The sequence below is a fragment of the Lysinibacillus sp. NPDC096382 genome, from assembly GCF_044762845.1.
Lineage (GTDB): Bacteria > Bacillota > Bacilli > Bacillales_A > Planococcaceae > Lysinibacillus.
Window position 1 is genome coordinate 1 of the sequence record NZ_JBIWFC010000020.1, and the last position, 57,671, is coordinate 57,671.

Sequence of the window (57,671 nt, forward strand, 5' to 3'; positions counted from 1 at the left end):
GAGTCACAGTGCCAAATGAAAAAAGCGAGGTATTCAACGATTAAATCGTTGAATACCTCGCAATGTGAAAAGATATAGACTTTTTCAGTGCCCTCTAGATAAACAGATTTTATTTTTTAATCTGTCTACCTAATGGGGAGCATATCATAGTTGAGATGTCTTTTTGATTTTATTCATTATATGCGTTTAGCGTGAACACGAAGATACTTTTCGACATCATTGTAAAGTCCTGATTGATTTGCGTATTTCACATAGTTTTTGGCAGTCCGTAACCATTCTAATGTAGATGGCTGTATCTCTTCTAAAACGTGTAATAAATCATTAGTTGTGATAGGACGTTCATCACCAGTAGCTAAAATTTCAGCAAGTACATTTTCAGTAGCTAATTCAATCGTATTTTCAATGTCTGCACCTGAGAAAAACTCAGTTTGAGCAGCTAGTGTTTCGACATCTATTTCTTCAGCATATCTTCCTGCTAGCTTCAATTTAAAAATTTGCTCTCTCGCTTTTTTATCTGGTGGAGCGACAAAGATGAGACGATCGAATCGACCAGGGCGCTTTAAGGCACTATCGATATCCCAAGGGGTATTTGTAGCAGCCATAATAAGTACTTCATCTGTGCTTGTATCAATTCCCTCTAACTCTGTAAGGAATGTGTCGATGATTCCTCGAGTATATTCAGAAGCTTTAGACCGACTCATACCAATCGTGTCTACTTCATCAAAAAACATAATACTTGGCTTTTGAAAACGTGCTTTATCAAAAGCCGCTTTTAAATTTTGTTCACTTTCACCAATATAGCGATTTAATATGTCTGTAATATGAACAGGATAGAAATTAGCCTTACATTCACCAGCGGTTGCCTTGGCAATAAATGTTTTTCCACAACCAGGGGGACCATAGAGCAGTACACCGCCGCCTACTTTTTTTCGAAACTTAGCAAATAGACCTTTGTTATAAAATGGGCTAATAATACGTAAAGTAATGGTCTTTTTTAAGTCATCAAGCCCAGCAACATCCGTAAAAGTGATTTGTTCCTTACCTTTTTTTACTGTTTTAGGGGCTTTACCATCAATAATTTTTAACCTAGGTGTAAAATCTATTATTTGATCCGACTCGGTTTCTTCACTTTTGTCTTCTCTTTCAAGCAATGCTTCTGCTGAAGCGGCAATGTCTTCAGTAGTCTCAATCATTTCATCTGACTTCGTTTGCTGAATTTGCAAACTCGTTTTTGTTAATTCATTTATGATTTCCATACGTAGTGTATCATCTGTACAGAGAGAAATGCCTGTTGAATACGATTGTATAGCTTCTAGCCAACGATCGTTTTCAGCAAGCTCTTTTCCAAGCCAGTAATGTGCTTGAGGGTCAGTTGGGCTTTGTTCCACCATTTGCTGTAACCATTTAATTTTATCCATATCTATAACCCCTTATTTTTCTTAGTCCCTTTGCCAATGGAACTGATATCCATGTATAAAGTGCAAGGATTACATAGCATTTTAAAAACAGCATGGCTATACTATCAAACCCTAGTGCTAGTAATAAAAAGGTTAGCCCAATCCCTACAAGCCAAATGATAGATGGACCCCCTAAACGCTCTATAAAACGATTAGGCGCTAGCAGAGGGTGGGTTGTAATTTCCATCTCTTCTAATAGAGCTAGTAATGTTTGATCCTCAGGATTTAAAAGAAAGGCTTGTCTGTAATATTCTTTCGCTTCTTTTTCGTTATTTCGGAAGGAGGCATTTATTCCGAGGTGCAGCAATTTTGCCACTTCACTATCTGCTGAATTCATATATTGTTCTAATGCAAGGATTTGTTGTTCTTTACTTCCATGTACACCTTGTAAAATAAAGTTTCTCCGTAATACATATGAATTGTCCGGATCTAATTCTAATGCTTTATTGATTAATAACTTTGATTTATCACGATATCCTGTTTGTTTCATTAAAACAGCATAGCCTGCATGTGTTTCTGCATTATTTGGATTTAAGCGAAGTGATTCAAGAAAGGCTTCTTCTGCTTCTTGCCATCGCTCGGTCTCCATGTATAGATGGCCGAGAAAATAAAATATGATTTCCTCATCGAATCCCAATCTCATCGCTTCATGAAATTGTTCTTCAGCCTCACCAAATTCGTTTATTGCATAGTTACTGTAGGCTAACATATACCAAAGCCGGCTATTTTCACTATTGTCATGTAATTCCTCATTAATAAGCTCAATAACTTGGGGATATTTACCTATATTAAAATAATGCTCGATAACTTCAAAGGATGGTTTTTCATATTCATCATATTCTTCAAATTCACTCAAAATATATCTCCTTTCCTATAGTGCTAGTAAGAATAACGTAACCAAAGCATCGATTAAGCCAGAGAAGATGATTGCGATAAATCCTGGCTTCCATAATGATTCAGCACCACCATCTACTGCTAAATGTTCTTTATACGGCTTGTCTAAAAATGCGAAGAAAATGAAAAAACAGGCAACCCCAAATAGTCGACCAATAAATTTAATATATTTTTCATCTATGGGGATGAGTTGTTGACCAATTGCGTAAACGACTGCAAGCTTCGCAATAATAAGTACAATACTAATAATCGTTAACAACTGTATGTGTTTTTTCTCAATTTTTAGCCATTTAGCGTTTTGTATACCTAGTATGGTAATGGCAAAAATACCACCAAATGTAGCAACAAAAAATAGATTACCAATCTCATAGCTTCTTGTCCTGTCTACTTCATTGTTTGTTAAACTAGGTTCATATAGATTTTCCATAATTCCATCAAGCTCCTGTTTCCTATTAATATGGTCCATCATCAAAAGTTGTGGTTGAGCTTTTATTAAAACGTCTACTATGTTAATAGTTGCTTGGAGTAGAGACTGGGCGACTCCTCGGGGATCAGCGATAGAGGAACGAAGGCTAAAAGCATCACATCCTGTGATAACGCCTTCGTGACCAACATCGTGTTGGCCCGAGACCCTGCAGCGCAGCGGATGTTTTCTGTGCGAAAGCGTAGTTTTAAACGTAGCGGCAGCACCAAAAGCGGCTCATCGGACGCCCCCAGGAAGCTCTGCTCTGCGCGAAAGCGAAGCGTCAGCGGCAAAGCGCCCAGTCGGAACGGAAATCAACTACATGTTTTGGTGATGATCCATTAATATCCTGATAATAGTTGTATTATACATATATATCTTTAAACTGGAAACACCTTCTTTACAGGATTGTCATGCTCCTTCATTCTCATTACAAAAATACTTGCTATATTGTTCGGGTTAATTTTTTGAATCAAATTCTATAATCAAAAAAATATTATTTTTGTTATTGAAATAGGGAGAAAATGCACGTTTTAGAATTATTCAATAAAATGAAGAGAATTATTAAAAATGTAACCGATATAATTCAATAGATGATAGAGGAGGTATGTAAATTTGAATAAAAAATTATTTTTGACAGCAGCAGCTATCCCGGTAGCTCTTATTGTACCAACAGTTGCAGGAGCGGCAGCCAATACAGTTTCCGTCACAGGAAATAATATAGTAAATGAAACGTTAAAAGCTTCTATTGAAAACTTACCAGCAAATTCAATTGTTAATGGTTATCAGTGGTATTATGTAGATGGTTCTAACGATTCAACGAAAAAACCAATCTCTGGTGCTACAACTGCGTCATTTACAATACCAGTTGAAGCGGCAGGCAAAGCAGTTTTCGTGGAAGCGACTACAACAAATGGCGATAAGTATAAGAGTGAACCCCGTTCGATTAATGACCTCAAACTTTCAATAACTGCTCCAAGAATTGATAGTAGTTCAAATTATGCAGTACCAGGTGAATTGGTACAAGTCGCAGGTGCAATTGTAACCGATGATGCCGGAGCAAAGTTACAAAGCAGTCAGATTACATATAGCTATCAATGGTTTTATAAAGTTGGTGAATCCTTCACAATTATTGATGGAGCAACTAACGACACATACAGAATTCCTAAAGATGCTTTAGAAAAAGGCATGAAAGATATCATTGTTAAAGTAAAGGCAAAGGTAGGATCTTCTTTCGTGGAATCTGATGTTTCTGCTGTGAGGTCAGTATCGAATGAACCTTCTGATTCAATGGTTGAAGACATTAAAACTTTACTAATAAATGACAACAAATATAATATGACAAGTCTAGAATCTTTTAAGTCAGCTGTCACGGCATTGGAAAGTAAATATCAGGCACTATCAACTGCAGCAAAGGCGAATGTAACAAATTATGATGTATTAAAGAGAGCAGCTGCAGATGTTGAGTTAATTAGCAAGTTAAATGAGAAAGTAGATAAGGTAAAAGAGGTTAATGAAAAAGACCTACCAAAATATTTAAAAGAAATTGATGAGGCCTATGATAAGTTTGATTTATTACAACGTAGCTTAGATCTAAATGATGCGCTATACAATAGCATTAAAAACATTTTGAAAGATCCGGCAGATATCGAAGAATTTAAAGAAGTTAGAAGAATCAATCAGACAATTGTAGCATTATTAACATATGAAAATTCCTTTGCGAAGTATGTACCTACTAGCTTAGAATCTTTACAAGCGGCAGTTGAAACAATTGAAAAGGATAGAGCAAAATTATCTCAAAATTACCGAGCAACTGTTCAAAATCAAACAATTTTAAGTGATGCTAAAGCGGATATTAAAAAGATTGAACAATTTATTAAACTTTTCGATAAGCTGTCAGAAAAAGATTCACCTAGCAAACAGGTGACTACAGCAAAATCAATACGTACGTCTTATGAAAAGTTAACTTATAAACAACTTCAACTTGTACCAGCAAAATATATGCATACATTACTTCTAGCAGAAAACGCGGAAAACAATCAAATAGACAAATTAAATAGTGAGATCGACAGTTATGTAGGCGATGTGGTTGATAGTTACCCAATTGATCCGTCAGTAACTACTTGGCAAAGTCATGTTAATAATGTAAACCGTATTATCAATGAATATAAGGGCTTAACGAAAAATTCAGCGGCTAAAATTGTCGGATATGATAGCATTGTAACCTTGCAAAAAGATTTTAAAGCAGCTGAAAAAGTTGTTAAGGATATGGACGCCTATCAAAAACTTTCAGTAACGCCAGGTGTAGCTGAAAGTAAGTTAAAAACGAACTACACGAATGTATTGAACGCTTATAATAAGTTAACTAGTCTACAACAATCACTTGTTTATAATGCAAATGATTTTTTATTAAATACACCAACTATTACAGTTAATACAAATGGTAAGGAACCTGCTGATAAAGCTGCTGCATTGGCTTTAAAGGCTGATGTGGATAAGCTTGCTGATGTAACGAAATATACATTTGTACAATTTGAATCTGCTGTTAATGCAGCAACAACAAAATATAAAAACCTATCTTCCGCTGGACGAAAGTATGTAACAAACTATTATTTATTAACAGCGGCTAGTAAAGATCTTTCTGGTGTGAAATCATTCCATAAAAAAGTGCAAACCGCAAGAGAAGAAACGGATGCTACGAAACAAGCGAAAAAAATTCAAACAGTACAAACTGCTTATGCAAAACTACCTGCAAATCAACAGTTTCTTGCAAAACAGCAATATGAAGATTTGCTCAATAATCGTTTAGAAGATGGCAATGCACCAGATATCACTAAATTAAATAATGAAATTGCAAAAATTGTCTCAAATGATACGTATACAGTTTCAATGGAAAAAATTAATGAGCTTTCAAAGCAATATAATAAGCTAAGCTCTAGCGATAAAAAACGTATTACGAATGCTTCCATCTTAACAACGGCAGTTTCTGATGTAAAAAAAGTTGAATCATTTATGAAGACGTATGAAAAATCATTTAATAGTAACCCAACTACTGTCATCAAAGCTTTTGCTAAGCTTACATCAAAACAAATGAGTTTAGTAAGTCCAGAAATAAGACAATCTATTATTGATCAAGATAAAAATCAACAACAGTCTAATGAAATTGCTTTGAAATTAGTGGAATCCATTAATTCATTGCTTGTAAATGGTGAATATATTGATGACTTGGAGACGAAAGTAAAAGAAATTCGTACAGCATATGATGGTCTTAGTGCTTCCGAAAAAAGCGTCGTGAAAAACTATTCTAAGCTAACTCAGGCCGAGAGTGATTTGAAAAAGGTAGCAGAGGTTCATGCTCTTTACGTGCCAGCTACAAACGATAATGCAGCAGCTCGTAAAGCTTGGCAAACTGCATACGGTAAGCTCTCGAAGAAATTAGAAATTTTATATAAGAAGATGTATGCAAACGATTTATAAAAATAGTTTAAACCAAAACCCCGGATAAGAAATTTATTCGGGGTTTAAATGTGTGTACCTGGAATGAGGATGTTGATATAAATTAAAAGTTGGGTGATAAAACGTAAAAGTTAATCGATAAAATTCAAAAATTGGTTGATAAAACGTGAAAGTTAATCGATAAAATTCAAAAATTGGGTGATAAAACATCAAAGTGTTCCGATGAAGTTGGATGACATTATGTTAAAAAGTATATGTGGATAAGTGATTGAAGAGAGGAAAATGGTTCAGGTAAAGCTTATATGGCGAAGGCTAGTATTTTCGATGATGTCGATTTCTATCTGTTATGACTTACACCTCTCTCGCAAACTATGCGGCTACTTTTAAGTTTACAGGGAAAAGTACACATGCAGCAGCTGCACCACATCTGGGAAGAAGTGTATGAGAAGCTGTTGAGTTAATGAATGGTAGGGTAAACTATTTACGTGAGCATATCATGCCAAAAGCGCGCGTGCATTATGCGGTACAACCATAGGAGGATCGTCTCCAAATGTCGTGCAACCATATGAAAAGGTGACAGAGCGCTTAAAAAACATCAAGTATAAAATTTATCAAAAATATAAGGCGCAATGACTGAAACATCGTTAGAAATCGCCTTTGTGAGGGCAGCGTCATATTTTATTCCAAATAAAACACTGTATGATGCGATGCAAAAACAAATACTTGATTGAGAAATGCAAACTTATGAAATAGACTGCTGTTGATTAAATTGAAATCCAGCACATATTGAAGAAGAAGGAACGTCTGAATGAGGAGACTTATGATTTGCTGATTCCAGAAGGCTAAGTATACAAAACTTTAAAAAGTATTTAAAAAGTTATACCAAATAGAGTCTTCGTAGGGTAAACTATGGAGACTCTGTTTTTGCCTATTATTAAGTTTTTTCTTAGTAAAGTGTATTTATTGAGTAGTTATGGCGTAAAAATGCCGTTTTTTTTGAAAGGAGATCACAAAATGCCGACAGATCATATCAATCATCATAATCACCTTGCGGCAGAATGGGTGAAACAGTTTCGTCCTTATACGAAAGAGGGACAATGCGCAAGCTATATTCCCGCTTTAGCGGAAAAAGAGCCAAATCAATTAGCGATTTCGATTATCGGTACTAATAATGAGGAAATGAAAGCTGGAGACACAACTGAACTATTTACGCTACAAAGTGTTTCAAAAGTCATTACATTTATATTAGCGTGTATGGAACGGGGATTACCTTATGTTTTAGAACGAGTAGATGTTGAACCTACAGGTGACACCTTCAATTCCATTATTCGACTAGAAAGCCATCAGCCTGGAAAACCTTTTAATCCAATGATTAATGCAGGAGCGATTACAGTATCCTCTATGCTTGACGGTAGTTCTCCACAAGAGAAGGTTTCGAAAATCCTTCAATTTTTAGAACAAATCGTTGGCAAGGAATTAAAGGTTAATGAAGAGGTCTATCAATCTGAGTGGCAAACTGCCAATCGAAACCGTTCATTAGCCTATTATTTAATGGATTCTGGCTTTTTAGACTGTCCTGTAGAAGAAGCATTAGAGGTTTATTTGAAACAATGTGCTATTGAAGTAAATGTTTCAGATTTAGCGATGATTGGTTTAGTCATTGCCAATGATGGTTATCATCCTTTATTAAAAACACAGCTATTTCCTAAACAAGTAGCAAAATTAGCGAAGGCGTTGATGGTTACTTGCGGGATGTATAATGCTTCTGGTAAATTTGCAGCATTTATCGGGTTACCTGCAAAAAGTGGTGTCTCTGGAGCAATTTTAGCGGCAGTGCCAAGTCACGCGGGCTTAGATTCACCTTTTCCTACTGGCTGTGGTATTGGCATTTACGGACCAGCAATTGATGACATCGGGAACAGTGTAGCTGGAGTGCATTTACTAAAGCATATTGCTACCGAGTGGAATATGAATATTTTTTAATCCATTCAAAAAGATGACTTCATAAATGGAGTCATCTTTTTTATGATGTTGATTATATTGTTAATTTGCAATGAAAAAATTACTTTCTTTTCATTTTATAAATAATCATTAGTAGAATAAACCAAATTGGTGTTAATAGTAATGCGGTACGTGTTGCCTCTGAAATGAACATGACTACTAATAAAAATGCAAAGAAGGCAAGTACTAAATAGTTCACGAACGGAGTAAAAGGTGCCTTGAAAATCGATGCTTCATGAAGTGCGCGATTTTTACGTTTATAAATGATATGAGAGATTAATATAATACTCCACACCCATATAAAGCAAATAGCACTAATCGTTGTCACAACACTAAAGGCATTTTCAGGCATTAATTTACTTAGTAATGCACCAGCGGAAACTACAATTGCAGAAACAACGAGTGCGTTACTTGGCACACTGTTTTTATTGAGCTTTGCAAACTTTGGCGAAGCTTGCTTGTTGTTTCCAAGATTAAAAAGCATGCGGCTAGTAGAAAATAAACCACTATTACCTGCTGAAGCAGCAGATGTAAGAACGACAAAATTAATAATACCTGCAGCAATTGGAATACCAGCTAGTGTAAATACTTGTACAAATGGGCTACTTGATGCAGACATTTCATACCAAGGATTAATGCATAAAATAACAAATAACGCTCCTACGTAGAATAATAAAATGCGTAATGGAATTTTATTAATGGCAGAAGGAATATTTTTTTTAGGGTTGGCCGTTTCTGCAGCAGAAACTCCTACTAATTCGACACCAACAAAGGCGAAAACAACCATTTGGAATGCCATTAGGAAACCGTATAGGCCGTTCGGGAATAACCCGCCATTTGTCCAAAGATTTTCAACTGTCACTGTGCCAGAGCTTGTTTGAAAGCCTGTAAATAACATGATTAGGCCAATAACAATCAGTGCCACAATGGTGATGACTTTTATAAGGGCAAACCAAAATTCTAGTTCGCCAAATAGTTTTACAGTTAACAAATTCAAAATTAGTAACAGTACTAAACATCCGATTGCAGGCACCCATTGAGGTATATCAAACCAATAATGTGTATAAACGCCGACTGCAATAATATCTGCCATAGCGGTCATGATCCAGCAGAACCAGTATGTCCAGCCAGTGATGTAACCTGCCCAAGGACCTATGTATTCGGATGCAAAATCGGTAAATGATGTATAGCCAGTATTCGATAATAATAATTCACCTAATGCCCGCATAACAAAAAATAAGGCGGTTCCGACAATGAGATAGGCAAAGATGATGGAAGGTCCCGCTAAAGCAATGGCTTTACCTGAACCTAAAAATAAACCAGTACCGATTGTTCCACCGATCGCTATGAGCTGCACATGGCGATTTTTTAATTCACGTTTTAATTGTTGTTGTTCCACGTTGATCCCCCTCAAAGATACGTAAAAACTATGACTGGAAAATAAAAAAGAGACTAGTAATGACACTAGTCTCGTAAACGACAGAATAACAAATACCGATTACGGATGTTGTATGTAAATACAGAAAAACATTCGTATGGTATAGCTTTCGTGTTGAAAGTTAATATTACTCCTCTGTCCTTTTGCCTGAGATAGTGAACCCTTCGGCGACGCAAAATGCGCTCTCTCCAGAACTGCTCCTGCTATAGTGTTATCCATAGCATTCATAGCTTATATTGTATGTCTGTATGACATTATTTTAAGATATTATAAATCCTATCAGTGCCTAGTTAATTATTCAAGGGTAAATTTCAAACATTTTCAGAAAAAAAGAAGAATGGAGTTCATCTAGGTAAATACTTTACGAAAAATAGTATTTTTAGACATACGTTAATTTAAGGATACTATTTAATTCGTAGTATAAAGTGGCGCATCTACGAAAATTATGAATGACATTTTATAAGTCGATTGGAGAGGAGACTAAAGCGACTTCTTGAGGATTAGCGGGTCATCGGACGCCCCTAGGAAAGCGCTGAGTCGGAACGAAAAAATCAACCACATGTTGATGATGGGAATGTGAATGTAATGAGTATATTACCTCACGTTGTTTTATCCTTTTCTGTAGAACTAACTTGTCAGACGTTAAACAATATATATAATATAGTAGAAACTCAGAATTTTTTGCAAAAAGAAACCATCTCATAGTCATCTGAGATGGTTTACATTTTGTTTAAAACAAAATTGATATAGGTAAATACAAATAAATTTACTTTGTTTCATGAGTAGATGTATTTATATTAGTCACTAATGTCTTATTGATTTGTTAATTTTGTTTTTTGGACTTTACTTTACCTGTCCAAGTACGGAAGCCGCCTTGAAGTTGGTAAATTTGGTTGTAGCCACGTTTTTTAAGAAATAGAGCAGCACGTGAGCTACGGCCTGTATTTTGACAGTATAAATATACTGGTAAATCTGGGCGAATTTCTTTGTGACGTTGACGTAGAGTAGTCGAAGGAACATTGCGTGCACCAAGGATGTGACCAGCATCAAATTCTTTTTGTTCACGTACGTCAATAAGCTGTGCTTTACGATAGCCTTCAATAAATTGTTCTTGTGTTAGGTTTGTTACGGCTTTTTTTAGTCGTAGGGCATTAATGCCGATATAAGCAATTACAACTACTAAAATAACACCGATTGTGATAAGTATGTTCAACAAAATTTCTTACCCCTTTCTATCTTCTTTATTATTATAAAAGATGCGCTAGCGATAGTCCAATGAGTTTGATAAAATAAATTACATTGTGGCTAGAATTAATCTATCTAAATTTCTGGATGTTATTAGTGGAATCATCCCACTACATTCATAGACTAGGGTGGACGATTACTTCAATAAAAAATAGAACTAAACGCAGAGTGTCAAAATTTTGAGAAGTATTGTTTTTTAATCATCACCTAGAGTAGGATGACATTTGTTAAAACGTATGCCATATTCAGGTTGATTGGAGTGAAGGCAGGGGGACTCCTTGAGGATCATAGCGTCACAGATGAGATCCTACAGCGAAGCGGATGTTTTCTGTGCTGAAGCGAAGCGACAGCAACAAATGTTTTAACTGTGCGAAAGCGAAGCGGCAGCAACAAATGTTTTAACTGTGCGAAAGCGAAGCGGCAGCAACAAATGTTTTAACTGTGCGAAAGCGAAGCGGCAGCAACAAAGCGACCAGCCGGAACGCCCACGTTATGGTGATGAGACTTATTTTTGTACACGTTGCTAATGTTCAATTAAATATTTGTAGGAGATGAAAATATGACAACTTGGTATTTTCTAAATTCAGGGAAATGTAGCCCTTCTTTTAATATGGCGTTAGATGAAGCATTACTTGATTGGCATAGTGAAGGTTTAATTCCACCAGTCATTCGTTTTTATGAGTGGGAGCCAGCAACACTTTCGATTGGCTATTTTCAGCAAGCAAACAGAGATATTAATCTAGAAGCGGTACGAGAACAAGGACTAGGCTTTGTTCGTCGTCCAACAGGTGGTAGAGCTGTTTTACATGAACATGAATTGACATATAGCGTCATTGTATCAGAAAGCTATCCAAATATGCCTGAAACAGTGACAGAGGCATATAGAGTGTTAAGTGAAGGTATATTGCAAGGTTTTCATAATCTAGGTATGGATGCTTATTTTAGTGTACCTGATACAGAAGAACAAAGAGCAGACTTAAAGAAACCAAAAAGCGCAGTTTGCTTTGATGCGCCAAGTTGGTATGAGCTTGTCGTGGAAGGTAAAAAAGTAGCTGGTAGTGCACAAACACGTCAAAAAGGTGTTATTTTACAGCATGGAGCTATTTTACTTGATTTAGATCAAGAAAAATTATTGTCTGTCTTCAATTTTTCAAGTGAAGAGGCGAAGGACCGTATGCGTAGAAAGATGCCAGAGAAGGCTGTTGCTATCAATAACCTTGTTAAAGAACCAGTGACGATAGAACAATGTGTGACAGCATTTAGAGATGGTTTTGCAAAATCGTTGCAAATTGATTTAAAACCATTTACACTTTCTGAGGAGCAATTAGAATATGTACATGCACTAGAAGAAAAAAAATATGCATGTGATGATTGGAACTTCAAAAAATAAAAAATGGTATAAGAAAAATATTTTTTTATCGTTCAATCCTTGTAATAACAAGCAGTTCGGGTTCTATTCGAAATTGCAAGAGTTGAATTGAAAAACTATATATAGTATCTTAATTAAAGAAATATACACAATATGTAGTGTTTAGCGACACATGATATTGTGTATTTATTTTGTAAGGTAGAGAATAAGGGAGGCAAAACGATGGTACTCACAAATCATCAACCCGAAGTAAACAAATTTAAACAGTTAAACAAAGACATTGAACAATTTCCACAGGTTCATCCTGTAACACCTGATATGCACATTACGCATAAAGGTGTATCAAGACTTGTAATGATCGATCGCTATTCGTTTAAGGATACGGAGAAGAAAACGTTAAAAGCCGGTGATTTTGTCGTATTAACAGTGAAGTCAGATCCGAAATTCCCTGCACGTGGTTTAGGGACAATCCAAAAGCTTGATATGTCTACGAAAACAGCAGAAATTTTGATTGAGGAAGATTACCGTAGTGCTTTAGATGATCCGAAAGAGCAAGAGACGGGTGTGATTACACGTTCAATTGACGTGCTAGAAAAGCCTCTTGAAATATTTTATGAACAAATCGCAAAACGAAATGCAACAGGACTTGCTGCTGTTGAAAAAACACCAGAGAAACGCCAAGAATGGTTTGAGAAGTTTTATGAGCAGTTAGTATCATTAAAATTCATTCCAGCTGGACGAGTTATTTATGGAGCAGGATCTGAAACAGATGTAACGTTCTTCAACTGTTACGTAATGCCATTTGTAGCAGATTCACGTGAAGGTATCAGTGATCATCGTAAGCAAGTAATGGAAATTATGAGCCGCGGTGGTGGTGTAGGGACGAATGGTTCGACATTGCGTCCACGTAACACTTTAGCACGTGGTGTAAATGGTAAATCATCTGGTTCCGTTTCATGGTTAGATGATATTGCGAAGCTGACTCATCTTGTCGAACAAGGTGGTTCCCGTTAACCGAAAACGGCGGGATTAAAATCTCGTGAATTGCTGGAACACCCTGAGAGCTTTTCTTGCTACAACGTAAACTGTGAAGTTAGGCGTGAATGCTTGAAAAAAGAAAAGATTGGGCAATCAGCAGCGAAGCATCTATGGAAACGTAGTTGAACGTTCAACGACTATTGAACCTTCCTAAACTTTGAACCACATCGGAGGTGGAAGCATGGAAGAAGTAAATCGTAATGTACGGAGACGTCCTTACGAGGCGCGAGACAAAGAACGATTGATTAAAAGAATTATTGAGTTGCATGAAAATGGTATGAGCCAAGTTGATATTGCAAAAACACTTAACATTGGAAGAGGAACAATCTTTAGATGGAATAAAGAGCTAGATCTTTTTAAAGCAAGAAAGCCTGGTCAAGCAGGAAAGCTGAAAAATAAGAAGTATCATTATGATGAACACTATTTTAAAAATATTGATACTGCAAATAAGGCTTATTTAGTAGGTTATATTACAGGTGATGGTACTATAAATGATCGTGGTAAATCGAAGCGGATTATTTTATCACTTGCTGAACAGGACCGGCAACTACTTGAAGATATCGCAAAAGAATTATCTATGCAAGAAGCGATTAAATTCCGTCAACGCTATGCACCGAATGAACAAAACAAATACTCTTTAACAATTAATTCAACAGAAATGTGCAATGATTTAATGAGGTTGGGTATTACACCTCGAAAAACAGGTTTTGAAAGTTGGATTGATTTTAAAAATGAGGATTTGCAATGGGCTTATTTAAGAGGGTTTTTTGATGCAGATGGCCATTTTTCCAAGCGTGGGAGAATAGGATTTACAGGTAATTGTCAAATGCTTTTATCATTACTCCAATTTTTGCATAATCAACAACTAGCTTTAACCATCCATAAAGTTTACCCAAAACAAGGATGCGTTGACTTATTCATTTATCGAAAAGCTGATGTGTTAAAGATTGTTCGAAAGTTATACGGTCATGGTTCCTTACAACTCAATAGAAAATATGAAAAAATCAAATCCTTCTTTGATGATATAGTCTGATCTTATGTGAAAGCATAAGAATGTGGCAGAAATGACCACATCGGAAAAGTATTTTAAAATATTTTTTTGTAACAAAAAGCGTGGGGCACAAATGATTATGCTGGCAGATTGGCATCCTGATATCGTGGAATTTATTATTTCAAAAATGCAAAATCCACGTATTCTACGATACCTAATCGAAAATACAACGGATAAAACAATTATTCGTCTAGCAAAAGAAAAATTAAACTTTAAGCCTCTTTCATTCCAAGAGGAAGCGATGTATCAAGGTATTGTTAACTATAAAGGTATCGAAGGCTTAGGTGGTTTTGATACGGCTATTATTCGTGAAGCGGAAAACAAACTGCGTGATGGTGGTACTTATACGGTTCACAATCCAGAGTTTTTAACTGGTGCAAATATTTCTGTAACATTAACAAAAGAATTTATGCAAGCTGTAGAAAATGACGCTGACTTTGAGCTTCGTTTCCCAGCTGTTGAAGAATATACAAAAGAAGAGATGGCTATTTACAACAGCGAATGGCATAAAGTTGGCGATGTGCGTGAATGGGAGAAAATGGGCTATAAAGTACGCACTTACCGTACTATTAAAGCGAAGGAATTATGGAATTTAATTAACGTTTGTGCAACATACTCTGCAGAGCCAGGTATTTTCTTCATCGACAACGCTAATGACATGACTAATGCAAAAGCTTATGGTCAAAGCGTTGTAGCAACAAACCCGTGTGGTGGACTTCGCCTCACGTTAAAAATTGCGGGATAAAGCGGGAAAGCTGAGATGCTAATCCGAACCGAAGGCTAAAGGTAAAACTTCAGTCAGGGGCAACGCATACCCGGTGATCCTACTTAGTAGACTATAACCCGGGCACGAGACCGCAACATTACACATAACATTAGACTGGCCTAATTAGAGAAAGGCTGTGATCAAATGAACAGAGGTTATGCAGGTTTTTATAAATCATATTATTTAAGAAGTTCATATGAGTATGCATATGCCAAATTTCTAGATTATCATTCAATTTCTTGGGGCTATGAAGACAAAGTATTTAATATTGGATTCAAATTTTATAAACCTGATTTTTTCTTCTATAATGATAACGGTGATATCATAAAGATTGTTGAAATTAAGTCTCGCGATATTACGGCGAAAGAAAAAGCTCTAGAAGCTTTAAAGGTTATTGAAACAACTTATGATATTAATTGCGAATTAATTTCTTATGAAGATTTGCTCGAAATGTATAAACTTGTACCATTTTCGTTAACTTCAACGATAACAGAATGGATAGAATCAAAAAATACAACAATAAACAAAGCTAATTATGGCAAGTTAAATGCTCATTTCAATCAACAACATAATGAGCATACTAAAAAAATAATTGGACAACATACAAAGCGATTGTGGGAATCTAATAGTCCGGCGAAAGCAAGAATGATTGAAGGTTTAAGAAAATCTGGCTTGGCTCAAAAGGGTAAGCAAAAGAAACCTAGGGAACAAAGAATCTGTAAAACTTGTGGGAGCAAGTTTGAAGTTATTGTTTCTTCATCCAAATGGTTTTGTACTCAATCATGCGCTGGAAGTTCAAATATTCAAGTTGCCACACAAACTTATGTTGAAAAGCGAGCAAAAGTTCATCAAGAAATTAAACAGACTGTAATTAAATGGGCAATCGACAATCAGAAAATTATTACTGCAACCCCCTTTAATCAAATAAAATCAACTCTCCAACCATTAATTGAAAGCATTTATCAAGAATTTGGAGTTAAAGATTTTAGAGTGATTTCGAAATCAATCTTTGGGGAAGATAGAGGAAGAAAAGAACTACTTAGGTTTATGAAAAAAATGTGTAATGAAAATGTATGCTGAGCTTACAGGAATTGAACTGTAAGAACTAGAGGATAAAAAGCCTTTAGGATAACAATAATTGGAACAACCACTTGCACCATATTCTGTGTGTAACTTAGCAGCTGTGAACTTAGCGCAGTTTGCAAATAAAGAAGATCAAACAATTGATTACGAAGCACTACGTGAAACAGTTCGTGTTGGTGTTCGTATGCAAGATAATGTTATTGATGCTACACCATACTTCTTAGAAGAAAACCGTGTACAAGCTCTAGGAGAGCGTCGTGTTGGCTTGGGCGTAATGGGCTTAGCGGACTTACTCATTTATTGTGAGAAAGAATATGGTTCAGAAGCTGGTAATGAGCTAGTCGATGAAATCTTTAAAACGATTGCTGAAACTGCGTATGAGGCGTCAACAGAGCTTGCAAAAGAACGCGGTAGCTTCCCATTCCTTGTAGGAGCAACAGAGGAAGAGACAGCACGTTTACGTAAAGCATTTACTGAAACAGGCTTCATGCAAAAAATGCCTGCACATATTAAAGAGCAAATTTTAGCAACTGGTATTCGCAACTCGCATTTACTAACAGTAGCTCCAACTGGTTCTACTGGTACGATGGTTGGCGTGGCAACTGGTCTTGAGCCATACTTCTCGTTCACATATTACCGCTCAGGTCGTCTAGGTAAATTCATCGAGGTAAAAGCAGAGATCGTACAAGAATATTTAGAACGTCATCCAGAAGTGAGTGAAAACGAACTTCCTGAATGGTTTGTGACGGCGATGGAGTTAAAACCAGAGGCGCATGCTGATGTACAATGTATCATCCAAAAATGGATTGATTCATCCATTTCAAAAACGGTAAACGCACCAAAAGGTTATACAGTACAGCAAGTTGAAAAAGTGTACGAGCGCTTATATAAAGGTGGCGCTAAAGGTGGTACGGTCTATGTAGATGGTAGCCGTGATTCACAAGTACTGACACTAAAAGCTGAAGAAAATGATATGGATCAACTATCATTCGAGGAAGAATTAGTAGAAGTACCAACGAAGCGTCCTGTTGTATTAGTAGATACGATTCAAGCGTTAGAATCGACAACAGTTATCGGTTCGGATGTAGGGAATACTTGCCCTGTATGCCGTAAAGGAACTGTAGAGGAAATCGGTGGCTGTAATACATGTACAAACTGTGCTGCACAGTTAAAATGTGGCCTATAAAATAATGAAAAAGTGTCTATCTCGTCAAAAAGACGGATAGGCACTTTTTTTATCTTCATTTATTTATCAAAAAATTAAATTTAGGAGGAATTAACTTGAAAAAATCTTATTCAGTACACTATTGTTACTTTCACTAGTTTTAGTAGCATTTTCTCCTTTAAAGGCTTTTGCGTCAACTGACGTAATAGCAGAGCCGACATTAGGTGAAACTACTGATATAGTTCCTTTTGCCAAAACTAATGCAGTTGCTGGTTTAACTATTTATGCTAGTTCAGACGCAGATAATGGGAGCTCGATTCCAAGTACCTCTGGACATGCATGGATAACAGTATCTAATTATAAATCAACTTCAATCAGTGTCGGCAAGCTTAGTGGTATAGCGCAATATAAATTAATATCTGTAGGGACATGGGGAAATAAATCTGAACATACTGGTTTATGGTATGGATTAGAATCAAAATTTGTTTCTCAAGGAGCTTATTCAAATCGAGTATCTTTGAGTATGGATTTAACACAGGCTCAATTAGATACAATAAATTCAAAAATAATTAATGGAGATTCTTGGTCAACATTAAACAACTGCTCTAGCTTTGCTGTAGATGTATGGAATTCAGTTTCTTCTGTTAAACTAAGTGCAGGCTCAACAATAAAAACTCCTACAACTTTGGGAGATAGTATCAAGAGTAAAACAGGATATGTGAGTGGACTAGGTTTTACACATACGTATAAAGTCTATTATGCAAATGGGACAGGATCACCCTCACAAAGTACTCAGTGGAATTAAGTCTCTATTAAACTATAATAACAATTATAAATTTAGGGAAATCGAGGTGGGGATTGTATGAAAAAGGGCTTAATAATTACCTTAATAATAATTATTTTAGCTGTAGGAGGTATAGCCATGATTTTTTTTACGACAACGGTATCACCTGAAAGTATTGCAATAAGTGAAGTTAATATAGGAGATGAGAAAATTTTAATTAAAGGAAGTATTGCTGAAAGTGGTTCCTCTTATTCTGGTGAAAAAATATGGGAAAAAGATGGTGTAATCTATATTAATATTAAGTCTAAGTTGATAAATTTCGGTAACTCTCTTGATAATTTCAATATTTCACTAGAAAAGAGAGATTATGGGGATTTTTCAGAAGTAGTTTTAATAAAAGATGATAACAAAAGAACAATATGGTCAAAATAATTAATTGAGTTAATTTCATAATTTTAATCCCTTAAAATATCAAGGGTTCTAAAATAAGCGACCAAACTAAAACCATATTTTTTAATGAGGGGGATGCCCTAAGTTGTGGGGGCAAACAAAAAATTTGAATTTTTTAGTAGGATTTTCAGGAACTCTCTCGAAATATTTAAGTATAAGGGGGAGAGTGTATGTCTAGTTTACCAATTATAGTAGCTCCGATGTTTTTAGTTTCTAACCCTAAGATGGTTATTGAAGCTAGTAGAGCAGGGGCTATCGGTTCATTTCCATTATTAAATGCAAGACCCGCTTCAGCATGTGCTGAGTGGCTAGAAGAAATAAAAAAGGCGCTACCTACTGAGCAATGGGCAGTCAACTTTATATGTCACCCTGTAGCGAATCCGCGTTTTGAGGAAGATTTACAGTTAATTGAACAATTCCAGCCACCAATTGTCATTACTTCATTAGGTAATCCTAAGAGAGTTATAGAAATTGTTCACGGCTATGGAGGAAAGGTCTATGCAGATGTTGCGAACGTTAAACATGCCGAAAAATCTGCGGCAACAGGTGTAGACGGACTAATTCTTGTTTGTGCAGGTGCTGGTGGGCATGGCGGGCAACTGAACCCATTTGGCTTTGTATCTGCGGTTAAGAAATTCTTTACGGGAACGATCATTTTATCAGGCTCCATCTCTAGCGGTGCAGACGTATTAGCCGCTCAAATAATGGGAGCAGACTTTGCCTATATGGGTACTCGTTTTTTAGCTTGTGATGAAGGAAATGCGCCTGAGGAGTACAAAAATATGGTGATTGACAGTGATACCTCTGATATTTTATATACCGACGCCTTTAGCGGTGTCCATGTAAATGTGTTAATTCCATCCTTATTAAAGGAAGGCATTGATCCTGCAACATTGAAGCCGAGAGAGGACATTGATTTAACACATCTAGTAAATGTCAAGGCATGGCGAGATATTTGGTCTGCCGGACATGGCATTACTAACATTGTCAAACGCGAGTCCGTTCGTGAAATACTTAAAACTTTGGAAGTAGAGTACGAGAAAGCAAAGCAGCAAATAATTGCTGTACAGTCATTATAAAAACTATAAAAAGGGGCAAGTCCAACTAAATATGGACTTGCCCCTTTAACTTTAAGTGGGTGTTCATTCATCCACCTAAATAGTGGAACTCTGTGGCTAAGTGACCAATATTAGCTGGCCTAAAGCCTCCGACAGATGTCGGAATTATGCCGAGGCATAATTGATTAATTAATCATGATTCAAAGTAGCGGCGATTTCTGGTTGCTGCTCAACTTGAAGCAGCATATTGAAGGAAGCGATAGCTACTTCTACTTGTTCATCCTTAGGCTCACGTGTTGTCAGTAATTGTAGCCATAAGCCTGGATAGCCAAGGAAGCGTAACACAGGAATATTACGGCATGCATTTGTCGCTTGAAGTACTTCAAATGATATACCAAGAACAACGGGAATTAAGAGAATACGGTCCAAAATGCGTAACCAAAGTGGATCAGTTGGTACGAAGAAATATAAAAACATGCCTACAAACACAGTGAACAGCATAAAACTACTACCGCAACGATAGTGTAAGCGTGATTGTGCTTGCACATTTTCCACTGTTATTGCCATACCAGCTTCATAGCAATTTATAACCTTATGTTCTGCACCGTGATATTGGAACACTCGTTTAATTAGCGGAGTTAAAGATATAAAATACAAATAGGTAAGTAGTAAAAATAGCTTAATGCCGCTTTCAAGTAAAATTTGACCGGTTTTGCCCTCTATCCATTTAGAGAAAAAATCTGCAATAAATACAGGAATTAATGTAAAGGCAAATTTACCAAATAAAAAGGAAAGGATACCTACAACTGCAACTCCTAAAATCATTTGAAGTCTCGAGCCTTCCTCTTTATGCTCTGCTTCTTCGCCAGGTGTAACGTCGTAACGGTCTCCTGAAAATTGCATATGGCGAGAGCCTAAACCGGCTGATTCAATCAGTGCGACAACGCCCCGTACCAATGGAATTTTTTTAAGCTTTTGTAAAATAGGGTTTTGAACTTTTTTAAAATGATAATAATCAATGGAATCATCGTTACGGCGAATAGCGGTAATCGTATGTTCCTTTCCTCCGAACATTACACCTTCTAACTGTGCTTGTCCCCCGTATACAGGTGAATTGCTCAAGGCTAACACCACTCTCTTTATATATTTCAACTGTACCATTGTACTAAATTTAGTGAAAAACCTCTAGAGTTACGCATAGTAAAATTTTTATATGGTTACACTAATCGTACAGTTTAGGAAATGATTAACGTTTGAACATATACTCGGGTACAAGTTAGGAGGATTTTACTTGAAAGTAGCTAGTATAACATCGCTCGTTAGCGCACTAGTTTTAGCATTGTGTTTAAAGGGACTTCAATACTTTCATCTTATTAAATGGAATCCAATAGGTTTTTATAAGAAGTGGGATATATTTGAAGGTAGCTCAAAACTATTTCAATGGAGCTTTCTCATCCTAGTCTTATTTTTGATTGGATTTTTATTATTTATTACATTGAGATATGTCTATATTATCCCAGCTGTGCTATCTTCTTTTTTGCTTGGTCTTTTTTTGTCCATGACATTAGAATGGATTGTTCTGGATTTGCCTTTACAATCTTCTTCCTTTAAAAAACTCTCGATCCCTTTCATAGTCATTGTTATTTGTCTATTACGTTTCTTGCTTGAAACTGCGAATTTTCATCAAAAGGAGCACACAGCACAAAAAGGAAATTAGTTGCTGTATGCGCCTTGTATGATAAAATAATGGCAAGTACATAGAAAGAGGCGAATATGCGTGAAGTTATTATGTTTGAATGGACCTAATTTAAATCGACTAGGTAAACGAGAGCCACATATTTATGGTTACGAAACATTAGAAGATGTGAAAAATAATATTCAGAATCTTGCGTCGTCTTTAGGTGCCACTGTCGAGTTTCGTCAATCTAATCACGAAGGGGTACTTGTTGATTGGGTACATGAAGCAGAGGACGAAAAATATGATGGTATAATCTTTAATCCCGGTGCATATACCCATACAAGCATTGCGTTACATGATGCAATTGCAGGGATTTCTGTGCCGGTTATAGAAGTACATATTTCAAATATCCATAAACGTGAGGCTTTCCGTCATCATTCTTATCTCGCTCCGGCATGCCTTGGTCAAATCAGTGGACTAGGTACGAAAGGCTATGAACTGGCACTACGCACATTTATTGAGAGGGAGAATTGATTATGATGAAATTACAAAAGCTTCGTAAGGCACTTCAGGAACAAAATATTGACGGCATTTTAATTACAAACGAGTACAATCGTCGTTATATGACTGGTTTTACAGGAACAGCGGGCGTAGCAATTGTGTCTCAAAATGATGCTGTGTTTATCACGGATTTTCGTTATACAGAGCAAGCAGCTGCGCAAGTACAGGACTTCCGAATTGTAAAGCATGAGACGACGATCATTGAAGAAATTGCAACACAAGTAAAAAATATGGGTATCAAATTATTGGGCTTTGAGAAAGATACTGTTAGCTATGGCACATATGAGCTGTATAAAAATAAAATTCAAGCTGATTTAGTGCCGATTTCTGGGCTAATTGAAAAAATTCGCTTGATTAAGACGCAACAAGAGATTAATATTATTAAGGTTGCGTGTGAAATTGCTGATCACGCATTTACACATATCTTAAACTTCATCAAGCCTGGTAAAACAGAGCTTGAAGTTTCGAATGAATTAGAATTTTTCATGCGTAAACAAGGAGCAACTCAATCCTCGTTTGATATAATTGTTGCGTCTGGTCTTCGCTCAGCTTTACCACATGGCGTTGCAACGAATAAAGTGATTGAAAAAGGCGACTTTGTCACATTAGACTATGGAGCATTGTACAATGGCTATATCTCGGATATTACACGTACTGTGGCAGTTGGCGAGCCATCTGAAAAATTAGTGGATATGTACAACGCAGTACTTGCTTCCCAGCTTTTAGCACTTGAAAAGGTTGGCCCTGGCTTCACAGGGATTCAAGCGGATGCGATTGCGCGTAACTACTTAACAGAAAAAGGATATGGCGCGGCATTTGGTCATTCATTAGGACACGGGATTGGTCTTGAAGTACATGAAGGCCCTGGCTTATCAATACGTTCAGAAGCGGTGCTAGAGCCAGGTATGGCCGTAACGATTGAACCAGGAGTTTATTTACCGGGAATCGGTGGTGTACGTATCGAGGACGATATTTTAATCACAGAGACAGGTAATGAACTGCTTACTCATTCGTCAAAAGAACTTATTATTTTATAAACTATGGAGGAACACAAATGATTTCAGTAAACGATTTCCGTACAGGCCTAACAATTATTGTAGATGGCCAATTATATCGCGTGTTAGATTTCCAACACGTTAAACCAGGTAAAGGTGCTGCGTTCGTACGCTCTAAATTACGTAACTTACGTAACGGTTCAGTAAATGAAAAAACTTTCCGTGCTGGTGAGAAAGTTGAAAAAGCACAAATCGATAACCGTAAAATGCAATACCTTTATGCACAAGGTGACGATCATGTTTTCATGGACTTAGAATCATATGAGCAAACTGAACTTTCTTCAGCTGCAATTGAATATGAATTGAAATTCCTAAAAGAAAACATGGAAGTTCATATTCAATCATACCAAAGTGAAATGCTAGGTGTTGAATTACCAAACACTGTTGAGCTAGAAGTAACAGAAACAGAGCCTGGTATCAAAGGTGATACAGCTTCTGGTGGTACAAAACCAGCAACTCTTGAAACTGGTCTTACTGTACAAGTGCCATTCTTCGTAAACCAAGGTGATAAGTTAATCATCAATACAGAAGAAGCTTCTTACGTTTCTCGTGCGTAATAAATAAAAGCATTCAGCCTACTCTTTTTTAACAAAAGGGTAGGTTTTTTTAACTTCTTTCAGCGGGTGTCCCAAACATCCTTTGAAATAGAGGAAGTCAGTCACAACGGAAATCAACCACACATTTTGGTGATGATCCAGAAAAATAGCAACCTCTTTGTATAAAAAGAGTTTTTATTATTTGATATGTGGTCATATTTGGAAAAGTTGTTTACAATAATAGTAAGGAGTGAATGCTATGTTACAAACAATTTTTGAGACCACGTCTCCAATAATACAGGCTCCAATGGCCGGTGTAACAACGCCAAAATTTGTTGCTGCCTGTGCAGAGGAAGGGATTTTAGGTTCTATTGGAGCAGGCTATTTAGATGGGAAGCAAACAAAAAGTTTTATTCAGGAAGTTAAAAAGCTAACGAAAAAGCCATTTGCTGTTAATTTATTTGTACAGGAAGAGCCGCGTATTGATATCGATGTACTTCAAAAAGCTCGAATGGCTTTACAACCGTTTTATGATGAGCTTGGACTTTCACCTGTACAAAGTGTTGTGTCCAAGGAAGTATTTGCAGAACAAGTACAAGCTGTTCTTGATGAAAATGTCGCCATTTGTTCCTTTACGTTTGGCATTCCTTCAGCAGAAGTTATTCATCGTTTAAAGGATAACAATGTTTATGTTATTGGTACAGCTACTACATTAGAGGAAGCAAAGCGTGTAGAACAAGCAGGGATGCAAGCTGTTGTCCTTCAGGGTGGTGAAGCTGGTGGTCATCGAGGTTCTTTCACTGAACCAATGCAATTAATTGATTTGCATGATTTACTGCAGCAAGTAGTAGGACAAATTGCCATACCGATTATTGCTGCTGGGGGCGTTGTCACAAAGGAAGATGTAAGTAAAGCACTAGCAAGGGGTGCCCAAGCGGTTCAAATTGGTACAGCCTTATTAGTAGCGGATGAATGTGAAATTTCACCTCTTTATAAAAATGCCTTGCTTGAATCGAAAGCGCAGCAGACGACAATTACTCGTGCTTTTTCTGGTAAACCAGCAAGAGGCTTAGCAAATGCTTTTACCGAACGTATGAAAGATGCTGTTGTAGCACCTTATCCATTGCAAAATGATTTAACTACTACTATTCGTAAAGAAAGTGCAAAACAGGGCAAAGCCGAATATTTATCGATGTGGATGGGTGAAAAGAGCTATTTAGTGAAACAACCCGGTACTGTGAAAAGCATTATTGCCAAGCTGCTGTAACTTCTTTCCGATTCCAGATGAAAATGCTGAGGCATCATTAATTTCATAAAAATACTAAGATCTCTATACGTATGTATGGAGGTCTTTTTTTGAGGGTAGCAACATATATTGCTGTACACGAGGGGGCGTATGAAATGGAATTACAAGACGTATTAAGAGTCGCTGGAGTGGGACTAGTAGTTGCGCTTCTTCATGTCTTCTTTGATCAAACAGGAAAAAAGGAATTTTCATTTTTCCTATTTTTCATTGCCTACTTATATATGACAGCGGAATTACTGCGATTTTTACGTCTATTTTTCAATGAAATTCTTACATTCTTTCAATGGCTAACCTCTTCCGGGTAGTGTAAATGGAAATTGTCATTGTTGCTGTTGTCATGCTGCTTTTATTATTGCTTATAAAAGAAGTCATAAAGCCACTCCATGCGCTGATTAGTGTAATGTTTTCGTTTTTGCTGTTTGGTATGTTGTTTTCTACACTCCTATTGCCATTCATCAAGCAATTGCTTGAGACATTAGCTTTTTTGCCATATGCAAAAGCAATTGTAGTAAGTGCTAGCCTTTTCTATGTAGGGCAATGGGTGTCTTTTTTACTTGTGGAACAAAGCTATAAAGTACTCGGGCATATTGTCTATGATGGGGTCAAGATTGTTATTTTGTTGTACTGGTTTAAGGAATTTTTGGCTGTTTTACAGGAGGTGTCGGCCATTTTACAACGGCTAAACTAAGGGGCGAAGACATTGCTAGAGCAAATAGTTTCGTTTTTAACTGATCCATTTTTTCTATTGCTGAAGATGACGCTTATTTTGTGTGGCTATGTCATTATTATTTTGATCGTAAATATGATTTTACCAGAATTTGAAAAAGGGACAAGGATACTTTTCTTTCTTATTGTACTGGCAACTATTGGACCAGTTGTTGTGAGTTCATTTAATTTAATAGACGAAATAGCACAGGGGCTTGCTCATATATTTACTGCATTTTATCCCATTCTAACTTCAAGTTTTCTTTTATCTAGCAGTATTACAGCGATTGCTTCTTGGCAGCCTTTTTTACTTTTCTTTGTACAAGTCTTAACGATTATTAGTAGTAAATGGCTTATTCCAGGAGTGCTTTTTGCCATTGTGTTTGATGTCTGCAGTGTCATTGTTAAAGAAATTTCGTTTACGAGAATTGCCGAATTGATTCGTTTTACCATAATGAGCATCGTCTCGGCATCTGTAATTTGTTACATCATTTTAATGTCTGCGAGTGGGGTGGCTGCATTTAGTGTCAGCGCAGCTGTTGCAGAGCCTGTGAAGAAATTAATAGAGGAAAATATTCCAGTTGTTGGTTCCTTTATAGTAGATAGTTTTTCGATGTTCCAGCATATGACACAATTTTCCTCTTCTATTACTAGTATTTCTGCTTTTATAGCGGTTATTACCGTGTCGTTCATTCCAACAGTTCAGCTTGTTATCAGCGCGTATTCATTGAAAATGTTAGCTGCTATTTTAGAACCAATTGCTTTTGATGATATTTGTAAACTACTTGATCATGTTAGTAAGTCTCTATTTACCTTATGTGCTGTATCATTTCTAATTGCTTTTTCATTTATGTTTTCTTGTTTATTCCTCATCGTTTTTGTGCAAGTTATGGCTGGGGGGAGATAGATTGATTCTTTTATTAGCGATGCTCTTTATCTGTCAGATATTTGTGTTTCTAACAGATGATAAAGAAATAATTTCACTTACAAAGCTTGTTATTACGTTAGTATTTTTGCAATTGCTATTAAAGATTCCATTTATCAATTCATAGGAGGAAACAAGCGTACATACACTTGAAAAAGAGAAGATGAAAGGAGGCAATGTACAAGTGATGTGGAAAAGAAACGAAAAAAAACAACGTCATTTATAGTCTTAATGCTTATTGCTGCCTCCGTGGGAATTTTCATCATTTTACCAATGTATCAAACGGGTACAACGAATGGGCAAGTAACATCGATGACCAATGAAGCAAAACTTGAGCAGACACTGAAGGCTATGAAAGGTGTTGGGGAGGTTAAAGTCTATTTTTATTACGGAGATATGACAGCTGAGAAGGATGACAATAAACTATTCAGTCAATATTTTCGAGGAACTGAACAAGGTACGAAAGAAGTAACAGGGATGCTAATTGTTTCAGAAGGAGCATCAGATATCTTTGTGAAAAATGAAATTCGTGCTGTTGTTAGTCAAGTAATGCAATTGCCGATTCATCGAATTATTATCGTTCCAATGGAAAATAAGGAGGAAAAGTAAATGCGCGTACGTAGAAGAACAGTTTGGTTTATGACATTATTAAGTCTAGTAGCGGTTATCTCAGTGTATTATTTGGTTGATCCAGCAAAACAATTTAATGGACTAACTATTTTCACAGATGACGCATTACAGCAAACTGCGGTAACGGGTGTGACTGATCAAGAAGCAACGAAAGAGGGAGAGACGAAGGAAGTATCTTCTCCAAGTCATTTATTTGAAGAAATGCGCATGCAAGTTAGTGATGAAAGAAGCCAGCTTCGTTTGCAATTAGAACAGAAGATCGGTTCAAAAGATTACACAGCAGAAGAAAAAAGTAAGGCGTATAATGACATGGATAACCTTATTAAACAAGAATCCTCTGAAGCAATGTTAGAAATGCTTATTAAATCTTTAGGTTACTCTGATGCGTTTGTACGAGCAGATAGTGGTAAAGTACAGGTAACTGTTATGGCGGAGGAGCTGTCAAAAGCTCAAGCAAATGAAATTATTTACTTGGTAAAAACAGAGATGGAAGGCGCAAATGACGTCCAAGTAAAATTCAGCGCGAATAACTATTAAAAAAATAGAAAGATAAATAGGAATTTTCCGTTTATTTAAAACTATTGTTATATATCAGTATAATGAAAAGGCTTTCGTTTATTAAAGGAAAGCCTTTTATTTTGTTCATATTTACTTAATTTGCATTAAAGTATTTCAAATTGTTCGAAAAAAATATAAAATAGTGTTTGTAGTAGATTTTATTTCATAAGGAGAGTTAGAAATGTTCAAAATTCAAGAAATTCGCGAAATTATTAAATTAGTAGATTCTTCTTCGATTGACGAGTTCGTTTACGAAGTAGATGGCGCAAAAGTTAAATTAAAAAAGAATGTTGTTGTTGTTACTGATACTGTAGCACCTAAAAAAGAAGTAGTTGCACCTGTTGTACAACAGCCTTCGCCTGTAGCAGCTCCTGTAGCACCAGCTACTCCAGCAAAAGCTGAAGAAGCACCAGCAGCAGCACAAGCAAATAACGACCCATCGTTACATAAAATTGTATCACCGATGGTTGGAACGTTTTATCAATCTCCAAATCCAGATTCACCAGCTTATGTTAAAATGGGGGACAAAGTTGGTAATGAAACAATCGTATGTATCGTAGAAGCTATGAAACTATTCAACGAAATTGAAGCAGAAGTTCAAGGGGAAATCGTTGAAGTACTTGTTAAAGACGGTGAATTAGTAGAATACGGTCAACCATTATTCCTTGTAAAAGCTGAGTAAGGAGTGCACAACCATGAAAAAAGTTTTAATTGCAAACCGCGGCGAAATCGCTGTGCGTATCATTCGTGCTTGTAAAGAGTTAGGCATTCAATCTGTTGCCGTATACTCAGAAGCAGACGCTGACGCATTACATGTGAAATTAGCAGACGAAGCATATTGTATCGGGCCAAAGCTATCAAAAGATTCATATCTTAGCTTCCCGGCTTTACTGAGCGTAGCAGAAAAAACGGGTGCAGACGGTATCCACCCAGGTTACGGTTTTGTATCTGAAAACGCTGACTTCGCTGAGGCTTGTGAAAACGCAGGCATTAAGTTCATTGGACCTTCATCTGATTCTATTAAAATTATGGGTATTAAAGACGTTGCACGTACAACAATGGAAGCGGCAGGTGTTCCACTTGTTCCGGGTACTGGTATTGTTCCAAATATCGAAACAGGTAAAGAATGGGCTGCTAAAATTGGTTACCCTGTGATCATCAAAGCAACTGCTGGTGGTGGCGGTAAAGGTATCCGTGTAGCTCGTACAGAAGAAGAACTTGTAAAAGGCATTGAAATTACGCAAAAAGAGGCTGCTGCAGCATTCGGTAACCCAGGCGTCTATTTAGAAAAATTCATCGAGTACTTCCGTCACTGTGAAATCCAAGTATTAGCGGATGGCTATGGTAACGTTGTACATTTAGGTGAACGTGACTGTACCGTTCAACGCCGTATGCAGAAATTAGTAGAGGAAGCTCCATCTCCAGCGCTATCTTCTGAGCGTCGTGCTGAAATGGGTGCCGCTGCCGTTAAAGCTGCACAAGCTTGTAACTATGAAGGTGCCGGAACAATCGAGTTTATTTATGACTATCAAGAAGATAAATTCTACTTCATGGAAATGAATACTCGTATCCAAGTAGAACACCCAGTAACTGAAATGATTTCTGGTGTAGATCTTGTACAACAACAATTAAAAATTGCATCTGGTGAAAAACTTCCTTTCACTCAAGATGATATTCAATTAAATGGATGGGCAATTGAATGCCGTATTAACGCAGAAAATGCTTATAAAAACTTCATGCCATCAGCTGGTACTGTAGATACTTACGTAACTCCAGGTGGCTACGGTGTACGTATTGACTCTGCTGTATATGCTGGTTATACAATCCCTCCATACTATGACTCTATGGTTGCAAAACTAATTGTTCATGCCAATACACGTGAAGAAGCGATTGCGAAAATGAATCGTGCGCTTAGCGAATTTGAAGTATCTGGTCCTGGGATCAATACAACAATTCCATTCCACCAAGCATTGATGAACAATGACGTTTTCAAATCAGCACAATTCAATACGAAGTTCCTAGAAGAGAATGATGTTTTGGGGACAAGCAAGTAAGGTGTATCAGCGGCTTAACCGTCTCGGCTAATAGTCGGGAAGCTTGCGCAATAGTTATGCGATATTTGTCAGCAGAATAGTTGGCGGAATACAATTAGGAATAAAACAAAACGGAATATCCGATTTTTAGACCCTTTAACGAAACTGATGCGTTAGGGGGTCTTTTTTATGCGTAAAAATAGTCATCGTACCGGTATTTTCGATATAGAAAATATCTATTGAATGAAAAATGAGCCTAAAAATGAAAATAATAAACCGCTAATAACAGCGCCAACAATTATGATTGACGTTAATTCGTTTAAAAGATAATCGTATTTGTGCATATTCGGCGCTAATCATCGTTAAAGAACAAATCGCTTATCGGGCACGCAAACAAACGATTAAAGAATACGACTGATCGTTGCACCAACAATGGCCAATGAAAGCTAGGTGCGCCAAGCTTTTATTAGTTTTCGTTTGTTTAATAAAATTTTGAAACAGTCTTACAGTATTCTTCTAACTCACTCAATGTAAATAGTAATGTAATAGGGAAATCATTTGAAGTTTCTTTTGAATATGTTAAATGAACAACAGCATATTTGTTTAGCTTTTTAATCCAAAAAATAACATCATCATTATCTTCTCTTCTAGCCATTGCTACAGCTTTTTTTCCGTAGAGAATGTGTTTTAGTGAAAGTTCTTTCTCTAACTCTTTCGTTAAGGATTCAGACATACTTGTTGAAATCAACCACCAGGGATCGTTTATAAAACTTTTTAATTTTTCTTGCATTTTAGATGACCACTTCCAATTAATTAATTTTCTAAACTTAATTCAACGTTTTATTTTAATATTCCTTCTTGTGACTAAATAGTTGAATGCGGAAGATTTTTCAGAAGTAAGCCTTGAAGAACACACTAACAACACATCGATTTGCCTGTAAATGACCGCCTAAATCAATGGTAAGACAGCGTGGATCCATCGAGGGAAGTAGTTAAATGTTTTTACAGATATCTTGTCTGAAAACGGTATTTTGCTCGGGTATAAGTAATGAGGAAGCATTACGCCTTTATTACGCCTTTATTACGCCTTTATACGTAGTTAAAACCGGTTTTAAATCGCCAGTCGACGTATTTATCATCTTATGTGTTTCGACGCTTAAACAAACGGAATTATAAGGGGGATTAAATGGAATGAATATTGCAGTTAGTATTATTAATATCCAACGCAAACTACTCGAACGGACTGGGCGTAAAACAGACGTATATTACAGCGAAGGTCAAGGCGCTTTATATGTATTCATGGGAGAACCTTTAACGGTCAACAACGTAATTTACGCAGCGTCCGAAATCGAGCTAATGATGGACGTTATTTAAGATGGGAGTTGGCAATTTTTACGGAATCATTAACATGCACGAAAAGCAGCTCGGCGTTTTTGAAAATAACAATCGTTTTGGTTTAACGGACATCGGTGCCCGGTTACCTCTCGGATTTCGCCTTTTATGAAGTATGTTATTTGGATGTGTTATAATCAAAAATATGAAGCAATCTATACTAAACGTGCAGTGTTTAATGAAATAGGGGGCCAGATGATGGATAATCAATATGTCGTAGGCTGGGGTACATTAGCGTTGATCAATGCTGCACTTGCACAAGGAAAAAATAGAACGGGGTTTAATTGGTTTTTACTTTCTCTTGTGTTAGGTCCATTGGCAACACTAATTTTATTATTTGTTGATAAGAGACAGTAACACTACATAATTACAATAATTTATATAAGTTAATAAAGTGAGAATTGGGGTGTTTAATAAGTCGATTATTGATCGGCTTATTTTTTATATACTCAAGTAGTTATTAACGCTTGAATAAAATATTTTTTTGGAAAAATGATACAATGAATATAATTCAGGTCAACATCAAAATATGTGTACTTGCAATTTAATAGACTAAATATGGAGTGGAAGGTGGCGAGTTTTTGTACCGAAAGCAAAGTGGCAAGTACAGGAAAACTGTGCCTGCGGAAAGCATTCATCTGTAAAGGAATATACAGCCAAGCATACATTTTGGTGAAGAACTATAATTCAAAAACTAAATTGTTCCTTATTTCAAACAACGCGGTAAATACACGTGGAACAAAGTGAGAGTAAGGAAGGAGAAGAAAATGAAAACTCAAGTGTCAAACTATATAAAAATTGGCCCTTCAGAACAATATATCTCTATTTTTGGTGAAGATAACAATCTGCCGCTTTACCACTGATTTATAAATATAATTCCGAGCTTGGAAAAACGTTTAATGTTGTAGTCTGGGAACAAAGAGGGGCTGGGAAATCTTACTATACTTTTTCGGAAGAGGAACAAATAACTATTGAAACTTATATAGAAGACCTATACAGTTTAATTCATTATTTGTTAGAAACGTTTAAACAAGAGAAAGTTTATCTTTTCAAATATTAGGGGGGATGTGCATGAAGAAGAAATATTTTTTATATTTAGCAGCTCTTTTTGGACTTATCTTAATGGGGTGTTCAACAACTAATGGATTGTCAGGAGAAAAGCCTCCTAAAGTCTATATAGAAATTGATAATAAAAAATTTGAAACTACACTCGGTACCTATTGTTGGCCAAATAAATGCGTTGATACTGCTGGACCAGTTGAACTATTAGAAGGTAAAAAACCTATAAAAGTTAAATCTGGTGAAAATATAACTCTTGTAATGAATTACGAACCAAAACCAAATAAATTTAATGTTGTACTAATGAATGATAAAAAAGAAACTGAAGTAATGGTAAAAGACAATCGTTTTACTGCACCTACACAACGTGGAGTTTATTATTATTCATATGGCGTATGGTGGAAAGATGAAAAGGAAGCGAATTTATCTCGTGGCGACGCTTTCTACGCCTTCGCTTTAGAAGTAGATTAGTTAGTCCATTAAAGGGAGCGATTATTGCACAACATAAGGAAAAAATGCTCCCTTTGAAAATTGCTTTGCTGTTCATTTTTTATCGAGAGGTTATTTGAATTTATCGACTAACTTTGTTAATTTATCGAATAAAATTTTGGATTTATCGCCTAACTTTTTATATTTATCGACATATCTTTCAGAGCGGTTTTGTTAGCGAAAATGCATTGAATCTACTATTTATTTTGTTAGAGTTAAGATCATGCGCACAGACCTAGAATAAATGTTTAACTTAATCGCTTGTATTGTCTTCTTTATCTCGATTGTTCTTCTTCAATATATTAATAAATATAAATGTAAGAATATCCATATTGTCCAATTCCTCCTATATATCTCCTTATTACTAAAAAATGCATATATGGATTTGTTTGTTAAATCAGATAACAAAGTACTTGAAGATACTGTTAACAATACTTTAACAAAGGAAACTAAAGATTCTTCTCTACTTGAGATTAAAGGTAATAATGAAGCAGTTAAAGCCCCTACCGTTAAAAGTGATAAAGCAAAAGATAAAGTGAATATTCACCTTACAGAAGAAGCAATGTTTTGTACTTTCAAGAAGCAGAAAATAAAGGGTAAATTGACTATGGAAATGAACTTAACAGTGATAATGGCGCAAGAAAACAAGGGATTATCAAAGATTATAAAAAGTAATAATAATGAAGGGAAAGAGGATCTTTATTGTTCATCTTTCCCTTCATTATTATGGCGGTTTTTATTTTACTCAATAATGATTTTTTTGGCAGTTCCTTCCCTAAATCCCTTTTCATTAGGAACAGCAGAAACTTCAGAAGACCATACAGATACTGTTAATCCAACACGTACAGTATAAATTTCATCCGTAGTAAACCATACTTTTTGTATATCTGGTCTTTCTTTATCAACTACTAAAAATCTGTCACCTTCTATTTGTACAACTTCTCCTTTAATAGTTGGGCCAATATCGTTACTATATGTGGAACATCCAACTAAAAAAAAGGTAAAAATAAATAACATAATTAAAGCTTTAGAAGTTTTCACCGAACTCCCCTTCCTTTCATAAATTATTTTTCATAAATTGTACACTTTAATGTATGTTCCTTCTTAATTGGAAACCCCCGAATAGGTATCAAACGTTGTCTGTTCGGGGGAATAAGATTAAAAATATGATTATTTACTTACTAATAAAGCATCTGTAGAACTTGAATAGATGGAAAATGTATTAGTTGAATCTGAATATAAACTTATAACATCGTTGATCCTTGTCATAAGACCTATTAAACCACCACCACCGCTATGAATCCCCACTACTCTATAGGTAGAAGGGTCATAAGTAATTGCACCACTATCTCCTGGTTGAGAATAGTCAACGCCGCTTAAAGGAGTTATTTTAGCTACATTTCTTGTTCCCGGTGCTAAACCATTGGGATCAATATATGTTGTTTTTAATGTAGATATATTTCCACATGTTACACCTGTTGTAATTCCTGATTTACAAACGAATTGACCTTGAATAGGTGTGCTACTTCCAGTAACTCGTCTATCATAATCATCTTATTTTCTGCAAGCTCATAAAAATAATTTGTTGCATATCGTGTAATTGTGCTTGCAGTTGTAACACGGATTAACCCTACGTCTATATTGGAATAATGCCCTCTGCTATGAACAACACCGAGAGTAGCAGTATCCTGATTGACATAAGTATTGTTGGAATCGAGACAATGTGCAGCGGTTAATACAAAGTAATTTGTTCCTTTCTTTCCTATCCCCGCTGTAGTACACAGATGATCATAAGCATTTCGTATTTGGATTCCTCCACCTAATTTTGTCCAATTCCTTGCTCTTGCTAGTTCACCATGAAGATTCATTGATTTATCATGTGATTTTAATTGAATTAAATCTATATAATTATTTTGATTTAGGTATGATAAAATTGTTTGTTCTTCATCTGTTTTTAAATCTTCTACAGAAACAGTTATTTTTTTGTCAATCAAATCAAGGTCTGTAATTACAGATTTATCTTCAATTAACCCTTGAACAGCTAGTGCTACTTCGTCTTGAATTGTTCTAACTCATTAATACTATATTTTACTGATTCAAATTTAATTAAATTATCTTCATCTATAACCTGAAGAGAAGCCTTAAGAGTATTTAATTTTTCATCTGAAATGCCTGTTAATCCAATAATTATTTCACCATTATTTGATAGATATATAGTGCCTATATCGGAGAACGCTTCGTAACTTCCGAATACTTTGTCGAGAATATTAAAAACATCGTTCATTTCTGTTGCTTGTGTTACAAGTTTCTTTTGAACTTCTAAAGGGTATTGTTGGATAGTGTTTTTTGTACTTGTGTCTAACTTACTAAAGTTACTCAAATCTTCTAGCTTTTTTGCATAAGTAGAACTGACATTGGTGTTAAGTAACAATAAAGCAAAGACAAAAACTAAAGGTACAATAAAAACTTTGTATTTGGTTATCATTTTTAATTCCCACTCCCTTTTAGTAGTATTATCTTGAATTTAAACATAATTATTTAATATTGTAATCAATTAACGGAAAATTCTGTTAACTGATTAGGAGGAGTGGGAACTAAACAAAAAAATGAAAGGAATTTTCTTCTATCCTAATTGAAACTATTTATTTCTTTTTTGTTCATAATATTTTTGGGAAATATGATTCATGAAATTGATTCATATATAGTGAATTATAGCTTATTATGATTGTTTATTGAAATTAAAATGGAAAAAGATGAAATGTTTTGATGTATTATCGAAAGTCGTAAGTGATAAAATCAACGCTAGGTTTCCTGATGCAAAATGGCTAGTAGGGAGGATTCACTCTAATTAAATTTGGTTAATTTACTAAGAGGGAGGGTGAAAAATATATTTATGAGGTAGCGGCTGTTTTCACTTTTCGTTTTTATCGAGACGTTATTGAATTTATCAATGTTAACCTGTCCTAAATAAATTAAATCGGCTTTACGAAGCCAAACCTTCCTTTTTATAGTATAATAAGCGTAAGTACAGCATTTGTTTGTGATGTGTAAGGGAAAGGATGATATTTGTATGGCAGAGAAAGTAGGACAATCTTTCGTACAACCAACGCCTTCTGGAAAAGAAGAACTTGGGAAAATTGAAGTAGCAGCGGAAGTAATCGAGGTTGTTGCTGGAATAGCAGTGAACGAGGTAGAAGGAGTCGCGGCAACTCGTGGTAATATTGCTACTGGCGTAGTAGAACGCTTCGGTAAAAAAGTTCACAATAAGGGCATTAAATCGGGTGTTACTGAAACTGGTGAGATTGCCATTGATGTATTTTGCTCTGTAAAATACGGCTATACAATTCCGAAAGTGGCGAAGGAAGTACAAACTCAAATTCGCCAAGCGATTTATAATATGACAGCACTTGAAACAGCTGAAGTGAATGTACACATTACAGGTATTCACTTTGAAAAAGAAGAAGTAGCCGTACAAGAATAAAAAGAAGGGTTGCCTATAGGGCAATCCTTCTTTTTACGTTGTAACGGAAATTGATCAGCAGTGATTAGTATCGCTACTTTATTATAGTTCAATTTGCTTTGGCTTTCTCCAGAACAAAGCAAGTATTACGCCGATTGTTATAACAATTGTCGCAAAGTAATATGGGTAGTTTAAATTTATATCGAACAATATCCCACCTAAAATAGGACCAAAGATATTCCCGAGACTTGTAAACATGGAGTTCATACCACCGACGAATCCTTGTTCATTACCAGCTATTTTCGATAAATAAGAGGTAACGGCAGGACGGATTAAATCGAAGCCGACGAAAATAAAGAATGTGACAAATAAAATTGCGAAATAGTGGCTAACAATGGTCATAGCAAATGTTAAAACAGCAGAAAGGATGAGTGAATAACGGATAAGATTAATTTCGCCCATTTTCTTTGTCAGCCAATCGAATAACATCAGCTGAGCAAGGGCCCCGACTACCCCACTCCCCGTAATAATAATCGCGATATCTGAAGGCGTAAATGCGAATTTATGATCCACAAATAGGCTAAATAACGATTCAAATGCAGCTAAACCAAAGGACAGTACGAAAATAAGGACGAATGGAATAAGGTATAGTGGGCTAAAAATACGTTTTACACTGCCTAAAATTGATGGAGCAGACTCTACATCATCTGAAGCACGTGTCGGCTCTTTTAGTAATAGTATTGACAAGATAGCTGCTAAAAATCCAAGTATACCTGCAGCGTAGAATGGTATGCGTGTTCCGATTTCTGCCAAAAATCCACCGATCCCAGGTCCGATAATAAAGCCAGTACTAATCGCTGCACTCATAAAGCCCAATGCCTTTGAACGTTGTGACAATGTTGTAATATCAGCAATATAGGCAGTCACCGCCGGCATGATAAAGGCAGCACTTACACCACCTAGCATACGCGAGATAAAGAGTATTTCAACTGTGCGTCCGAGCCCGAATAGTAGCTCTGAAAAACCGAATATAAAAAGACCTGCAACGATCATAATTTTTCGGCCAATAGTATCCACCATTTTACCAGCAATCGGTGAAACAATAAGTTGCGTAATAGCAAATGCTGCTACCATATAACCAACGACAGAGCCTGAAATTTTTAGCTCATTCATGAGTGTTGGTAGCACGGGTATAACTAAACCAATGCCTAAAAAGGCAATGAATAAATTCGATAATAAAATACTTAAGGTTAAAATTTGTTGCTTATTCATTTTGTTCTCCTTCAATCTTTCACGATACATGAATCTAAATCTACTAGAATATTTCCATGTAATACAATAAACCCTATAGTAACTATAGGGTCAAAAGATTTGTTTTATTTTTTCAGTTTTTTATAAGTGTGGAAGTATTAGTTCGCAGTTATACAGGTGGCACGATAAATTTTTGTTCATACTACGTTGTTGCTTCTATTAGTAATGGCTAAAGAAATTTCTTATGATATCAAAACGATTTTATTTACAATCCTCGCAGTAAAATAGGCAGGATTTGCGTTCTTTTTATTGCTTTATTTTGTTCCTCGCCTTCATATAGCTTGAAAGTTCTTTTACAGCTTGTACAAATAACTTCATAATGCATAATGAACACCTCGGAAAATGAGATTATTTTCCTTGATTATAACATTCTTGTTATTTAAACAATAATGATGGATTTTCATTTTTTAACATTAAATTTCATAAAGTTAATTGAAGGGTGTTAAAATAAGCAAAAACTTGCTTGAAAAAGGTATCAGATTATTGAAAACTTGCTTGAATTCGTGTTTCTCGTACGAATTTATGCTATTATAAACCTTAATGCCACTTAAGAAGGAGAGCTTTACATGAAACGACATGAGGCACGCGAAAAAGCGTTGCAAGTTTTGTTTCAGCTAGACAATACTGAACTAACAGTAGAAGAAGCAATGGGCCATATTAAAGGCCAACCAACAAATGTCTTCTACGAAAAGATTGTTACTGGAACAGTTGAACATTTAGAGGAAATCGATGCTACTATAGAGCAGCATCTTGAAAAGTGGTCACTTGCCCGTTTACCAAAAATTGAAAGAACGGTTTTACGTCTAGCTGTATACGAGATTTTATACATGCCAGAAACACCAAAAAGAGTAGTACTTAATGAAGCAATCGAGTTATGCAAAACATTTGGCGACGATGGCTCGTCGAAATTTGTTAATGGCGTACTTTCTAAATTTACAGAACAATAAAATGTGTTAAATTGGAAGGAGTAACTAAGGTCTATGTCAAGTGCAATTATTAATGGTAAAGAAATTGGTCAAGAAATTCGTAATTCAGTAGCAGAGCGAGTAACGCGTTTAAAAGAGCAAGGATTAACACCAGGCTTAGCGGTTGTTTTAGTAGGAGACAACCAAGCCTCGGCTACATATGTGAGAAATAAGCAAAAATCTTGTGAAGCCATTGGTATGTTTTCTGAGTTAATCAAACTGCCAGAAGAAACTACACAGGATGCACTATTAGCACAAATTGAATTACTAAATAATCGTGAAGATATTCATGGAATTTTAGTACAATTACCACTCCCTAAACATATTGATGAGGATACTGTTATTGCCACAATTGCTGTGGAAAAAGACGTTGATGGCTTCTCACCAGTAAGTGTTGGGAAAATGATGCTTGGCCAAGAAACATTTTTGCCTTGTACACCGTTTGGCGTAATGAAACTTCTTGAATATTCAGGAATTGAAATAGCAGGAAAGCACGCGGTCATCGTAGGTCGTAGTCATATCGTGGGGAAACCAATGGGACAACTACTACTACAAAAAGATGCAACCGTTACATATACGCATTCCAAAACACCAAATCTACCTTCATTCACTAAACAAGCAGATATATTAATTGCGGCAGTTGGACGTGCAAACTTTATTACGAAGGAACATGTTAAAGAAGGCGCAGTTGTTATAGATGTTGGCATTAATCGTGATGAAAACAACAAGCTTTGCGGTGACGTAAACTTTAGTGAGATCGATGGTATTGCTTCTCACATTACACCTGTACCAGGCGGTGTAGGACCAATGACAATTACTATGCTTCTATTCAACACAGTTCAAGCAGCAGAAAATAAGCTTGCACATACAGTTAAGTTATAATTTTGAATGACTCTTTATAAAAAGCTATCTCAATTTATTGAGGTAGCTTTTTGTATGGTTTATTTTCTGAGTATTTCAAGAACTTTCGCGTTGTTTTTAACGTCTAATATAACGTTTGGGCCATACATATGAATAGGGAGGTTTTTATGGAAAACATAGATTTAATACTGATCATTAAACATATTATTATCGGTCTTGTACAAGGGTTTACAGAGCCAATTCCTGTATCATCTAGCGGACATGTTATGATTGCAAGTGAAATTCTTGGTCTTGGTGAGCAAGGTTTTACTTTTGCTATTTTAACGAACACAGCTTCTTTACTGGCTATTGTCTATATTTATCGAGAGGATATTGTCCGACTCATTACGAATTTTTTCCTGTATCTGAAAACTGGACAGAATCGTTATAAAGCTGATTTTCGTTTCGCCATATTCATAGTAATTGGTTCTATTCCAGCGGGGGTTTTAGGTGTTTTGTTAAGCGATGTTATTGCGGATAATGTTAGTATGACGACGATAGCACTTATGCTATTTGTGACAGGTATTGCTCTATGGCTAATCCGTAATATGCGTGGTACGAAAAGGGATGCGGATTTGACTGCGAAAGACGCCATCATCGTAGGTCTTGGTCAAGCTGTAGCATTAACACCTGGTATTAGCCGTTCAGGAGCAACCATTATTTCAGCCATTGCAGTTGGTATGAAACAGGAAACCGCTTTGCGATTTTCCTTCATGCTCTATATTCCTGTAAGTCTTGGTGGAGTTGTCCTTGGGATTTCTGATTTTTTAGATGAGCCAAATAAAGGTGCATTAGTAATTCCTTATGCTGCGACATTTATTGTGACATTATTTATGACTTATTTTGCAATGCGTTGGTTTATGGGCATTATGAAAAGTGGCAAGCTTAGCTACTTTACATATTATTGCTTTCTTGTAGGGACGCTTCTATTAATATTTTATTAATGTAAAAGCCTCATAATTTTATTCAGTTGTGAGGTTTTCTTGTTTGTTAAGAAAATCAAATAGATCCGTCGTTTCGCTTTTATTCTGACTCTTTTATCAGCGATTCTGGCTCTTTCAAGTTTTAGCGGCGTTCCTTGCTTGGTTAGTGGCGGAATTTCGTGTTTTAGCGGCGTTCTTCCTTTGGTTAGCAGCGCAACTCACACTTTTAGCGGCGAATTCCAACATATGCTGGACAGTTTGACAAAACTAAAGTTAGAGTTGAAGAACATTGTATAGAATTTTACACAATATTAAGGACTTGACTTTCATACCGTCGCTTCGGTGGTTCTTACCGTCACTTGGCCTGTTTTATCCGTCGTTCTGGCAGATCTATCCGTCGTTTCGCTTTTATTCTGACTCTTTTATCAGCGATTCTGGCTCTTTCAAGTTTTAGCGGCGTTCCTTGCTTGGTTAGTGGCGGAATTTCGTGTTTTAGCGGCGAATTCCAACATAAGCTGCACAATTTGACAAAACTAAAATCATACCGTCGCTCCGGTGGTTCTTACCGTTACTTGGCCAGTTTTATCCGTCACTTCATTTTCATACCGTCGCTCTAGTGGTTCAATCAGCCACCTCCGTAGATAAATCAGCCACTCCGATTCTTCTATCCGCTCCCCCAGCAAAGCACTCAGTCAAAACGCAACTCCACCGTTTATTTCGCCGAAAAGACATATTTTATCTAATACGAAATCTTAAGATATGTTATAGTAAGATTTTCAATTCAATACAAGACAGTCGTTTTTTCAACCGAAACTGTATTTTGGCACGTCATGCGCAATAAAAAATGTTATGATAGGTGTAGTTTTGTGAAAAACTTGATTTTAGTAAAGGAGCCGGGAAAATGTCATCTGCTTCTTATTTAACTGTAAAAGCATTAACAAAATATATTAAACGGAAATTCGATGCTGATCCGCATTTACGTGAAGTCTATGTAAAGGGAGAGCTATCCAATGTCAAAATTCATCAATCAGGGCATATTTATTTTACATTAAAGGATGATGGAGCACGAATTGCGGCCACCATGTTTAAAACAGCAGCCACAAAATTAGCGTTTGAACCAAAGGAAGGTATGCAAGTATTTATCCGTGGAGATGTAAACGTTTATGAAGGCTACGGTACATATCAATTATATGTACAGGAAATGCAACCAGATGGAATAGGTAGTTTGTTTGTTGCTTTTAACCAACTGAAAGAGCAGTTACAACAAGAAGGGCTTTTTAAACCTGAGTGGAAACAACCAATTCCGAGGTTTCCAGAAAAAATCGGTGTTTTAACGTCGACAACAGGTGCTGCCATTCGAGATATCTGTACAACATTAAAGAGACGCTATCCACTTGCTGAAGTTTTTATTTATCCAACCCTTGTACAGGGAGCGCAAGCAGCGCCGAATATTGTTCACAACATTGAACGAGCAAATATCGATGGGAGTTGCGATGTACTGATTGTAGGGCGTGGCGGTGGATCGATTGAAGATTTATGGGCATTTAATGAGGAAGCTGTTGCACGAGCGATTTTTGGAAGCCGGATCCCTATTATTAGCGCAGTAGGTCATGAAACCGATACGACTATCGCGGATTATGTAGCTGATTTGCGCGCTCCGACACCAACTGCAGCGGCTGAAATGGCTGTACCTGATCAACAAGAATTATTTCAACGGGTGCTTACACAAAAATCACAACTGCATCAAATCGTAAGAGCGCAACTTATGGCAGAACGTCAGCGTCTAAATAAGCTCCAACAATCTTATCCGTTGTCAATGCCAGAACGCCTATATCGACCATTTACAGAAAGGCTAGCACAACTTGAAACGGGATTACAAAAAGCCATGCAGGTCGATTTGATGAAGAAAACAGCGCGGTTTCAACAATTACATAGTGCGGTAGAGCAGCACTCGCCAAAAAAGGCATTGGCTTTCCATCAACGAGAGCTAGAAACTCATGTCCAACAATTAACTCGTGCTGCAACTCATTATGTAACGAAACAAAAACAACAATTTGAAGCAACTGTCAGAACTTTAGAAGCATTAAATCCACTTGCCATTTTAACAAGGGGCTTCACGGTAGCTTATAAAGATAATCAAATGTTAAAATCATCAGTTGATGTAAAGCCACAGGATCAATTAACACTTTCCTTCCATGATGGAAAGGTTATTGCTGATGTGGTAAAGATCTTGCCGAAAAATGAGGGGGAATAATTGTGGCAGAGAAACAACAAACTTTCGCAGATGCAATGACGGCACTTGAGGAAATTGTCCGTCAGTTAGAGCAAGGTGATGTGCCTCTAGAAAACGCGATTGATTTATATAAACAAGGTATGGAGCTATCACAATTTTGCCATAGCAAACTGCAACATGCTGAGGAGCAGTTAATTTCTATTGTCCAAGAGACAGGTGAGACTACGGCATTTGATCCACTAAAGGGAGAGAACTAAAAAATGAACGAGCAATTAAAACATTTTATTGAAAGCAACATACCTCAAGTTGAAGCTGAAATGTTTGCACTAGTCGAGAAAATTGATGCACCAGCCAATTTAAAAGAATCAATGCTTTATTCATTAAAAGCTGGAGGTAAACGTATTCGCCCACTCTTCGTATTGGCTGTTCTTGAACTTTACAATAAGGGTTTGAAGGATGGTTTAACGGTAGGATCTGTAGTTGAAGTCATCCATACGTATTCATTAATCCATGATGATTTACCAAGTATGGATAATGATGATTTCCGTAGAGGGAAGCCAACAAATCATAAAGTTTATGGTGAAGCATTAGCGACACTTGCAGGCGATGCATTAAATACACTTGCGTTTGGCATTTTAGCACGCATGGATGTATCAGCTGAAAAACGCATTGAATTAGTCAATCTGTTAAGTAAAGCAGCTGGTGCAGAAGGTATGGTTGGGGGTCAAGTACTCGATATGGAAGGTGAGAAGCGTCAGTTAAACATAGCTGAGCTTGAGCATGTCCATATCAATAAAACGGGCGCTCTATTACGATTTAGTATTGAAGCGGGAGCCGTGTTAGCTGATGTAATGCAAGAAGAACGCGAAACTTTAAAGGAATATGCGCATCATATTGGTCTTGCCTTCCAAATTCAAGATGATATTTTAGATATTGAGGGTACTACAGAAGAACTAGGTAAAACTGCAGGTAAAGATGTAGCAAGTGACAAAAGCACATACCCAGCTCTATTATCTTTAGAAGGGGCAAAAGAAAAGCTTGCTGAGCATTATCAGCATGCCATTAACGCACTAGATAAATTGGAAGTAGATGCCAGCTTATTACGTGAGTTTGCAGCCTATATTGTACATCGTAAAAACTAGGGGAAAAACGAGGCGTTAAAGGCACATAATATGCTAGAATAGGTGAAGGCGTTTGCCAATGTGCAAACAATAAAGTGTTCGTACTTTTAGCATATTAATAACACTGTTATAATAGTGGAAACACAATTACGGTGAATAATTTATTGAAAAGGTGTGTGAGAAAGGTGGATTTTAATAATATAACTAGTCCAGCCTTTTTAAAAAGCTTAGATAAGAAGGGTCTTGAGCGACTTGCACAAGAAATTCGTACCTTCTTAATCGAAAAATGTTCTGTCACGGGTGGTCATATTGGACCGAACCTAGGTGTTGTGGAGCTAACGATTATGCTCCATAAAATGTTTGACAGTCCACAAGATAAGTTTTTATGGGATGTTGGCCACCAAGCTTACGTGCATAAAATTTTGACAGGTCGTGCAAATCAATTTGATACATTACGTCAGTTCAAAGGGCTTTGTGGTTTTCCAAAGCGTGTGGAGAGTGAACATGATGAGTGGGAGACAGGTCATAGCTCGACATCTTTGTCAGGAGCCATGGGTATGGCAGCAGCACGAGATATCAAAAAAGAAAAAAACTTCGTGATACCAATTATTGGAGATGGAGCTTTGACAGGCGGTATGGCGCTGGAGGCGTTAAACCATATCGGCCATGCTAAAACAAATATGATTGTCATTTTAAACGATAATGAAATGTCAATCGCTCCAAACGTCGGAGCGCTACACAGTGTACTAGGGCGTCTTCGTACAGCTAAAGAATATTCAAAAGCTAAAGAAGAGCTGGAATCGCTCATTAATAAGATCCCAGTGCTAGGCGGTAAGCTTGCTACAACTGCTGAGCGCTTAAAGGATAGCTTAAAATATTTAGTAGTATCAGGTGTGTTCTTTGAGGAGCTAGGCTTTAAATATCTTGGTCCGATTGATGGACATGATTTCGATGCTCTTGAGTCAACATTATCACAAGCTAAAAAAGTGAAAGGCCCAGTGCTCGTTCATGTCATTACGAAAAAAGGCAAAGGTTATAAACCTGCTGAAGATGATACAATTGGTAATTGGCATGGGACAGGTCCGTATAAAATTGAAAACGGTGCCTTTGTAAAGTCTGAGGTGAAAGGTCCAGCATGGAGTAGCTTGATTGCTGAGACTGTCCGCAAAATTGCTCATGAGGATAAACGCGTTGTCACGATTACCCCAGCAATGCCAGTAGGTTCAAAATTACAAGGGATTCAAACGGATTTCCCAGAACGTTTCTTTGATGTAGGGATTGCTGAACAACATGCAGCAACGATGGCGGCAGGTTTAGCGACACAAAACATGAAGCCGTTTTTAGCCATTTACTCAACATTCCTTCAACGTGCCTATGACCAAGTACTACATGATATCGCACGTCCAAATCTAAATGTCTTTATAGGAATTGACCGTGCAGGCTTAGTTGGCGCAGACGGTGAAACACATCAAGGCGTATTTGATATTGCATTCCTTCGTCATATACCAAATATGACAATTATGATGCCAAAAGATGAAAATGAAGGTCAGCATATGGTGAAAACAGCCATTGACTATGATGGCGGTCCAATTGCATTACGTTATCCTCGAGGCAATGGTATAGGCGTTCCGTTAGATGATGAGCTTATGGCGTTACCAATTGGTAGCTGGGAAGTGTTACGTGAAGGTAAGGATGCAACGATTTTAACCTTTGGTACGACGATTCCTATGGCAATGGCAGCAGCCAATATTTTAGCGCAGCAAGGTGTTGAGATAGAAGTAGTCAATGCACGATTCATTAAACCAATGGATGAGGATATACTTCACCGTATATTAACAAGCCGTAAACCAATTTTGACGATTGAAGAGGCGGTACTGCAAGGTGGTTTTGGTAGTGGTGTATTAGAATTTGCCCATGACCATGGCTATTTAAGTGCAATAATTGATCGTATGGGAATCCCTGATCATTTTATTGAGCATGGTAATGTAGATCAGCTTCTCGCTGAAATTCATATGACGGCTGAGGATACAGTGGCACGTCTGCATGTGTTACTTCAACAAAAACAACAAGTAGGTTTGAATAAATAATGACAAAACAACCAAAAGAACGTGTAGACATTTTACTTGTAGAGCGTGGGCTATGCGAAACGCGAGAAAAAGCAAAGCGCTCTATTATGGCAGGGCTTGTTTTTTCTAATGAAACTCGCATTGATAAGGCGGGAGAAAAAATTGCTATAGATGCACCACTACAAGTAAAAGGCTCTGATTTAAAATATGTTAGTCGTGGCGGCTTGAAACTTGAAAAGGCGCTACAAATTTTTGATATGTCTGTAGAGGGGAAGCTAATGCTTGATATTGGCTCCTCTACAGGAGGATTTACAGATTGCGCATTACAGCATGGTGCAAGACATTGCTATGCATTAGATGTTGGTTCTAACCAACTAGCATGGAAGATCCGTTCTGATGAACGTGTAACTGTCATGGAAAAAACAAATTTCCGTTATACGACAGCGCCAGATTTAACAGAGGGCTTGCCAGACTTTGCTACAATTGATGTTAGCTTTATTTCATTATCGCTTATTTTACCTGTCTTAAAAACATTGTTAATGCCAGGTGGCGATGTAATGGCATTGGTGAAGCCTCAGTTTGAAGCTGGGAAAGAGAATGTCGGTAAAAAAGGCATTGTTCGTGATAAAAAAGTACATTTAGAAGTTTTAGAAAAAACTGCTGCAATGGCGACAGAGGTTGGCTTTGTCGTTAAGGATGCTTCGTTTTCGCCAATTACAGGAGGCGAGGGAAATATTGAATTTTTATTCCATTTAGTGAATCCTATAGGTAATGAAGAAATTCCTGCGTATACAGCTTTTAATGCACTCGTTGAAGAAGCGCATAGTGCACTAAAATAACACGTGCTCATTTACAGAGCCGTGTTTTTTCTTGTGCTTTTATGTTTAAAATGGTAGTGTAAATATACAAATATTCAACTATTTATAAGAGGTGACCGACATGAATAAAGGACAGAGGCATATACGAATTCGGGATATTATTGCCAATCATGAAATTGAAACACAAGATGATTTAGTCGATTTTTTAAAGGATGCAGGCTATAATGTGACACAAGCAACAGTATCACGTGATATTAAAGAGCTTCATCTTGTGAAAGTACCTTTACAGGATGGACGCTATAAATATAGCTTGCCCGCAGACCAACGTTTCAATCCAATACAAAAATTACACCGTGCGTTAGCCGATGCTTTTGTCAGCATTGATGGTGCATCACACTTTTTGGTAATGAAGGCTCTTCCTGGTAATGCCAATGCTATTGCATCACTACTTGACCATTTAGATTGGCCTGAAATTTTAGGTACTATTTCTGGAGACGATACTATTTTAATTATTTGTCGTAACGAAGATGAGCGTGAAAATACAAAAAATCGCTTATTAGACATGCTATAAAATAGCAGGGTAATTTGATACAGAGGTGACAATTTGTGTTAAGAGAGCTTAGTATTCGAAACTTTGCCATCATTGAGGATTTAACAGTTAGTTTTTCAGATGGTTTAACAGTTTTAACAGGTGAAACGGGTGCAGGAAAATCAATTATTATCGATGCCGTGCATTTACTTGCTGGCGGCCGAGGGAATTCCGAATTTATTCGTCATGGAGCTAAAAAGGCAGAATTAGGTGGTTTATTTCAAATTTCAAGTTCTGGGCATCCTGTTTATAAAAAACTTGAAGAGGCAGGCATAGAAATAGAAGAAGATACCATTATTTTGCGCCGTGATTTAAATGATACTGGAAAAAGTGTTTGTCGAGTAAACGGAAAACTTGTGCCATTATCTGTACTACGTGATATCGGATCTAGCCTCATCGATATTCATGGACAGCATGAAAATCAAGAGCTTATGGATGAGAAACAGCATATCTATTTACTGGACCATTTTGCCGAGGAACAACTGACACCTATTCAAAATTTGTACAGTTCTAAATACGAAGAATATCGTTCATTAAAAAAAGAATTAGCTTCGATTTCGATTGACGAACAGTTAATGGCGCAACGTATTGATTTGTACCAATTCCAAATGAAAGAGCTGGAGGATGCCAATTTAAAACTTGGCGAGGAAGATGAGTTATTGGATGAACGTCGCCGTTTAATGAATTTCAATAAGATTTTCGAACGCTCGAGTGCTGCATATGAAGCTATTCAAGGTGATTCTAAAGGCCTTGACTGGATTGGCAATGCGATGGGTGCATTAGAGGATGCTGCGACAATTGACGAGCAATTTAAAGAAGCATCGGAATCTGTCACGACTGCATTTTATGCATTACAGGATGCTGCTTACCAGGTCAAAAATGTATTGGATGAATTAGAATTTGATCCGGCTCGATTAAATGAAGTTGAGCAACGTTTAGCCTTAATACAAAATTTGAAGCGCAAATATGGTTCAACAGTTGAAGAGATTTTAGCGTATTACGATAAAATTAAAACCGAGTTAAATGAGCTTTTAAATCGAGACGAAATTTTACAAGTAAAAGAACGAAAAGTATTGGAAATGGAAGCAGTATTAAATGAACTTGCTGCAGAACTTTCTACTGTTCGAAAGGACGCTGCACATAATTTAAGTGAAGCTATTATGGCCGAACTACGTGAATTACATATGGAAAAAGCAAAATTCATTGTAAATTTTGATGAATTGCCTTACTTTGATGCAAATGGTAAAGACCAAGTAATTTTTTATATTTCTACGAATGTAGGTGAGCCGCCAAAATCTTTACCGAAAATTGCTTCTGGTGGAGAATTATCGCGTATGATGCTTGCGTTAAAGACAATTTTCTCATCCTCAAATGGCATAACATCTATTATATTTGATGAGGTAGATACTGGTGTAAGTGGTCGTGTAGCACAAGCAATCGCAGAAAAAATTGCTGCAATATCTGTTAATTCTCAAGTTTTATGTATTTCGCATTTACCGCAAGTGGCTGCGATGGCCGATCATCACTATTTTATTAAAAAAGAAGTCGAGCATGATCGAACATTTACGTCATTGCTGGAAATAGATACGAATGCTCGTATTGAAGAAATCAGTCGCATGATATCTGGAGCGGAAATTACAGATTTAACTTTGCAACACGCCACAGAGCTTTTAAAAATGGCTAATGCACGAAAAAAACAAATGAGATAGCAAAAGAATCCAGAAACACTCGTTGTTTCTGGGTTTTTTCTTTTTGCGCAAATATTTACCGCTTATAAGAACGCCACAAAAACACATAGTAAAAAGACAAAAACAAAAAGGAGGTGTCGTATGTATCGTCGTTGGCGTCAATTTGTCATTTTGCCTATGCTCATCGTTTTATTATTCATGCCCGTAAAGGCTTTTGCCGTAAAAAAGCTAATTCCGATGGGCGAAGCAATTGGTATTCAACTTCAGCTATCACATGTATTTGTAGCACATGATGTGCTGTTAGCTTCCAATCAGTGGATGAAAGGAGGCGCTGTAATTGAAAAAATTAATGATATTACAGTAAAAACACTTGTAGATGCCAAAAAAGCTGTTGCTCGGCAAGGACAACAGAAATGGACGATAAAAAGTGAAGGAAAAGAAATGACACTTGATTTACAGGAGCAAGAAGCAGAACATGTTATTTCCTTTCTAAAAGATGAAACAGATGGAGTAGGAACATTGACATACATTGATCCAGAGACAAAAAATTACGGTGCATTAGGCCACCAAATCGTTGATTCAACGTTACAAGAAGCCCCTATTTTCCATGCTGGCTCCATTTTTTTAGCTTCGATTCAACAAATTCGTAAAAGCATACCTGGTCAGCCTGGCTATAAAATATCCTCCATTGAAAAACACCATAATCGATTAGGGAGTATCGATAAAAATACGGTTTATGGAATTTTCGGCCGTTGGGAAGACGGTTATCAACAAAGTTTGCCAAAAGCAATTGAAATTATGCATGAAAAGGATATAAAAACAGGGAAGGCTGAAATCTATACTGCGATTAAGGGCAGTAAGGTAGAAACTTTTTCAATTGAAATTACCAAGGTTGAAAATGAACGCCTTGAATTCATAGTAACTGACAAAAAGCTCATTGAAAAAACAGGTGGTATTTTGCAGGGGATGAGTGGCAGTCCTATCATTCAAGACGGTCTTTTTGTAGGTGCAGTTACACATATGTTTGTGGAGGAGCCAAAAAAGGGAGCAGCGCTTACAGTAGCAGAAATGTTAAAAAAATCATCTTAAACGAAGGAGCTGCCAAAAAGGTAGCTCCATTCTTTCATAAAAATATCTTGTTCATCAAGTATTTCGTTTATTTATGAAGTGATTAGCGACACTTTAAAAAAACTGTAGTTTTATCTCCGTTTTTTCACTAAAATAAATGATATAAGCATTCGAAGCTTTGCAGGTATTTATCATAACTTGTCGATATAAAAAGAAAGTATCGGACTACATACTCATTTTTGGAAATTGAAAAGGTTTTTAAACCAAAAATGTCGAAAATTCCAAAGTGTGCAAAAATTGCATTAGGGGATAGGTGACGCTTTGGGGTAATTCAAAGCACAGTTCAAAAGGAGGAATTTAAATGACAAAGGTTAAAGTAGCGATTGCAGATGATAATCGTGAGTTGTTAAAAACGATGGAGCAGTATTTTCAAGGGCATCCTGAAATTGAAATAATTGCAACTGCTTCAAACGGGAAAGTTTGTTTACAAATGCTAGAAGAATTCACACCAGATATTTTGCTTCTAGATATTATAATGCCGCACCTTGATGGGTTAGCTGTTTTAGAGTCGATGTATCAAAATGAACGAATGTCATCAATTCAAGTTATAATGTTAACTGCTTTTGGCCAAGAAGATGTGATGAAACAGGCTGTAGACTTAGGTGCATCCTATTTCATGCTAAAGCCATTTGAATTTGATCAATTGGTTCAAAAGATCTTACATTGTGCTGGGCAGAAGGCTTCACTTCCTAAAAAGACAAGTGTTTTACAACCAGCGGCACCTCAAAAATTAAATCAACATCAATTAGATAGCACGATTACAGCCATTATTAAAGAAATCGGCGTTCCTGCTCATATTAAAGGTTACTCTTATTTGCGAGAAGCTATCCAGATGGTGTTCGAAGATATCGAGTTATTAGGCTCTGTGACAAAAATTTTATATCCAGAAATTGCTAAAAAATTCAATACAACGCCATCACGAGTTGAACGTGCGATTCGTCATGCCATTGAAGTCGCGTGGAACCGTGGCAATTATGAATCGATTTCGTCGATGTTTGGTTATACGGTACATCATTTAAAATCGAAGCCGACAAATAGTGAATTCATCGCCATGATTGCAGACAAGATTCGCATCGACATGATGGCGAGTTAAGGTTAGAGCTACAAGGGATTACAGGACTTATAGTTGATATATTATAGATTTATTTACCGATAAATCACTTTTTGAACCTTTAAATATAAGCGGGTAAGTATTAACGCACACTCATTTGTTGAGTTTACGGAAATTCGATTGATGGAGGTGTGTTTTTTTTGCGTAAGATCTATTTGATTACAGTTGGATCCCTTTATATTGCATTGTGAGCTAAACATCTTTCACCAAAAACCATTTTATGAACAGACCTTAATGCTATTCAGAAATTTCATGGTACAAGAGTTCAAAATTGAGGATGCAGGGAAGGTGAAATTTTCTCATGTTTGACAATACATCATTACTTCCGAGAGCGGGAAAGTACGCTGTTTCAAAAGCCTATGTAGAATACGACAATAGCGAATTATACAAGGATTTGAAAGTATTCTTTAACTTTTTGAAATCTTAACTTGAGATAACAGTTAATCCAATGTAAACAGTAGAACAGATTAAGCCAAAGCATAAACAGAAAAACTGCTTCCAAATTAAATTAATGCTTGGTGCTTACAATCTTACAAATTTCAAAACAAAATCTATTCTTGTCAAAAATACTAAGTAAGGACATAAATTAAAATATCAGTCGTTTTAAGACGTTGGATACAACTTTGAGATAGAAATTTCAAATTCATCATATCTATTTCCTACAAGCAGAGGAACAAGATTATATGTAATAATTTTGAAGCTACAGTGAGAGTTTAAGTGTTGGTTTATCTATTCATCCAAATTTAACTACGAAATAACGTCAAATGTTACCTCATTGAAGAAAATTGTGATTTTGTGTATATCGCAACCTAATTTTGAGCCAATTGTTAACTGAGTCAGTGAGCCACTTTACACTGTCTGTCTTTTCCGGAAGAACACCTCGGCTAGTGGCGGGCATGATACCCTGGTGCGGGCGTTAAATTACTGATACAACGGCTTTTAAGTGCGAATTATGCCCGTAGAGGCTCCATGTAAAGCCCACAGAAAAATATGCTGTGACATTTAACTTGTCCACTGAAATGGACTGACTGTTCAATTGTGAAGTGGCTCACTTTTCATTTACGAAATACAATTTTGCAACGTTGAGTAGAATTAGAAAGCTTTGAGATTGTGAAAACAGTTAAAATTGAAAGCGATAAAGTACAGGACAAAAAACTGTATAGATAACTCGACTAAGCGAGTATAAACAGGCATTAGGCTTAGTGCGTTCTCATATTGTCCTAGTGACGATGTGAGAAATTGCAATAGAAAATAATAGAAAATCATTGAATAAAAAAGTCGTTAGTGCAGGGAACACTAACGACTTTTAATAAATATAACTACTGTAAAGCAAAAAGCATACACACCAATGTAAAGCTATTTTCAGCATATTCGAAAAAAGATTCAATGTCTAGATTTATCTAAGTGTGCTTATTTTCGGTAGTCGAACGTGAAAGTCTAGTAACATGTTTTCAAACTAAAATTGACAGGTTTGTACGATAGCTTAAGTAATAATTATCGTTTGGACTCTATGTAAGCGTTCCTTGTTTCGCTTTGAGTGAATTGGTGGTGACTCCGTTAAAGGTCAGGAGTGGAAGGTCTGAGTGGCTAAGCTACGCTACGCAGAACACATCATACAATATAATTTAAATATGTTCCATAAAATAGTGGGATAAGTATTTATGGCGCTTGTCAGGCTAGCTAATTGGAATTATCGGGGGCAGAAGCGGATAGTAGATGTGTAGAACTGAAGTTCAGGTTTAAACAGGGTAAAAGTAAAAGATACGGGTTCAACGAATGAGGATTAATGGAGCTATGAAGTGTGTCTGTCTTTTTCCTTGAAGTATATTTGAAAACAAGGCAGTTACTTTTGAACGATTGACAAGCATTAAATGCTCTTAGGGCGTAAATGTGTACTAAATTGGTACAGTATTTAGACCCTAGTCTATAAGAAATGTACCAATTCGGGACAGTTTTTAGATAAGAGTGTCTAAAAAGTATACTTAATTGGGACGCATTATAACAAGTTTAAAGAAAGAAACTATTATAAAGAAATAAATAGGGTTAAAGAAAAAACTATTGACGGGCTTGCGTCCTAGTTTACTTGCATAGATTAATTTTGATTGAACAAATGAGTTTTATGGATTTCCAAAATATATTCTTTATTACAAGACGACAAAGACGAGATTAAGTCAGAAGGAGAGCAGTTAATTCTAGTGATTTGATGGCGAGGATGAGTACCATTCTCTCGGGGGAAGCAGTGTAAGTACCTATTTTTTGTAGATGTTTTTTTATGAAAAAAGTATTACTAATATTTTTGTGATGATAATATTTCGATAATTAATTTCGGGAAAAGAGTTGGTGAAATAATATATAATGAGAACTAGAGAACAATAATTACGATAAATTAAAAGGAGCATTTTTAATGGATTTAAAACAAAAAATAGAACAACACAAATTAGGCAAATATGACTTAGCAACAGAGCTGATAAGCATGGGCGCAAATATTAAATATGATTTGTCCTTTCATTTGGTGACAAAGTATATGTACAGTTACATGAAGACGAAACGAAAAGCAAAGGCAGAAGTTGCAGAGGATTATATAGCAATCTATATCAATTCGCTACAACAACGATACGCAAAGTATGTGTACAAAAAGTATCTGTCAAATATTGAGAGAACACATGATGACATGAAAGCCACAGACTATATTTATTACTATTTGTCACAGATTGGCGAGTATTATCATGTTGATGACTTTGATAAGATACCTGATAAATTGTTGAAGCAAGTAGAACATGAAGAGTTTTATGAGTGCTTTAACGACATATTAAGGGTATTACCGTATGTCAAAAAAGAAAAAGCTGAAAAGATTGCTGAGACAGTTGAGCCTTTAAAAAGAGTGTTAAATGAAATTATCCCTAAAGTCGATACAACGAAAACGGACAAAGAGATTGTAAAGTATATCAATCATGGTATTAACAAAAAAATATATCGTGAGATTGCTAAAGCAACAGGTACTAGAGAGTTTAATATAGATGGAGAACGTTATTTTATCAATCAAAGTGATATGAAGTTACTCAAAAATCAAACAAACTTTCGTAAGATATTTAAGTTTGATTTCTTAAATTTGTCGGAAAGGCAAAAGGAATTTACAAATGGGTTGCTAAATCACTTGCAACTGGCTTTGGACAGCAAGCTAACAGATGTATTTACATTTAACCAAAATGGCGAAATTATCGACTTTAACAAACGCCACTTTGCTAGATTGATGGGGCTGGAGGAAAGCAACTTCAAAAAAAGATTAAAGCGTGTTCAGGATAAGTATGACTCTTGGAGATGACCTGAATTCAAAAGTCACACTTTTCGCGTACAAACTGTTCCTTATAAGAGGAGATAATTTTCCTCTTGAATTTTTGATTTGTTGAGGTTTTACTAGAGCCTTAGTATAATTTCAGAAATAATCAAAAAATTGATAACTACTGAACGTATTTATCACCATTGTTTGAGGGCTACTAATTGTAGTCCTTTTTTTATTGGTCATTATTCAAATCTTTAACTGAGCATGTTCATATTATCTATTGAATGAGTGACAGCTTGGAACACGACCTGTGAAGTCTTATGAGCGCAAATAATTCAATCTGCTGATTCAGATGGAGATTTTTATGAGTGGTTTACTCATAACGCTCAATATGACGTTCTAAGGGTCTATATGGAGTGATGGACAATTAAGCCATGAGCAGTTGCTTATTGGCTTTTTTAGTTTGTAGAAATACGGAAAATATCAAATCAGAAGGAGATTATTAATGGAAAATTTACAAACAGCAGAAGCCATTGAAAGAGAATCTATTGAGGTTACTGAGGAAGTTGAAGTAACTGAACAGGAACAGAATGTAAATCCGTTGGAACAAGAAAAGCAGGAGCTACAAAAAGAAACCAAGCGTTTAGAGCGAGAAAAAATTGAATTAGAAAATCTAAGATTACAGCTACAGCTTGAAGAACGAGGGTTTGGTTTTGCAAAGGAATTTGTAGAGACGTTTGGTCTTGCTAAAACGCCAATAGAAAAAGTTGACGCTCTAACAGAGTTAATAAATGAAGTAAAACTTGATATGGGCTTTAAGCCTAAGGAAGTTGCTAAGCAAGATGACTATACAGCTCACAAGAAAAATGGTGACGCTAAAGGCATGATTGCTAGTAAGTTCACAAAAATATTTAAGTAAAACAAATTAACGGGAAGAAGGAAATTATTAATGTTTAAATCACAATCATTTACAGAATCAGAACGCGTTTCATTAGCAAATGAGATTGCAGTAATTGGGGTTCAGGCAACACCCTTTACATCATTACTTATGGCTAAAGGCAATATTGAAAAAGCACTTAGCAATGTGTACTCCTGGCGAGAAAACTCACTATCTAATGATGAAGATATTTCAGCGGTTGAAGGAGCAGACACAACAGTATTCTATGAATCTGCTAGAGCGGAACTAAGTAATATCCTTGAGATTTTCAAGAAGGGTGTTCAGGTATCAGGTACAGCAGAAGCAATGCAATCAACTCAGTTCTCAGCAGAAGTTGCTGACCGTTTACTAGAGTTAAAAGTTAACATGGAAAAGAAATTTATTAATGGTCTTAGAGCAGATGGTTCAAAAACACCGTTTAAACGCCAATTATCAGGTCTAATTGAAATGGCTGATGCTACTAATGCTGTAACAGCTCCGATTGATGAAAATGCAATTAAGCAAGTTATGCGTAATCTTTGGAATCAGGATTTAGCAGAAGGTCAAGTATATGCCTTTGTAAATGCTGATATTAAAGAAAAAATTGACGCTATCTATAAGGATAACTACTCTTACAACCATGTGACAACATCATTTGGCTTACTAGTAGATGAAATTAACACTAATTATGGTTCAGTAAAATTTGTTTTATCAAAACATGTTCCTGCTGACAAAGTTGTGTTCTTCAATGACACTTATGTTGATGTAGCATATTTGCGTGAGCCACACTTTGAACCACTTGCAAAAACAGGTGATTCAGTGAAAGGTCAAGTAATTGCAGAAGCAACTTTAAAGGTTGGTTCAAAGAAAGCAATTGCAGTATTAACACAGGGTTAATAATCCCTTAGACACTCTCAGAAATGGGAGTGTCTTTTTCAATTCATTTCATGAAAATTTTTAACTGAAGAAAGGAAGTAAGACCTTGACACAAATAGAGCTGTTCTTAATGCGTAGACGGAAGCAAATTAGGCTATCTGATATTGCTAGGCACATTGGTTGCTCAATCGCTTTGCTCTCAAAATATGAGAATAACAAAGTAGCTATGGAAGCAAACAAAGTACAGAAATACAAAGAATTTATTCTGAAAAACTAAGTGTTCAAATAAGCAGATAGGAGTTTATAAAATGACAAACTTAACTGAAAAAGACTTTTTCTTTTGCTTCACAAAGAAACTTTCAATCTATCTAAAAGAAGAAGGAATTTCTTATATCATAAAAGCTAGAAGCATTAAGGATAATGCGATTTACACAGTATATCAGAAAACTGATGAACTACAGCGAGCATTAGATAAATATAAGAAAATTAACTAGGTAGTTACCAAGAAGGTGACTTCTTTTTTCTAATAAAAATACAATCACACAGGAGTTTTTACATGATGGAATTTATTATGATTAACAATCAACTTATTTCAGATGGAAATGAGTTTCAACTAACACCGCAGGAGCTATATGTCTATTCGTTACTTTCAATAAGTAGGGACTATAGAGAGAATATTTATATTTCAGCTTCATTGCTTCATGCCAAAGGACAAATTGAACTTGCAAGCAACAAAAAGCGAGCAGTTAAAGCAATCAAAGATACTCTTATTTCTTTGAGAGATAAGAAGGTCATTAGATTTACTAGTATTGATGGTGAGCTTGTGGATGAATTTAATGCTAATGACATTCTTATTGCTGAATTAGTGGAATTTGAAGATATAAGCCATACACAACTTAAATTTGATGTGTTCAATGAACTTACAGACATTCGCCAATTATATGTATATCTTACTACCTATAGATGGGCTAACAGTGAGAATGGTATTTTTACTTGTTCTAAATCACGTTGGGCGATGATTTTAAATTGTTCAGAGTCAACAGCAGTCCAAGCTGTAAATGAAACAATTGAAGCAGGTCTAATTCACAAGAATATTGGTGATTACAACGATACAGGTAAGCAAAACACCAACCAATATAGAACAACACCTTTTGAAGATGATGAAATTACACATCATTCGTTTAAGAAAAAGTATGCTGAAAAAGTAGTTGAAGAAGAAACAGACCTAGAGCATATCACTGTAGAACAGTTGAAGGAAACAGAGCAGCGATTCAACAAATTTAAAGATGAAAATGGTGAAGATGTATTCCCTATTGAACAGGATTATGTTGCTGTTTTAGACCTGCGAAAACAAAAAAAAGAAGTAGGTTTAACTGACATTGAAAAAAGAGTCTTGAGAGCAGGGGAAAACCGCATTAAGAAACTAAAAAAACAAGACTATTTAATAGATGAGTATGGCAATGAGTTTAAAATTGTTGATAGACATATTGAAAATGCAAAACTTTACATCCAAAACAGGGATGAAATGAACACTGAATATCACTAAAAGAGAGGACTGATATTTATGGATATTTACAAAGCACTTGAAGCAGTTCCATACAAGAAAAGGGAATACTTTAAATGGAGGTTTGACCTATATGT

54 protein-coding genes, 3 pseudogenes and 1 riboswitch (1 of these 58 running past the window's edge) are annotated in these 57,671 nt (G+C 36.3%); of the genes and pseudogenes, 47 read left to right on the forward strand and 10 right to left on the reverse strand.

Going from position 1 to position 57,671, the window contains the following annotated elements; genetic code table 11:
* Positions 1 to 176 precede the first annotated feature (176 nt).
* From ACIQZA_RS20975 to ACIQZA_RS20985, 3 genes are read right to left on the reverse strand one after another with little or no spacing between them, the layout of a single operon-like run.
* Positions 177 to 1,418 (reverse strand): AAA family ATPase, encoded by a 1,242-nt coding sequence (locus ACIQZA_RS20975; protein ID WP_400936518.1) that lies wholly within the window; start codon positions 1,416 to 1,418, stop codon positions 177 to 179.
* Positions 1,411 to 2,313, reverse strand: a complete 903-nt coding sequence (locus ACIQZA_RS20980; protein ID WP_400936520.1) for a tetratricopeptide repeat protein — start codon at positions 2,311 to 2,313, stop codon at positions 1,411 to 1,413. The genes ACIQZA_RS20975 and ACIQZA_RS20980 overlap by 8 nt, the downstream gene beginning before the upstream one ends.
* 15 nt (positions 2,314 to 2,328) lie before the next feature.
* A complete protein-coding gene (locus ACIQZA_RS20985; RefSeq protein ID WP_400936522.1) occupies positions 2,329 to 2,778 on the reverse strand; it encodes a hypothetical protein in 450 nt (149 codons plus the stop codon).
* 651 nt (positions 2,779 to 3,429) lie between these two features.
* On the opposite strand from ACIQZA_RS20985, the gene ACIQZA_RS20990 reads away from it, so the two are divergent.
* A complete protein-coding gene (locus tag ACIQZA_RS20990; RefSeq protein ID WP_400936524.1) occupies positions 3,430 to 6,291 on the forward strand; it encodes a hypothetical protein in 2,862 nt (953 codons plus the stop codon).
* A gap of 993 nt (positions 6,292 to 7,284) precedes the next feature.
* A complete protein-coding gene (locus ACIQZA_RS20995; protein WP_400936526.1) occupies positions 7,285 to 8,253 on the forward strand; it encodes a glutaminase in 969 nt (322 codons plus the stop codon).
* A 79-nt stretch (positions 8,254 to 8,332) separates the two neighbouring features.
* Here ACIQZA_RS20995 and ACIQZA_RS21000 read toward each other — a convergent pair whose 3' ends face one another.
* Entirely contained in the window at positions 8,333 to 9,670 is a 1,338-nt protein-coding gene (locus ACIQZA_RS21000; RefSeq protein ID WP_402883703.1) for an amino acid permease, read from the reverse strand.
* Positions 9,671 to 9,834: 164 nt separating this feature from the next.
* Positions 9,835 to 9,911: riboswitch (glycine riboswitch) on the reverse strand.
* 621 nt (positions 9,912 to 10,532) lie between these two features.
* Positions 10,533 to 10,922, reverse strand: a complete 390-nt coding sequence (locus ACIQZA_RS21005) for a rhodanese-like domain-containing protein (protein WP_400936849.1) — start codon at positions 10,920 to 10,922, stop codon at positions 10,533 to 10,535.
* 591 nt (positions 10,923 to 11,513) lie between these two features.
* Here ACIQZA_RS21005 and ACIQZA_RS21010 point away from each other — a divergent pair.
* The 9 genes and pseudogenes from ACIQZA_RS21010 (at position 11,514) to ACIQZA_RS21050 (ending at position 19,739) form a co-directional block, all read left to right on the forward strand.
* The gene (locus ACIQZA_RS21010; RefSeq protein ID WP_185903368.1) at positions 11,514 to 12,344 is read left to right on the forward strand and encodes a lipoate--protein ligase family protein; all 831 of its coding nucleotides are present in this window, start codon (positions 11,514 to 11,516) and stop codon (positions 12,342 to 12,344) included.
* Between the two features lie 201 nt (positions 12,345 to 12,545).
* Positions 12,546 to 13,334: pseudogene (locus tag ACIQZA_RS21015) on the forward strand (ribonucleotide reductase N-terminal alpha domain-containing protein); the annotation flags it as partial.
* Positions 13,335 to 13,542: 208 nt separating this feature from the next.
* A complete protein-coding gene (locus ACIQZA_RS21020) occupies positions 13,543 to 14,394 on the forward strand; it encodes a helix-turn-helix domain-containing protein (protein WP_402883704.1) in 852 nt (283 codons plus the stop codon).
* 76 nt (positions 14,395 to 14,470) lie between these two features.
* Positions 14,471 to 15,124 (forward strand): annotated as a pseudogene (locus tag ACIQZA_RS21025) (vitamin B12-dependent ribonucleotide reductase); the annotation flags it as partial.
* A 198-nt stretch (positions 15,125 to 15,322) separates the two neighbouring features.
* On the forward strand, positions 15,323 to 16,258 hold the full coding sequence (locus ACIQZA_RS21030; protein ID WP_400936533.1) for a restriction endonuclease: 936 nt from the start codon (positions 15,323 to 15,325) through the stop codon (positions 16,256 to 16,258).
* A 61-nt stretch (positions 16,259 to 16,319) separates the two neighbouring features.
* A pseudogene (locus ACIQZA_RS21035) lies at positions 16,320 to 17,447 on the forward strand (ribonucleoside-diphosphate reductase); the annotation flags it as partial.
* Positions 17,448 to 17,568: 121 nt separating this feature from the next.
* Complete coding sequence (locus tag ACIQZA_RS21040) at positions 17,569 to 18,231, forward strand: hypothetical protein (protein WP_402883706.1); 663 nt, start codon at positions 17,569 to 17,571, stop codon at positions 18,229 to 18,231.
* 57 nt (positions 18,232 to 18,288) lie between these two features.
* Complete coding sequence (locus tag ACIQZA_RS21045) at positions 18,289 to 18,642, forward strand: hypothetical protein (protein ID WP_400936539.1); 354 nt, start codon at positions 18,289 to 18,291, stop codon at positions 18,640 to 18,642.
* Positions 18,643 to 18,830: 188 nt separating this feature from the next.
* A complete protein-coding gene (locus tag ACIQZA_RS21050) occupies positions 18,831 to 19,739 on the forward strand; it encodes an NAD(P)H-dependent flavin oxidoreductase (RefSeq protein WP_402883707.1) in 909 nt (302 codons plus the stop codon).
* A gap of 168 nt (positions 19,740 to 19,907) precedes the next feature.
* Here the strand turns inward: ACIQZA_RS21050 and ACIQZA_RS21055 are convergent, their stop codons facing one another.
* Positions 19,908 to 20,840, reverse strand: coding sequence for a DUF1385 domain-containing protein (locus tag ACIQZA_RS21055; RefSeq protein ID WP_402883709.1), 933 nt, complete (start codon positions 20,838 to 20,840; stop codon positions 19,908 to 19,910).
* A 169-nt stretch (positions 20,841 to 21,009) separates the two neighbouring features.
* Here ACIQZA_RS21055 and ACIQZA_RS21060 point away from each other — a divergent pair, with 169 nt between their 5' ends.
* The 13 genes from ACIQZA_RS21060 to accC all read left to right on the forward strand — a co-directional run bounded on the left by ACIQZA_RS21060 (position 21,010) and on the right by accC (position 29,726).
* Entirely contained in the window at positions 21,010 to 21,435 is a 426-nt protein-coding gene (locus tag ACIQZA_RS21060; protein WP_402883711.1) for a hypothetical protein, read from the forward strand.
* Positions 21,436 to 21,495: 60 nt separating this feature from the next.
* Positions 21,496 to 21,930 (forward strand): type II 3-dehydroquinate dehydratase, encoded by a 435-nt coding sequence (aroQ, locus tag ACIQZA_RS21065; RefSeq protein ID WP_402883712.1) that lies wholly within the window; start codon positions 21,496 to 21,498, stop codon positions 21,928 to 21,930.
* A gap of 2 nt (positions 21,931 to 21,932) precedes the next feature.
* Positions 21,933 to 22,994: a M24 family metallopeptidase gene (locus ACIQZA_RS21070; RefSeq protein ID WP_402883713.1), complete on the forward strand. Its 1,062-nt coding sequence runs from the start codon at positions 21,933 to 21,935 to the stop codon at positions 22,992 to 22,994.
* Positions 22,995 to 23,011: 17 nt separating this feature from the next.
* The gene (gene efp / locus ACIQZA_RS21075; protein WP_142507186.1) at positions 23,012 to 23,569 is read left to right on the forward strand and encodes an elongation factor P; all 558 of its coding nucleotides are present in this window, start codon (positions 23,012 to 23,014) and stop codon (positions 23,567 to 23,569) included.
* A 238-nt stretch (positions 23,570 to 23,807) separates the two neighbouring features.
* On the forward strand, positions 23,808 to 24,815 hold the full coding sequence (locus ACIQZA_RS21080; RefSeq protein WP_402883714.1) for an NAD(P)H-dependent flavin oxidoreductase: 1,008 nt from the start codon (positions 23,808 to 23,810) through the stop codon (positions 24,813 to 24,815).
* 134 nt (positions 24,816 to 24,949) lie between these two features.
* Positions 24,950 to 25,159, forward strand: coding sequence for a hypothetical protein (locus ACIQZA_RS21085; protein WP_012295089.1), 210 nt, complete (start codon positions 24,950 to 24,952; stop codon positions 25,157 to 25,159).
* 5 nt (positions 25,160 to 25,164) lie between these two features.
* Positions 25,165 to 25,542 (forward strand): hypothetical protein, encoded by a 378-nt coding sequence (locus tag ACIQZA_RS21090; protein ID WP_248716406.1) that lies wholly within the window; start codon positions 25,165 to 25,167, stop codon positions 25,540 to 25,542.
* A 12-nt stretch (positions 25,543 to 25,554) separates the two neighbouring features.
* A complete protein-coding gene (locus tag ACIQZA_RS21095) occupies positions 25,555 to 26,466 on the forward strand; it encodes a stage III sporulation protein AE (protein ID WP_402883716.1) in 912 nt (303 codons plus the stop codon).
* Position 26,467: 1 nt separating this feature from the next.
* Positions 26,468 to 26,611, forward strand: coding sequence for a hypothetical protein (locus ACIQZA_RS21100; protein WP_166672062.1), 144 nt, complete (start codon positions 26,468 to 26,470; stop codon positions 26,609 to 26,611).
* Between the two features lie 62 nt (positions 26,612 to 26,673).
* Positions 26,674 to 27,093: a hypothetical protein gene (locus ACIQZA_RS21105; RefSeq protein WP_142507182.1), complete on the forward strand. Its 420-nt coding sequence runs from the start codon at positions 26,674 to 26,676 to the stop codon at positions 27,091 to 27,093.
* Positions 27,094 to 27,651 (forward strand): SpoIIIAH-like family protein, encoded by a 558-nt coding sequence (locus tag ACIQZA_RS21110; protein WP_142507181.1) that lies wholly within the window; start codon positions 27,094 to 27,096, stop codon positions 27,649 to 27,651. It begins immediately after the preceding gene.
* 202 nt (positions 27,652 to 27,853) lie between these two features.
* Positions 27,854 to 28,354: an acetyl-CoA carboxylase biotin carboxyl carrier protein gene (gene accB, locus ACIQZA_RS21115; protein ID WP_402883718.1), complete on the forward strand. Its 501-nt coding sequence runs from the start codon at positions 27,854 to 27,856 to the stop codon at positions 28,352 to 28,354.
* 13 nt (positions 28,355 to 28,367) lie between these two features.
* Complete coding sequence (gene accC, locus ACIQZA_RS21120; protein ID WP_400936554.1) at positions 28,368 to 29,726, forward strand: acetyl-CoA carboxylase biotin carboxylase subunit; 1,359 nt, start codon at positions 28,368 to 28,370, stop codon at positions 29,724 to 29,726.
* Between the two features lie 460 nt (positions 29,727 to 30,186).
* Here accC and ACIQZA_RS21125 read toward each other — a convergent pair whose 3' ends face one another.
* Positions 30,187 to 30,495, reverse strand: coding sequence for a hypothetical protein (locus tag ACIQZA_RS21125; protein WP_400936556.1), 309 nt, complete (start codon positions 30,493 to 30,495; stop codon positions 30,187 to 30,189).
* Between the two features lie 401 nt (positions 30,496 to 30,896).
* Here ACIQZA_RS21125 and ACIQZA_RS21130 point away from each other — a divergent pair, with 401 nt between their 5' ends.
* From ACIQZA_RS21130 to ACIQZA_RS21145, 4 genes are all read left to right on the forward strand, one after another.
* Positions 30,897 to 31,079 carry a hypothetical protein gene (locus tag ACIQZA_RS21130; protein ID WP_400936558.1) on the forward strand — a complete coding sequence of 61 codons (183 nt, stop codon included), beginning with the start codon at positions 30,897 to 30,899 and terminating at the stop codon, positions 31,077 to 31,079.
* A 126-nt stretch (positions 31,080 to 31,205) separates the two neighbouring features.
* Positions 31,206 to 31,454, forward strand: a complete 249-nt coding sequence (locus ACIQZA_RS21135) for a hypothetical protein (RefSeq protein ID WP_400936861.1) — start codon at positions 31,206 to 31,208, stop codon at positions 31,452 to 31,454.
* Between the two features lie 714 nt (positions 31,455 to 32,168).
* A complete protein-coding gene (locus ACIQZA_RS21140; RefSeq protein ID WP_402883720.1) occupies positions 32,169 to 32,627 on the forward strand; it encodes a hypothetical protein in 459 nt (152 codons plus the stop codon).
* A 397-nt stretch (positions 32,628 to 33,024) separates the two neighbouring features.
* The gene (locus ACIQZA_RS21145) at positions 33,025 to 33,498 is read left to right on the forward strand and encodes a hypothetical protein (RefSeq protein WP_402883721.1); all 474 of its coding nucleotides are present in this window, start codon (positions 33,025 to 33,027) and stop codon (positions 33,496 to 33,498) included.
* Between the two features lie 616 nt (positions 33,499 to 34,114).
* Here the strand turns inward: ACIQZA_RS21145 and ACIQZA_RS21150 are convergent.
* Positions 34,115 to 34,639 (reverse strand): chymotrypsin family serine protease, encoded by a 525-nt coding sequence (locus tag ACIQZA_RS21150; protein WP_402883722.1) that lies wholly within the window; start codon positions 34,637 to 34,639, stop codon positions 34,115 to 34,117.
* A gap of 53 nt (positions 34,640 to 34,692) precedes the next feature.
* Positions 34,693 to 35,130 carry a hypothetical protein gene (locus ACIQZA_RS21155; RefSeq protein WP_400936562.1) on the reverse strand — a complete coding sequence of 146 codons (438 nt, stop codon included), beginning with the start codon at positions 35,128 to 35,130 and terminating at the stop codon, positions 34,693 to 34,695.
* Positions 35,131 to 35,715: 585 nt separating this feature from the next.
* Between ACIQZA_RS21155 and ACIQZA_RS21160 the strand changes: the two genes are divergently transcribed.
* Entirely contained in the window at positions 35,716 to 36,126 is a 411-nt protein-coding gene (locus ACIQZA_RS21160) for an Asp23/Gls24 family envelope stress response protein (protein WP_132356667.1), read from the forward strand.
* Between the two features lie 81 nt (positions 36,127 to 36,207).
* Here ACIQZA_RS21160 and ACIQZA_RS21165 read toward each other — a convergent pair whose 3' ends face one another.
* Positions 36,208 to 37,377, reverse strand: a complete 1,170-nt coding sequence (locus ACIQZA_RS21165) for an MFS transporter (RefSeq protein ID WP_402883724.1) — start codon at positions 37,375 to 37,377, stop codon at positions 36,208 to 36,210.
* A 605-nt stretch (positions 37,378 to 37,982) separates the two neighbouring features.
* Between ACIQZA_RS21165 and nusB the strand changes: the two genes are divergently transcribed.
* The 18 genes from nusB to ACIQZA_RS21255 form a co-directional block, all read left to right on the forward strand.
* Positions 37,983 to 38,363, forward strand: coding sequence for a transcription antitermination factor NusB (gene nusB, locus ACIQZA_RS21170; RefSeq protein WP_142507174.1), 381 nt, complete (start codon positions 37,983 to 37,985; stop codon positions 38,361 to 38,363).
* A gap of 33 nt (positions 38,364 to 38,396) precedes the next feature.
* Positions 38,397 to 39,263 carry a bifunctional methylenetetrahydrofolate dehydrogenase/methenyltetrahydrofolate cyclohydrolase FolD gene (gene folD, locus ACIQZA_RS21175; RefSeq protein ID WP_274068878.1) on the forward strand — a complete coding sequence of 289 codons (867 nt, stop codon included), beginning with the start codon at positions 38,397 to 38,399 and terminating at the stop codon, positions 39,261 to 39,263.
* Positions 39,264 to 39,409: 146 nt separating this feature from the next.
* On the forward strand, positions 39,410 to 40,225 hold the full coding sequence (locus tag ACIQZA_RS21180; protein ID WP_400936568.1) for an undecaprenyl-diphosphate phosphatase: 816 nt from the start codon (positions 39,410 to 39,412) through the stop codon (positions 40,223 to 40,225).
* Positions 40,226 to 41,105: 880 nt separating this feature from the next.
* Complete coding sequence (gene xseA, locus ACIQZA_RS21185; protein WP_142507171.1) at positions 41,106 to 42,458, forward strand: exodeoxyribonuclease VII large subunit; 1,353 nt, start codon at positions 41,106 to 41,108, stop codon at positions 42,456 to 42,458.
* 2 nt (positions 42,459 to 42,460) lie between these two features.
* Positions 42,461 to 42,694 carry an exodeoxyribonuclease VII small subunit gene (xseB, locus tag ACIQZA_RS21190; RefSeq protein WP_053483717.1) on the forward strand — a complete coding sequence of 78 codons (234 nt, stop codon included), beginning with the start codon at positions 42,461 to 42,463 and terminating at the stop codon, positions 42,692 to 42,694.
* A gap of 3 nt (positions 42,695 to 42,697) precedes the next feature.
* Positions 42,698 to 43,579, forward strand: a complete 882-nt coding sequence (locus tag ACIQZA_RS21195) for a polyprenyl synthetase family protein (RefSeq protein ID WP_400936571.1) — start codon at positions 42,698 to 42,700, stop codon at positions 43,577 to 43,579.
* A 164-nt stretch (positions 43,580 to 43,743) separates the two neighbouring features.
* On the forward strand, positions 43,744 to 45,645 hold the full coding sequence (gene dxs / locus ACIQZA_RS21200; protein ID WP_402883727.1) for a 1-deoxy-D-xylulose-5-phosphate synthase: 1,902 nt from the start codon (positions 43,744 to 43,746) through the stop codon (positions 45,643 to 45,645).
* On the forward strand, positions 45,645 to 46,463 hold the full coding sequence (locus tag ACIQZA_RS21205; protein ID WP_142507168.1) for a TlyA family RNA methyltransferase: 819 nt from the start codon (positions 45,645 to 45,647) through the stop codon (positions 46,461 to 46,463). Before dxs ends, ACIQZA_RS21205 begins: the two co-directional genes overlap by 1 nt.
* A 100-nt stretch (positions 46,464 to 46,563) precedes the next feature.
* Positions 46,564 to 47,013 carry a transcriptional regulator AhrC/ArgR gene (gene ahrC / locus ACIQZA_RS21210; RefSeq protein WP_053483721.1) on the forward strand — a complete coding sequence of 150 codons (450 nt, stop codon included), beginning with the start codon at positions 46,564 to 46,566 and terminating at the stop codon, positions 47,011 to 47,013.
* A 35-nt stretch (positions 47,014 to 47,048) separates the two neighbouring features.
* Positions 47,049 to 48,740 carry a DNA repair protein RecN gene (gene recN, locus ACIQZA_RS21215; RefSeq protein ID WP_402883729.1) on the forward strand — a complete coding sequence of 564 codons (1,692 nt, stop codon included), beginning with the start codon at positions 47,049 to 47,051 and terminating at the stop codon, positions 48,738 to 48,740.
* 120 nt (positions 48,741 to 48,860) lie between these two features.
* Positions 48,861 to 49,808, forward strand: coding sequence for a SpoIVB peptidase S55 domain-containing protein (locus ACIQZA_RS21220; protein ID WP_402883730.1), 948 nt, complete (start codon positions 48,861 to 48,863; stop codon positions 49,806 to 49,808).
* A 340-nt stretch (positions 49,809 to 50,148) separates the two neighbouring features.
* The gene (spo0A, locus tag ACIQZA_RS21225; RefSeq protein WP_402883731.1) at positions 50,149 to 50,940 is read left to right on the forward strand and encodes a sporulation transcription factor Spo0A; all 792 of its coding nucleotides are present in this window, start codon (positions 50,149 to 50,151) and stop codon (positions 50,938 to 50,940) included.
* A gap of 2,422 nt (positions 50,941 to 53,362) precedes the next feature.
* Positions 53,363 to 54,280: a hypothetical protein gene (locus tag ACIQZA_RS21230; protein WP_402883733.1), complete on the forward strand. Its 918-nt coding sequence runs from the start codon at positions 53,363 to 53,365 to the stop codon at positions 54,278 to 54,280.
* Between the two features lie 463 nt (positions 54,281 to 54,743).
* Complete coding sequence (locus tag ACIQZA_RS21235; RefSeq protein WP_400936581.1) at positions 54,744 to 55,157, forward strand: hypothetical protein; 414 nt, start codon at positions 54,744 to 54,746, stop codon at positions 55,155 to 55,157.
* A gap of 30 nt (positions 55,158 to 55,187) precedes the next feature.
* Positions 55,188 to 56,051 carry an SU10 major capsid protein gene (locus tag ACIQZA_RS21240; protein WP_402883734.1) on the forward strand — a complete coding sequence of 288 codons (864 nt, stop codon included), beginning with the start codon at positions 55,188 to 55,190 and terminating at the stop codon, positions 56,049 to 56,051.
* Positions 56,052 to 56,338: 287 nt separating this feature from the next.
* A complete protein-coding gene (locus tag ACIQZA_RS21245) occupies positions 56,339 to 56,524 on the forward strand; it encodes a DUF5659 domain-containing protein (RefSeq protein ID WP_132356652.1) in 186 nt (61 codons plus the stop codon).
* 62 nt (positions 56,525 to 56,586) lie between these two features.
* Entirely contained in the window at positions 56,587 to 57,576 is a 990-nt protein-coding gene (locus ACIQZA_RS21250) for a hypothetical protein (protein ID WP_402883736.1), read from the forward strand.
* 18 nt (positions 57,577 to 57,594) lie between these two features.
* Positions 57,595 to 57,671, forward strand: the 5' end (the start) of a protein-coding gene (locus ACIQZA_RS21255; protein WP_248716384.1) for a hypothetical protein. It continues 313 nt past the right edge of the window; the window shows 77 of its 390 coding nt (coding positions 1-77); the start codon lies at positions 57,595 to 57,597; its stop codon lies beyond the right edge, outside the window.

What these genes read in the sequence shown, in the direction of transcription:
- ACIQZA_RS20975 (WP_400936518.1), bottom strand. Translation starts at nt 1,418, where the DNA reads ATGGATAAAATTAAATGGTTACAGCAAATGGTGGAACAAAGCCCAACT.
- ACIQZA_RS20985 (WP_400936522.1), bottom strand. Translation starts at nt 2,778, where the DNA reads ATGGAAAATCTATATGAACCTAGTTTAACAAACAATGAAGTAGACAGG.
- ACIQZA_RS20995 (WP_400936526.1), top strand. Translation starts at nt 7,285, where the DNA reads ATGCCGACAGATCATATCAATCATCATAATCACCTTGCGGCAGAATGG.
- ACIQZA_RS21010 (WP_185903368.1), top strand. Translation starts at nt 11,514, where the DNA reads ATGACAACTTGGTATTTTCTAAATTCAGGGAAATGTAGCCCTTCTTTT.
- ACIQZA_RS21020 (WP_402883704.1), top strand. Translation starts at nt 13,543, where the DNA reads ATGGAAGAAGTAAATCGTAATGTACGGAGACGTCCTTACGAGGCGCGA.
- ACIQZA_RS21030 (WP_400936533.1), top strand. Translation starts at nt 15,323, where the DNA reads ATGAACAGAGGTTATGCAGGTTTTTATAAATCATATTATTTAAGAAGT.
- ACIQZA_RS21045 (WP_400936539.1), top strand. Translation starts at nt 18,289, where the DNA reads ATGAAAAAGGGCTTAATAATTACCTTAATAATAATTATTTTAGCTGTA.
- ACIQZA_RS21050 (WP_402883707.1), top strand. Translation starts at nt 18,831, where the DNA reads ATGTCTAGTTTACCAATTATAGTAGCTCCGATGTTTTTAGTTTCTAAC.
- ACIQZA_RS21070 (WP_402883713.1), top strand. Translation starts at nt 21,933, where the DNA reads ATGATGAAATTACAAAAGCTTCGTAAGGCACTTCAGGAACAAAATATT.
- efp (WP_142507186.1), top strand. Translation starts at nt 23,012, where the DNA reads ATGATTTCAGTAAACGATTTCCGTACAGGCCTAACAATTATTGTAGAT.
- ACIQZA_RS21080 (WP_402883714.1), top strand. Translation starts at nt 23,808, where the DNA reads ATGTTACAAACAATTTTTGAGACCACGTCTCCAATAATACAGGCTCCA.
- ACIQZA_RS21085 (WP_012295089.1), top strand. Translation starts at nt 24,950, where the DNA reads ATGGAATTACAAGACGTATTAAGAGTCGCTGGAGTGGGACTAGTAGTT.
- ACIQZA_RS21090 (WP_248716406.1), top strand. Translation starts at nt 25,165, where the DNA reads ATGGAAATTGTCATTGTTGCTGTTGTCATGCTGCTTTTATTATTGCTT.
- ACIQZA_RS21110 (WP_142507181.1), top strand. Translation starts at nt 27,094, where the DNA reads ATGCGCGTACGTAGAAGAACAGTTTGGTTTATGACATTATTAAGTCTA.
- accB (WP_402883718.1), top strand. Translation starts at nt 27,854, where the DNA reads ATGTTCAAAATTCAAGAAATTCGCGAAATTATTAAATTAGTAGATTCT.
- accC (WP_400936554.1), top strand. Translation starts at nt 28,368, where the DNA reads ATGAAAAAAGTTTTAATTGCAAACCGCGGCGAAATCGCTGTGCGTATC.
- ACIQZA_RS21125 (WP_400936556.1), bottom strand. Translation starts at nt 30,495, where the DNA reads ATGCAAGAAAAATTAAAAAGTTTTATAAACGATCCCTGGTGGTTGATT.
- ACIQZA_RS21130 (WP_400936558.1), top strand. Translation starts at nt 30,897, where the DNA reads ATGAATATTGCAGTTAGTATTATTAATATCCAACGCAAACTACTCGAA.
- ACIQZA_RS21135 (WP_400936861.1), top strand. Translation starts at nt 31,206, where the DNA reads ATGAAGTATGTTATTTGGATGTGTTATAATCAAAAATATGAAGCAATC.
- ACIQZA_RS21140 (WP_402883720.1), top strand. Translation starts at nt 32,169, where the DNA reads ATGAAGAAGAAATATTTTTTATATTTAGCAGCTCTTTTTGGACTTATC.
- ACIQZA_RS21145 (WP_402883721.1), top strand. Translation starts at nt 33,025, where the DNA reads ATGGATTTGTTTGTTAAATCAGATAACAAAGTACTTGAAGATACTGTT.
- ACIQZA_RS21155 (WP_400936562.1), bottom strand. Translation starts at nt 35,130, where the DNA reads ATGATAACCAAATACAAAGTTTTTATTGTACCTTTAGTTTTTGTCTTT.
- ACIQZA_RS21160 (WP_132356667.1), top strand. Translation starts at nt 35,716, where the DNA reads ATGGCAGAGAAAGTAGGACAATCTTTCGTACAACCAACGCCTTCTGGA.
- ACIQZA_RS21165 (WP_402883724.1), bottom strand. Translation starts at nt 37,377, where the DNA reads ATGAATAAGCAACAAATTTTAACCTTAAGTATTTTATTATCGAATTTA.
- nusB (WP_142507174.1), top strand. Translation starts at nt 37,983, where the DNA reads ATGAAACGACATGAGGCACGCGAAAAAGCGTTGCAAGTTTTGTTTCAG.
- folD (WP_274068878.1), top strand. Translation starts at nt 38,397, where the DNA reads ATGTCAAGTGCAATTATTAATGGTAAAGAAATTGGTCAAGAAATTCGT.
- ACIQZA_RS21180 (WP_400936568.1), top strand. Translation starts at nt 39,410, where the DNA reads ATGGAAAACATAGATTTAATACTGATCATTAAACATATTATTATCGGT.
- xseA (WP_142507171.1), top strand. Translation starts at nt 41,106, where the DNA reads ATGTCATCTGCTTCTTATTTAACTGTAAAAGCATTAACAAAATATATT.
- ACIQZA_RS21195 (WP_400936571.1), top strand. Translation starts at nt 42,698, where the DNA reads ATGAACGAGCAATTAAAACATTTTATTGAAAGCAACATACCTCAAGTT.
- ACIQZA_RS21205 (WP_142507168.1), top strand. Translation starts at nt 45,645, where the DNA reads ATGACAAAACAACCAAAAGAACGTGTAGACATTTTACTTGTAGAGCGT.
- ahrC (WP_053483721.1), top strand. Translation starts at nt 46,564, where the DNA reads ATGAATAAAGGACAGAGGCATATACGAATTCGGGATATTATTGCCAAT.
- ACIQZA_RS21220 (WP_402883730.1), top strand. Translation starts at nt 48,861, where the DNA reads ATGTATCGTCGTTGGCGTCAATTTGTCATTTTGCCTATGCTCATCGTT.
- spo0A (WP_402883731.1), top strand. Translation starts at nt 50,149, where the DNA reads ATGACAAAGGTTAAAGTAGCGATTGCAGATGATAATCGTGAGTTGTTA.
- ACIQZA_RS21230 (WP_402883733.1), top strand. Translation starts at nt 53,363, where the DNA reads ATGGATTTAAAACAAAAAATAGAACAACACAAATTAGGCAAATATGAC.
- ACIQZA_RS21235 (WP_400936581.1), top strand. Translation starts at nt 54,744, where the DNA reads ATGGAAAATTTACAAACAGCAGAAGCCATTGAAAGAGAATCTATTGAG.
- ACIQZA_RS21240 (WP_402883734.1), top strand. Translation starts at nt 55,188, where the DNA reads ATGTTTAAATCACAATCATTTACAGAATCAGAACGCGTTTCATTAGCA.
- ACIQZA_RS21245 (WP_132356652.1), top strand. Translation starts at nt 56,339, where the DNA reads ATGACAAACTTAACTGAAAAAGACTTTTTCTTTTGCTTCACAAAGAAA.
- ACIQZA_RS21250 (WP_402883736.1), top strand. Translation starts at nt 56,587, where the DNA reads ATGATGGAATTTATTATGATTAACAATCAACTTATTTCAGATGGAAAT.